Genomic DNA, 57,671 nt, shown 5'->3' on the forward strand with positions numbered 1-57,671 from the left:
TGCACCGCGTGCGCCGCCGCAGTTCCGGCCGTACCGAACGCGCAGCCGGCTGCAAGCGCGCCCATCATCACTTCGGCCCGAGCGTCCTCGTCGGCGGGGTCGCGGTATGTCTTCTCGAGACTGCGGCCAAGCAGCTTGATTGCGAGCAGCGCAAAATGATCGGTCAGCGCGCTCTTGCCGATGAAGACATGCTGTTGCGGCAGGTTGGGGTCAGTTCCGCGCCTGACGGCGGTAAAAGCCTCGATCGCATGTGTCAGCGCGTCTGCGCCCGCGATCGCCGTCAGTCCCGGGGGACATGTCATCGTCAGTTCCGGGTCGCAGATGGCGGCTGCCGCGATCAGATGCGGGCTGGAGATTCCTACCTTCATGGTGCGATCCGGATCGGAAATCACCGCGACAGGTGTCACTTCCGAGCCGGTGCCGGCTGTCGTTGGCACGGCGATCAACGGCAGCGTCGGACCGGGCACCTTGAACTCGCCGTAGTAGTCCTGGAGCAGGCCGCCGTGACTGATGAGCAACGCGGCGCATTTGGCCATATCGAGACAACTGCCACCTCCGATGCCGATCACCATGTCCGGCGCAAACTGTCGCGCCATCTCGACGCAGACGGCAACCGTGTCTCGTGGCACATCGGGCAGCACACGGTCGTGCACCAGCACATCGATCGATGCGCACTCGAGCGCCTCCATGATCTCTGCGAAGGCGACAGTTACGGCAAAGCGCTCGTCCGTACAGACAAGAGCGCGACGCCCCAGCCTGGCTGCAACGGTTGGAATGACATGGCGCTGGCCCTTCCCGAAGAGGATCTCACGCGGGAGCCTTACGGCAGCGAAGAGGCTCATGTTCGTCCCTCGATGATGTTGGGAGTGGAAAGCGAAAGCTCGCCGAGCTCGCGCTAAATATCCTGTATTAAATCGTATATGATATAGGATTGTATTGAGCGAAGCATCGTGTTAGCCAGTGATCCTGTCAAGAGGCAAAGATGCAGGTCATGAACTTAAGCAATGCCCGAGAAGCCGACCCCGCTAGCGGACGCATCCAGCGATCCAACAGCCTGGTGGAGGACGTGTATGAAGCGATCTTCGCGCAACTCATGTCACTGAAGATCGCGCCTGGCTCACGGATCACCGTCGACAGTCTGGTCAAGGAACTCGATGTATCCCACACGCCAATCCGTGAAGCGCTTGGCCGCCTCGAAGGCGAAGGCCTTGTGCTGAAGACACATTTGATCGGCTACCGCGCCGCGCCGCAGATAACCAAGCGCCGATTTGACGAACTTTATGAGCTTCGCCTGCTGCTCGAGCCGCATGGGGCGGCCAAAGCAGCCGCATTGATGGATGAGGCGAAACTTGCGGTGCTTCGGGAGTCCGCAGGGGGTATGGCGCGCCGCGAAGGCAAGGATGAACGCCTGCGTTACTCAAACTTCGCGCGGCAGGACGCCATTTTCCACGACAGGATCATGGAATTTGCAAACAATGATCTCGTGCGCGAGACTCTCGCATTCCAGCACACGCACTTCCACATCTTCCGCCTGATGTTCCATTCACGCGTTACCGAGGAAGCGCTCGACGAGCATGAGGCCATCCTGGCCGCCTTCGCTGCCTCCGATCCCGCTGCGGCGGAACAGGCAATGCGCCGTCATATCGAGCATTCTCGTGATCGTTTGCTGCTGGCGTTCGATTGAGACTGTCCACGATGTCCGTCACCGTCCGCGTCGGAAGCGGCGCCGTCAAGTTGGACGCACCGTCGATCACGCAAGCAAACGCCCGGGACATCCCGGATCCCCTTTTCTGAGACCCGCGCCGCCGGGCGAGTGCAATGCCCGCCCGACTTCCATTCACAAAACGAGGAACCGACCATGCCAGGCAAGAAAATACTGATGTTGACCGGTGAGTTTACCGAAGAATATGAGATCTTCGTCTATCAGCAGGCGATGGAGGCCGTCGGCCACATCGTCCACGTTGTCTGCCCTGACAAGAACGTCGGAGACCTGATCAAGACGTCGCTTCACGATTTCGAAGGTGACCAAACCTACACCGAAAAACCCGGCCACTATGCTTTGCTGAACAAGACCTTTTCGGAGGCGGAAAAACAGCTCGACCAGTATCATGCCGTGTATTGCGCGGGCGGTCGTGGCCCCGAGTACATCCGCACGGATAAGCGCGTGCAGGCGATAGTCCGCCATTTCCACGAAAACAAGAAGCCGATCTTTACGATCTGCCATGGCGTCCAGATCCTGATCGCGGTCGACGGCGTCGTGCGTGGCAAGAAAGTGGGTGCGCTGGCTGCCTGCGAGCCGGAAGTGACCCTCGCCGGCGGAACCTATATCGACCTGTCCCCGACTGAGGCCTATGTCGACGGAACGATGGTCTCGGCAAAGGGCTGGACCGCACTTGCCGCGTTCATCCGCGAGTGCCTGAAGGTGCTGGGAACGGAAATCCGCCACAACTGAGTCAATCGGCCCGATGCATCCCAGACGGGATGCGTCGTGATTGCCAGGTCTGTCGCTGCAGGCACGGCTCCACAGGCCTGAGATGCGTCACGGCTGCGTCGGCCGCGTCGCCGCCGCCAGCGTGTCGATGTCGTCGTAGAGCGCCTGGCTGTGATAGTAGAGCTTGTCGAAAACGGGTTGGGTGCGCCTGTAGGTCTTGGCCCATCTGGGATCCGGCAGGATTTCGGCGCCGTAGCTCACGAAGCTCTCGGCCGCCTGTTCGACGCGCGAGAAGCGGCCGGTCGCCGTCGCGGCCATCGCGGCACAGCCGACAATGCCGCATTCGGGCTCCCGCGGAACCAGGATCGGAATGTTGAAGGCACTTGCCTTGATCTTCAGCCAGAGTTCGGTGCGCGCCCCGCCACCCGCGGCGATAACGCGCTCCAGCGGCTTGTTTGACGCGCGTTCCATGATGCGGATGTGACGCGTCATGGCAAAGGCGGTGCCTTCCAGGATCGAGCGGTGCAGATGTTCCATGCCATGCCTGGCGCCCAATCCGAAGAACTGTGCGCGGGCGTTGCGATGGCGCCCCAGGCGCTCGCCGGTGAGAAAGGGCATGAAGAGCAATGCGTCGCAACCGGCGGGTGCCTCGGCGGCGCAGGCGACGATCTCGTCATAGGACAGCGCGTTGCCGTGGAAGGCGCGGCGTGCCCAGCGCATGCCGTCGCCACCGGTCTCCAGCAGCACGAATTGCGCCCAGTTGCCTTCGATCGTCGCAACGTTCGAGATTTCCGGGTCAAGCAGCGGCTTCTCTGCGATCGCCGTGATGATCGCGCCCGTGCCGGTGCTGTCGGAACCCATTCCCGGCCGACAAGCGCCTGAGCCGAGCAGTGCAACCGGATAGTCGGCGCCGCCGACCAGCACGGGGGTGCCTGACCGCAGGCCGGTGTCACGCGCCGCCTGTTCGGTGACGTGGCCGACGACATCCAGCGGGTTGCGAATTGGCGGCAACTTGGCGGCATCCAGACCCATGCGCTCGATCATCACCGGCGACCAGTCGAGCCGCTCTGGGTTCATCAGGAAGCTGCAGGACCCATCGCCAGTATCCATGGCAATCTCGCCGGTCAGCCGGTAGTTGATGTAATCCTTCGGCATGATGGCGACTGCGCTGCGGGCGTATGCGGCGGGATCGTTGTCTCGGACCCATTGCAGTTTGAAACCCGGCCATGCGGGGGTCGGCGTGTTGCCGCTTTCGGGCAGGTAGCTGTCCGGCTCATTCGCTTCCTCGAAGCGACGTACGAGATCGATGGTGCGCTTGTCGTTCCAGAGCGGCGCCGTCTCGCGCGTCAGCGCTCCGTGCGCATCGAGCAGGACCAGCCCGTGCATCTGCCCGCAGACGCAGATGGCGGAGATGCGTTCGCGGGCGCCATCGAGGCGGTCCAGCACCGTCTTGACGCTCGCTCGCGCACCCTCCCACCAATCGACAGGCCGCTGTTCGGCCCGGCCGAACTCCGGCACGATCTGGTCGTGCTCTCGCGACGCAAGTTCGAGGATATTGCCGGTGACATCGATCAGAGCGGCGCGGACGCTGCCGGTGCCGACGTCGATGGCGAGGAAAAGCTCGCCGCTCATTTCGGCAGATTCCTGAGATGGGCAAGCATGTGATCCTCTGTCTATCGGTCAGAGCAAGCGCGGCGTGACGAGAATGCGTTCCATGGCATTAGCCTTTCGCCGCTTCGATGGCGATGCGCGAAATCTCTTCGAAATCCGGCCCCGACACCGGGATCGCGATGTCGAAGACCTCTGCGATCACCTGCGTCCAACCATGCAGGAAATATGTCCAACCGTCCTCGATCTGCAACTGCTGTCGGGCCTGCCGCCTTGCCTGGTCAAGGAAGACCAGGTCACCGCGATAGTTGAGATCCCAGGCAATGCCGCGCTGGGGGAACACGCCGTCATCAGTGATCGGCGAGCCTGCGGCGTCCTTGCCAAGTCCTGTCGCGTTGATCACCAGCGAGCCTGGTTTCAGCGCCGCCAACGTCTCATCATTGATCTCGGGTCTGTCTGCCAGGACATACTCGACCTCGACCGTCGACATCATCTCTCCGTGGATACGCTCGATTTCGTCGAGGCGCGGCTGCGAACGGTTGGTGACAACGATGCGCGAAGGTACGTCGGCGCCACGTTCCTTGCGCGTCAGGTGCCAGGTGATCGCAATCGTCGATCCGCCGGCGCCCATCGACAGGACTTCCGCGCCGGTGTCTGCGAAGTATCCCGCCGGGACGAAACCATCTATCGCAAGGCCCGAAGAGATCGGATCCTTGGCATGGCAGATGAGTTTGCCGCCCCGCTTCGACAGGCAGCTGGTCTCGTGCATCAGGCGAGCGTGCGGATCGATCACGTCGAACAGGTCGCGCGCTGTGTTGAAGAGATCGATCTTGTGCGTGGTGACGAGCGCGCCAAGCGACAGCGGGTCGGAGTTTATGAAGGAGACGACCTCACGGTAGGCCTCCGGATCGGCATGAAGCGGAAAGTCGATGCCCTTGAGAACCGCATCCTTCAGCCCGAGGTGGCGCGCCCATGCAGGGAAAACCCGCATGATCGAACTGCTCGTCGTCGTGACACCGATAAAATAGAGTGTCGGCTGGGTAGCCGGCCGATAGCGGCTCATTTGCCGATCTCCCGGATTTCCCTCGCGCGCAGCACAGCCGCAGCAGTGCGAAGTGAAGCAGCGGTCTCGAAGGGAGCCTTCATGCCGGCACCGTGCGGGATTGTTGCCCATACAGGGCGGAGATCAGCTTCGCGTCACGCGGTCGCCAATCCGGGTTGTCGACTTCCTTCCAGCCTCCATCGTCGGCGACCACGCGCGAGCGCATGCCTCCCGATTTTGCGATGATCTCGTAGTCCTGCCCTGAATCGGCCGGATAGCAGAACAGCATCACCAGATCGTCTTCCCCGACATTGATCGAGCGGTGGATCCAGAAAGGGGGGACGTAACAGACCGTCTGCGCATCGACGGACAGGATCCGGACCTCGCCCTCCGGCGATTCCATCAGCATGAGGCCGTGCCCCTTCTGGCCATAGTAGATCTCGGGCCGGTCGGCCTGGTTGTGAATGTGACCGCGTGTCATGAAATACTCGTCGCCGACTTTTCCGGGCGCCATGCGCGTGACGCCGAAAATCAGATCGCCCGACTGCTCGGTCGGTCGGAACTCGGAGACCTCGTAGACGATGCGCTCGCCCCACGTCGCGCGCATGGCTCCGAAGGCAGCGGGGTCCGCGTAGAGCCCGTCCAGATCGCAGAAGCGTTTTTGGTAGCTGCCGGTTGCATTTCCCATCGCACCGGTCGACAGATCGACCTTGCATCCAATGGGCTCAAACAATCTTGTCAAAGGACTACCTCATATCGCGTTACTGTTGGCATCGGCGCTGATCTGGACTGCACCTCCTGCCTTTCGACAAGAACCACACTTGCTTTGCAGGGTACGATTTGCTCTCCCTATGCAGACCAGCTTGGAGGTTGCTGGATTATGGCAGATTTCGACTACGAAGCACACGACAGTGAATTGGGCGTTGTCGTCATGCCGCCCCCGCTGTCTTAAGCAATCCGAGAGAACCGCCTTGCTCCTTCAAGTCGCCTTCGACAAGCCAGAACACCTGGCCCTGCTCCCGCAGATGAAGGCGTTCGCCGACATTATCGAGATCGGCACGCCGTTGCTGAAACGCTTTGGCCTCTCTGCCATCACCACGGCGCGCGAGCTCTGCCCTGAAATCATGGTGTTGGCTGATACCAAGACCGTCGACGGCGGCCAGCTCGAGGCTGATATGGTATTCGGCGCCGGTGCCGCGTTCATGACGGTCCTGTCGTGTGCTTCGTCCGCCACGCACGAAGCAATAGGAAAACGTGCCGCCGCCTTCGGCGCGACGGTCATCGTCGATACCATAACCGAGTCGGGCGAGGCAGAATTGCTTCCCTTGAATGCTGTCTTCCCCGAAAGCTTCGGCTATGTCGCGGTCCACTCGCCAACGGATGCGCGGCTGGCGGGCAACACCTCCACGTCACATATCGACGCCGTGAGAAAGATGCACGATCGCGGCTTCCTGGTTTCGCTCGCCGGCGGGATCGGCCCCGACACGCTGGAGGCGGTGATCGCAGTCGAACCCGAAATCCTCGTGGTTGGCAGCGCCATTACAGAATCCGCAAGCCCGAAAGAGGTAGCACGATGGATTCGCGACAGATTGCCCAATCCAGGCCGTGGCTGGCCGTGGGACAGGAAATAACCGACCTTCTTGGCCGGATCGACGCCGTCGCCTTTGCAAGGCTGGTGCAGGCGTTCGATGACCCCGATCAGCGATGGTTCTTTTCCGGGCAGGGGCGTTCCGGCCTTATCGCCCAGATGGGCGCGATGCGCTTCATGCACCTTGGCCGAACGGTGCATTTCGTCGGTGAGGTATCGGCGCCGTCGATCCGCAAGGGCGATGCGCTGCTGATCATCTCCGGCTCTGGAGAGACGCCGGTCAGTACAGGCTTTGCCCGCATCGCCAAGGCGGAGGGCGCCAAGGTCGTTACGCTGACGCATAAGCCGGCGGGGACCCTGGCCGGCATTGCAGATGTCACGCTGCATGTACCTGTCGAGAAATCGGAACAGTTTGGCGGCAGCCTGTTCGAGCAATCCTGCCTCATCCTGCTCGACAGCATTGTGCTCGGCTTGGTGCAGCAGACTCCCGACGCGCACAAGCTGATGTTGTCCCGCCACACCAACTTGCAGTGACGCCCGTGCCGACGGTGCGAGCATCGGAGACGGGGACTGTCGATGCGGTGGGATTTTCTCAGGCAAGATCGAGCGGTCTCCCGGCGACGCGCTCAAAGCCGCGCACCCTCGGGTCACGCCCGAGGGCATCTCTTGGGCGATATGCAGTAGCCAGGAAGCTCGCTGGGCGCCTCACCTTCCGTAGCGGCAAGACACTGGACTCGCTGTGCGATGCCGATATTGTACTTGAGGAGCGTTGGTGCCGTGCTTTGGCGACGGCAACCGACGGGGAGATGCCGGCGGCTTGTTCGCAGGAACAGGTCCCCGGTCAATATGGGAGGAAGTCTGATGAGAATTGGGGCCTTTCTGGCCGGCTTTTCGGCCTTTTCTGCGCTTGTTGGCGCACCTGCCTTCGCGCAGGACAAGCCGTTTGCGGGAGTTACCGTGAACGTTATTACGCAGACCGGTGCGATTCAGGAGCCTCTACAGAGGCGCGCGCCCGAGTTCGAAGCGCTCACCGGCGCCAAGATCAATGTCATCGCGGTGCCCTTCTCGGATCTCTATCAAAAGATCCTCACCGACTGGGCGAGCGGCACCAACTCGGTCGACGCCGGCGTGTTCGCCCCGCAATGGATGGTCGACTACATCGCCGGCGGCTACCTCGAGGACCTGACGCCGCGGGTCGAGGCCGACAAGGACATCCAGCAGGAGGATGTGGGCGCGTTCTTCCGGGACTTCTCCGAGAAGTACAACGGCAAGACCTACATGATCACGCTCGATGGCGACTTTCACATGATGTACTACCGCAAGGACGTGCTGGAAGCGGCCGGCCTGGCGGTGCCGAAAACCTGGGACGAGTATCTCGAGGTCGCCAAGGCCACGCATGGCAAGGATATGAGCGGCGATGGCACGCCGGATTTCGGCTCGTGCATCGCCAAGAAGCGCAACGCGCAAAGCTATTGGTTCGTCACCGATGTGGTCGGCTCGATGACCCAGTCCAAGGGAACCAGCCAGGGCACCTTCTTCAACACCAAGGACATGACGCCGCTCGTCAACAACGACGCCTTCCGCAAGGCGCTCGACTTCCTGTCTGAATCGACCAAATACGGCCCGCCGGACGAGCTAAACCTCGATGTCAGCGACACAAGGCCGCTCTTCGCTTCCGGCCGCTGCGCGCTGAACCTCGACTGGGGTGATGTAGGCACGATCTCGATCGATCCGGCGCAGTCCAAGGTGATGGGCAAATGGGGCGCGGCGATCATGCCCGGATCCAAGGAGGTCCTGAACTGGGACACCGGCAAGCTCGAGGCCTGCACGGCAGAAAACTGCCCGCACGCGATCGACGGCGTGAACCATGCACCGTTCGCCGCCTTTGGCGGCTGGGGCGGCGGCATCAACGCGGCGGCCGATCCGAAGGTGAAGGACGCCGCCTACGCCTACTTCTCGTTCATGACGCAGCCGGCACAGTCGAATGCCGACGTCACCGTCGGCGGCACCGGCTTCAACCCGTACCGCATCTCGCAGCTCAGCTACAGCGACCTTTGGAAGAAGGCCGGCATGAGCGAGGACGAGGCTAAAGTCTACCTGGGCGCGATCAACGACAGCATGAGCAGCCCGAACATGATCCTCGACCTGCGCATCCCGCAAAATCAGAAGTACCAGCAGGTCGTGCTCGACGAGGCGGTCTCGCGCTTCCTCGCCGGCGAAATCGACAAGGAAGCGACCGTCGCGGCGGTCGAGGAAGGCTGGAATGAGCTGAACGAAGAGATTGGCAAAGACGAGCAGCTCAAACTTTACAAGGCGACTATCGGCGCCAAATAGGTGTCAAGCAATCGACCCGGCGTGGCATCGGTCCGCGCCGGGTCTCGTGCCTGCCACACTTTCCCGGGTTATGATGACCGCAACCGACACTATGCCAGAAGCTGCCGACCGCCGCAGCTGGGCCGAATGGCTGGACGGTCACTCGGGCCGGATCATGGTGCTGCCAGCCGTCGTCGTGCTTCTCTGTTTCGCGATTTTTCCGCTCATCATCTCGGCCTATCTCGCGCTTTCGCGCTTTGCACTCGCGTCGGGCGGATTCACGCTGAAATTCATCGGCCTTTTGAACTTCCGCAAGTTGCTGGTCGGCTCACAGCAGTATCACCTGCTCGGCAAGTTCGGCACGTTCGGCTTTGTCCAATGGGCTTTGCTGGCGTTGATAGCGGCAGCGCTGCTTTTTCTTCTCGCCCGCTATCTCTGGCGTGGCAGGCCGACGATCGCCGGCATGGTTGGTCGCCTTCTCGCGACGGCAACGGCTATGGCCCTGGCGGTACTTGCGCTGGCCACCATGGCGCCGGGCGGCGTGCCGGGGACCGTCGTCAACACGCTTCTCTACGTGTTCGTCGGCGTATCCGTGCAGTTCGCACTGGGGCTGGGCCTGGCGCTCCTCTGCGGCCAGCCAATCCGCGGCCGAAATTTCTTTCGCGTCCTCTTCTTCATCCCGTTGATGGTCACCCCGGTCGGCATCGCCTACACGTTCCGCATGCTCGCCGACATGCAGAAGGGCCCCTTCGCCCCGCTCGTGCGCGCTTTCGGCATCAGCGAGTGGTCATGGGCCACAGAGGCCTGGTCGGCGCGACTCATGGTGTTGGTTGGCGACACCTGGCAGTGGACGCCGTTCATGTTCATTGTGCTGCTGGCGGCCATTGAGAACCAACCGCGCGATCAGGTCGAGGCGGCGCGGCTCGACGGAGCCAACGGCTTCCAGATTTTTCGCGACATTACCTGGCCAGCGATCGCGCCGATTGCCGCTACCGTCGTGCTGATACGGCTGATCGAGGCTTTCAAGATCATCGACCTGCCGAACGTGCTCACCGGCGGCGGCCCTGGCCTTGCAACGGAATCGATGACGCTCCATTCCTTCATATCCTGGCGCACCCAGGATCTCGGCGGCTCGGCCGCTGTCGGCTACATGCTCCTGTTCATCTCGACCATCGTATGCGTCTCGTTCTTCAACTTCGTGGTCCGGCCGGCGCGCCGGTTCGAAGCATGAGCGCCGAGCCGCGCTCACTGGCGCGCCGGCTGTTCGAGCCGGCCTCGATCGACAGCCAGGCGCCGGTCACCAAGATCGTCACCCATGCGCTGCTGTTCCTGTGGGCGCTCGTTGTGGTGATTCCTCTCTACTGGGTGTTGATCACCTCCTTCAAGGGGCCTGGGGAGGTCGACAACGGGCCGTTCTATCTCCCGTTCGTCGACTTTGCCCCCTCGCTGCAGGCATGGGATTTCATGCTCGTGCAGAATTACACACTGCGCCCTTATATGAATTCCGTCGTCGTCGCGGTGGCCAGCACGCTGCTCGCAGTCCTGATCGGCTCGCTGGCGGCCTACGCGCTCGTGCGTATCCGCTTCCAGGTGAAACTCGCCGCCGTTGCAATCTTCCTGATCCTGCTCACCGCAATCATCGTCGCAGTGGCCACTTTCGGCGTGCGGTGGGAGATCGCCATTGTCGTGGCGGCCGCTCTCTTCATCATTGCGCTGTTCACGCTCGTTGGACGCACGAAGCTTGCGGTCGGCAATAACGACATTGAGTTCTGGATGATCTCGAACCGTATCATGCCGCCGATCGTCGCCGTATTGCCGATCTACGTGATGTTCCAGCAGATGCGCCTGCTCGACACGCAGGTGGCGCTGATCGCCACCTACACCGCCATCAACCTGCCGATCGTCGTGTGGCTGACGCGCGATTTCTTCGCCGGCATCCCGCTCGACCTTGAGGAGAGCGCACAGATAGACGGAGCCTCCAAGTTTCGCGTGTTCTTCACTATCGCGCTGCCGCTGGTGCGATCCGGCTTGGTCGCGACTTTCCTGCTGGTACTGATCCTTGCCTGGAACGAGTATCTGCTGGCCCTCTTCCTCTCCAATGCCGATGCGCAGACGATGCCGGTGCTTGTATCGGCCCAGAACACGACCCGCGGTCCGCAATGGTGGAATATGTCGGTGTTGATCACCGTGATGATCGCCCCCGTGATCGTCATCTCCAGCATCCTGCAGAAGCACATCGCGCGCGGGCTGCTGGTCGGCGCAGTGAAGGGCTAGTCGATATGCGGGTCACCCTGTCCGATATCTACAAATCCTTCGGCGCGGTCGAAGTCGTCAAAGGGCTCGACCTGGAGATCGAGGACGGTGAGTTCCTGGTGCTGCTCGGCCCTTCGGGCTGCGGCAAGACGACGGCGCTGCGCATGGTCGCCGGGCTTGAATCGGTGAGTTCCGGCCGCGTCCTCATCGGCGACCGCGACGTCACCCACGTTCTGCCCAAATATCGCGACGTGGCGATGGTGTTCCAGTCCTACGCACTCTATCCGCATATGACGGTTGCGGAGAACATCGCATATCCGCTGAAGCTGCGGGGCGTGCCGCGCACCGAACGCGACGCCTCCGTCCGCAGCGCCGCCGTCAAGGTCCACCTTGAGGAGTTCCTCGACCGCTATCCACGGCAGCTTTCCGGCGGTCAGCGGCAGCGCATCGCACTCGCCCGCGCCATGGTGCGGCGGCCGAGCGTCTTCCTGATGGACGAGCCGCTCTCCAATCTGGACGCCAAGCTGCGCGGCCACATGCGCTCGGAGCTGAAACGCCTGCAGGCGGATCTGGGCGTGACGACGATATACGTCACCCACGATCAGATCGAGGCCATGACCTTGGCTCACCGTGTTGCCATCATGAACCGGGGTGTCGTGCAGCAGATCGCGACGCCCCGACAGATCTACGACGATCCGGCGAACCTATTCGTCGCCGGCTTCATCGGCTCGCCGCCGATGAATTTTCTCCACGGCGAGCTGGTCCAGGGTGCGTTCGCCTGCGCAGAAGGGCGATTTGCGACCAGCGTTGCCGAAAGCCGGAAAAAGGTCACTGCCGGCCTCCGGCCCGAGGATTGCCGGGTCACGGGCGCATCGGAGGGCAAGATCGCGGCGCGGGTCTATGCCGTGGAACTGATGGGCGATCATACCTTGATCACCTGCCAATTCGGTGGGGCCACCGTAACGGTCAAGGCCGATAAATCGGCGCATTACGATATGGATGAGCCGATCGGGATCACTTTCCATGACACTGCGGTCTTCCTGTTCGATTCGGAAACCGGCACCCGCATCGGCGGCCGCGGCCGTGGAGAGGCGGCCGCGTGACTCTCGCTAATTCTCCTCCACGAACACCTCTTCGCGCTTCTTCTTGACCGCCGGCAGGAAGACGATGACGAGCACGGCGAGCGCGATGAAGAGCAGGCCGGCGCTGATCGGCCTCGTCACGAAGGTGCTCGGGTCGCCGCGCGCGAGAATCATGGCGCGGCGCAGGTTTTCCTCGAGCAGCGGCCCGAGCACGAAGCCGAGCAGCAGCGGCGCGGGTTCGCAGCGCAGCTTGGTCAGGAGGTAGCCGAGGAAGCCGAAGAAGGCGACGGCGTAGAGGTCGTAGACGTTGGTGTTGACGCTATAAACGCCGATCGAGCAGAACGCCATGATGATCGGGAAGAGCACGTAATAGGGGATCGTCAGGAGTTTAACCCAAAGCCCGATCAGCGGCAGGTTCAAGATGATCAGCATCAGATTGCCGATCCACATCGAGGCGATGATGCCCCAAAACAGCGCCGGCTGTTCGATCGCTACATTGGGGCCGGGCACGATGCCCTGGATGATCATCGCGCCGATCATCAGCGCCATCACCGGGTTGGCCGGAATGCCGAGCGTCAGCATCGGGATGAAGGAGGTCTGCGCGCCGGCATTGTTGGCCGATTCCGGTCCGGCGACGCCTTCGACGGCGCCTTTACCGAATTCCCCCGGGTTTTTCGATACGCGCTTTTCGACCGTGTAGGAGGCAAAGGCTGCAAGGATCGCACCGCCTCCCGGCAGGATGCCGAGCGCCGAACCGATGATCGTTCCGCGCACGATGGGCGCCGCCATGCGTCGAAAGTCCTCGCGGGTCGGCATCAGGCCGGAGACCCTTCGGATCAGCACGGAGCGCTCGTGCTCGTTTTCGAGGTTGCGCAGTATCTCGGCGACGCCGAAGACGCCGACCGCCACCGCGACGAAATTCAGCCCGTCGGCATATTCGCGGATGCCGAGCGTGAAGCGCGGTGTGCCGGTGTAGATGTCGGTGCCGACAATGCCGAGCAGCAGGCCGAGCACCACCATTGCCAGCGCCTTGACAATCGAGCCGTGGGCGAGCGCGACGGACGAGACAAGGCCGACGATCATCAGCGAAAAATACTCGGCTGCGCCGAATTGCAGCGCGATCGCCGTCAGCGGCGGGGCAAAGATGGCGACGAGGAAAGTAGACACCGTGCCGGCGAAGAACGAGCCAATTGCCGCGATGGCGAGTGCCGCACCGGCGCGGCCGTTCTTGGCCATCTGGTAGCCGTCGATTGCAGTGACGGCTGACGAGGATTCGCCGGGCATGTTGATGAGAATGGCGGTGGTCGAGCCGCCATATTGCGCGCCGTAATAGATGCCGGCGAGCATGATCAGGGAGGAGACCGGGTCGCCGATCTGGAAGGTGATCGGCAACAGCATGGCGATGGTCGCGGTGGCGCCGATGCCTGGCAGGACGCCGATCAGCGTGCCGAGAAGGACGCCGATCAGACAGAAACCGAGGTTTGCCAGCGACGTGGCCGTCGAAAAGCCAAGCGCGAGGTTGTCGAGGAGTTCCATGTTCAGCCCTTCACAGTACCAGCCATGAGGGCAGCCACGGGCCGAAGCGCCGGAACGGCAGGCCGAGCGCATAGCTGAAGACGAGGAACGCAAACAGCGTCAGGCCGGCGGACAGCACGACCGCGGTCAGCGGCCTCATGCGGCCGCTGGCAAAGGATGCGATCAGCGCCGTCAGGAAGATCGAGGGGATGAAGCCGAGGCCGCGAACGGTCAGGCCGAAGAAGATCGGAGCAGGGAGGATGAACAGCATGCCGCGCCAGGCTATATGCCCGATTGGCTCGCTCTCAAAGCGCACCGCCTGGATGAGGATGACGGCGCCGAGCAGGATCAGCACGATCGCCAGGACCAGCGGGAAATAGCCCGGTCCCATGCGGAAAGCAGTGCCGATTTCGAGGCCGAGCGACTGCAGCGCGAAAAATCCGCCGAGGAAGATGAACAGCGCGGCGCAGATGCCGTTGGTCGTGTCGATTGCGAAAGGTTTCATGTCGTCCTCCAGGCCCGCGCCGCGGGCGCGCCGGTGCAGTGCGAAAACGCGGCCGAAGCGAAAACGGGGCGCTGGTGGCGCCCCGTTTCGAACCTCAGTCGGCGTACTGGCCGGCGGCTTCGATGATCGGCTTCCAGCGCGCGATCTCGCCTTCCAGCTTGGCCTTCAGCGCGGCCGGCGTCGCGTCGGCGTCGGACGACGGCTTGGTGCCGAGCTCGGCGAAGCGGGCGGCGACGTTCGGGTCCTTCAGTGCGACCTGAAGCGATTTCGACAGGCGCACGGTAACCTCGGCAGGCGTGCCCTTGGGCGCGTAGAGGCCATGCCAGATGCCGACCTGCACCTGAGGGAGACCGGCTTCCGTGGTCGTCGGGACATCCGGCAGAACATCGAGGCGTTCCGGCGAGGTCACGGCGTAGGCCTTGATCGTGCCGCCCTGGATCTGCTTGGTGGTATTGGTCGTCTGATCGCACATGATATCGACCTGACCGCCGAGAAGGTCGGTCATGGCCGGCCCGGTGCCCTTGTAGGGCACGGTGACCAGCGGGGTGCCGATCGCACTCATGAACAGCATACCGCACAGATGCGAGGCCGCGCCTATACCGGCATTGGCAACGGTGACGGTATCCTTGTTGGCCTTGGCGTAGTCGACCAGCCCCTTCAGATCGGTCGGCTCGAGGTCCTTGCGGCCGACGATGGTCATCGGCACCTCGGTGACGAGGCCGACATATTCGAAGCTGTTCAGCGTGTCGTATGCGAGCTTTCGGTACAGCGTGGCGCTTGTCGCCATACCGATGTGGTGGAGGAGCAGCGTATAGCCGTCCGGCTCGGCGTTCGCGACGCGACCGGCGCCCAGTGTGCCGCCGGCGCCGCCGACATTCTCGACGATGATCTGCTGGCCGAGATCCTTCGACATGGCTTCCGCGACGAGGCGCGTGACCGTGTCGGTCGGGCCGCCGGCCGAAAACGGCACCACGACAGTGATGGTGCGTTCGGGATAGGTTTGCGCGCCCGCAGCGAACGGATAAAGCGTGACGGCTGCGGCGGCGGCCAGAGCGGCGGCGAATTTTCTCATCGTGATTTCCTCCCAGGATATAAATTCCCAACCGTTGCCTAGAGTTCCTCTCAACACCGGCTGCGGATGGAGCAATAACTAGCGCAAGCTAGCGGATTGCAATCGGACTCAAACCGCAAACTGCTATTATACACAAGTCCGCGCAATAAGGTGGAAAGGTGCCATCGAGCCGGAGGCGGGCCGCGGAACGCCCAGTGGTCGAGGCTGATGGCAAATTTAACGAGCACCGGTTGCGAACCGCCCTGCGCCCTTCTCCAGACTATGGGGTAGAGGTGGAGATCCGCTTGCATGATGCCGAGTTGCGAATGGCATGTTCGACGCCGCGGAGTTCGGCCAATCCCTTGAGCCGACCGATGGCCGGATAGCCGGGCTGGGCGCCACGCGTCAGGTCATCGAGGATGTCCTGGCCATGGTCGGGGCGCATCGGGATGACCGCGTCCGGGCGTCCTTCCTTCTTACGCCGCGCTTCCTCGTGAAGCAGCGCAGCCACCACCGCCACCATGTCGGTGTCGCCGGCAAGATGCTCGTCCTCGTGGAACGAGCAGGGGGTGCCGGCTGCTTCCTTGCGCACATTGCGCAGATGCGCAAAGTGGATTTTGGGCCCTATCCGCTCGATCATGCCGGGCAGATCATTGTCCGGTCTTGCGCCGAGCGATCCCGTGCACAGTGTCGCCCCATTGGCCGGGCTGTCGATTGCGTCCAGAATGTACCTGTAGTCGGCCTCGGTCGACATGACGCGCGGCAGGCCGAGCAGCGGAAACGGCGGATCATCCGGGTGGCAGCAGAGACGCAGGCCGAGGCGTTCGGCCGTAGGCACGACCTCCGCCAGGAAATCGACGAAATGCCGGCGCAGGGTTGTTGCGTCGATGTGGTCATAATTTGACAATTGAGCCGCGAGACCATCTAGCGACGTGTCTTCGGTCGAGCCGGGCAGACCGGAATTGACGCTTCTTGCCAGAATCTTCCGCGCGCGGTCATCCATCTGCGCGTATCGCCGCTCCGCCTCGGAGACGATCTCCGGTGTGTAATCGCCGAGCGCCGCTTGGCGTTTCAGGATATGGATGTCGAATACGGCGAAGTCGATCAGATCGAAGCGCATGGTGGTGCCGCCATGCGGCAGGCGCCAGGCAAGATCGGTGCGGGTCCAATCGAGCACGGGCATGAAATTGTAGCAGATGACCGAAATGCCGGCCCGCGCCAGGTTTTCCAGCGATGTCCTGTAGTTGGCAATATGGCTGCGCCACTCGCCGACCTGCGTCTTGATCGCTTCGGAAACCGGCAGGCTTTCGACAATCTCCCAGTTCAGATCGCTTGCGCTTCCATCCGGCAAAGACGCGACTTCGCGCTGACGTCGTTCGATTTCGGCGGGCAGCCAGACGGCGCCGTGAGGAACGTGGTGAAGCGCCGTGACGATGCCTTGCGCCCCGGCCTGACGCGCATCCGCGACCGTCACCTTGTCGACCGGGCCGAACCAACGCCACACATGTCTCATTCGAACACTCCGTTAAAAAGGATCGCCATGCGGTCCTACGCCCGCGCATCCCGCCGCGGTGACCGACCCGCTGCTCCTCTTCGTGGGCTGCTATCAAATTCCGATGTATCTGACACCCATCCTGCCCGGGAGGCCAACGGCGATGCTCCAACGACGCGAATGGCGATAGCGGCTGCCTCAACGAACGCCAGCGCGAAGTTCCTGGCTAGAGCAGCGCTTCGTATAGATCTCCGATCTTTTCAACTTCGAAATCCGCTGCTCTGCTCTTCAGGAGGGCGACAGAAGTGGGGTGGTCCAGCATCTCAGCCATCGCCTTTGCCAGGGCCGCGGCATCGCCGACCGGCACCAAGGCGCCGAAACGACCGTCACCGAGAATCTCGCGCGGGCCATGCGGCGCATCTGTGGAGACTACGGGAACGCCAGCAGCCATGGCCTCGACCAGCACATTGCCGAAGCCCTCGCTCGTCGAGGAAAGGACGAACAGATCGGCTGCGGCATAACAGGCCGCGGGATCGTTGACGTAGCCGGCAAAGAGCACATCGGCGGCGGTACCGGATTCCTGGGCATAGGTGCGCAACTCGGCAGCCAGCGGACCTTCGCCGAAGATTACAAGCCGAGCGCGGCGGCCGGCGCGCAGGATAGCGAAGGCCCGGAGCAAGGTCCGATGATCCTTGACCGGCACCAGGCGCCCGGCGGTGGCGATGACCGGGCCATCGCCCATCGTCGCCAGCTTTGTCTGCCATGTATAGGAATCTTGCTGGAGCGCCGCAGCCGGTGGCAGCGGATTGTTGATGACGACAACCTTGGATTTGGGAAAGCCGCGGGCCGCAATGTCGCGGCCGACACCCACTGAGACGGCGATGGCTTTGGTTGCGCGCGCTGCAACCAACGCGGAAAACCAGACCGCTATTCTCGCGCCGAGGCTGCTGGAAGGCAGTGAGGCCGCCGCGTGGAAGCTTGGAAAGAACCGCGCTCGGCTTCGCGCCAAGAGAAGCGCCAGCGCCACGACCAGATTGGCAAATTCGGGGGCGCTATAGACCGCATGCGGACCAAGGCGGCTGAACAAACGTGCGCTTCGCACGATGCCTTTCAGCGTCTCCCACTTGCCGTAACCCTCGCCCCGGATGGGAAGGTCGAAATCGACAAGATGCACCGCGGGGGAGCGCAGCGCGGCGTTGGGTCCTTCAGCGTTCCAGGTAAAAAGTGTGACATCGTGGCCACGTGATGCCAATTCATTTGCCATGAGGACGAAGACACGCTCGGCGCCGCCGCCCCTGAGACTGGCAATGTGAAAAACAATGCGCTTCGCCATGCCTGGATTCAGGCTCGGCTGACGTCGATGCCTGATCGGTTCGTCGGCTGGCGCATGTCGCGAACGATGCCCATGGCAATGGCCAGCAGCATGCCCAGCGCAAAGCCGGCGAAAGCTCCCAGGCCTGCCATCAGGGGGGTGCGGGGCGGCCACGAGCGTCCCGGTGGCGGCACGGCGGTGGAAATCACCTGTACATTCGTGGTGTCGATCTGCTCGCGCTCGGTGATTTGGCGCGAGCGAGACAGGAAGCTTTCATAGACCGCCCTCCTCGAGGCGGCGTCGCGTTCAAGTTCACGCAGGGCGACCTGGGACTCGCTGTCGGTGAAAACATTGTTCTTCAGATCGTTCATTTTGGCGCTGAGAGAAGCCAATGAGGCGTTGGCCTTATCCAGGTTGGCTTTTGCGGTGCCGACCGTGCGGGCGAACTCTGCCCTGAGTTGAGAACTGACGGTCTCGAATTCTGTCCTAAGCCGGACAATCGTCGGGTGGCGCGGACCAAAGGTCATGGATTGTGAATCGATTTGCTGCCGCAGGCTATTTGCCTTGTCGCGCAGTGCTGCGAGTGCTGCCGAAACCGCGGGGTCAGGATTGGCTCCATTGACACCGGCGGCAACCAAGGCGTCGTAACTTGCCTGCGCTGCGATGACGCGCGATTGCGCCTCTCCAATTTCACTATTGAGCTGCGTCATCGTCTGCGAACTGACAAGCTGGCCATTGCTGGAGGACAGGTTGTGACTGCGCCTGTAGCTCTCGACCTTCTCTTCGGCCGCCTGCACGTCGCGCTTGAGTTGGCCGAGCCGGCCCTCAAGAGCAGCTGCGGCACGGCTGGCACCAGCAGCTTCGGCCTTGGCCAGTTCGTCCTGGAAAGCCTTCACTATGGCTTGCGAGATCAGGATCGCCTTGCCGGTGGTTTCTGCCGATACCGAGAGGGTTGTGACGAACGACGTTTCATCTGCAGCGACGCTGACCCGCTCCGCCAGGCTTTTCTGGGCGATAAGCTTCGGATCGGACTTGGCGCCACTCGCTGCAGCACCAGACGTGAAGGAGCTCTGGTCCGGGTCGAAAAACTCCGGATCCCTGGCTAGACCGAGTTCGTCCACTACCCGTGCAAGCACGTTGCCCGAGGTCAAGATGCGCTGCTTGCTGCGCGCGTTAAGTATTTGGCTGTCGACCTGGCCCGGCTGCGAGTAGAGATCGTTTTCCACAACCTGCAAATTGGCAGGATTGATGAGGATTTCTGTCGTAACGGTATAACGCTGTTTGCTCAGCAACCCGTAGGCGGCGCCGATGACGCCGCCGGCCACTGCCAGCATCAATGCCAAGACGAGCCCGGCACGCAGCCAGACAAACAGGCGTCGAAAATCGAGCTCAAGGAAATCGCCGATCTTGTCGAGCGTCACCGTCGGGACAGGCTCGGGCGTGTGCGGAGTGACAGGGGCGGAGGTGCGTGCCATGACTGGGGCATCCTGTTGCAGCCTTGCCCTGCTGGCGCGCCGTGCATTGGCGATCCGCTCGAGTGCGCTGATATCGGAATCCGCTGCAGAGGGAGGGGTTGTGCCGGAAGCGGCGGACATGGTGCTAACTCTTGTTATTCGCTACGCGGGCCAGCACTACAGAAAGATCGTTAACATCTCATTTTCCAAGTTGGCATATTTTGCCGAGTCACACGCCGCGTCCGTTCGGCGGTCCCTTGAATGGATCTCGTTGGCCAGAATGCCGCTTGAATACCCGCATTTGGATGGGCCATGAGCTATCCCGCTGCCGCATCGGAACGATTGCTGTCCAGCCAGGCGCGCCGTCAGAACGCGCTGTCGATTCTGTTTTTCCTATGCGCTGCGTTGGCGTTCCTGCTCCGCTTCACGGTTTCACCGCAGATTATGAACATGGTCGTCGACTATACGGCCGACGGTGGTTCATTCTACGAAAAACTGCATTTCGGCACCTATGCTATCTTTCTGCTGCTTCCATTCGTTCTTTTCAGCCGGCCGTTTCTGCTGCAGGGCGACGAAATTGGAATCTTCAAGGCTTTGCTGCTCTATTCTGCGCTGATTTTCGCGCTGGTGCCGTATCTGTTCATCACCGGCCGTGCGGGCTCCTCAGGGTTCATCATCGATACCTATCTGGTGGCGGGCGCCGCAGGCCTGTTGATGCTGGCCTTGAACGCGGAAGTACGGCGGGCGTTGGGCGACGTCATGCTTGGAATGGTGATCCTCAGTGCCGTGATGGGCACCATCGAAGCGGTGACTCAACAACGATTTCTGCCTTACGGTCTCAACGAACTGCAGTTCAGGCCAATCGGGCTATCGGCGCACCCGTTGGCCCTAGGCGCGCTCTGCGCCACGGTCATCGGATTCGTACCACTGACGCGCTGGCGCATATGGGTGCGGGTGCTGGCGATCTTCGTATTGCTCGTCGGTTGTGCTGCGTCAGGCGCTCGCGCCGCCCTGTTGCTAGCGGCCGGAGAAACCCTCATTCTGCTGATGTTCGTGCCTTGGCCGCGCCTGACCCTCAAGCATCAGCGGCAGGCCAAGTCAGTCGTGCTGCTGTTCGCCCTGGCGGCCGGCGCAGTGCTGGTGGCCATACTGTTTTCGGGCGGACTGCTGAACCGATTCGGCAACACGATCTTTGACGAAAATTTCATGGCTCGGGTGACGATCTACCAGGTGTTCGGACTTGTTAGCTGGAAAGACATCCTGTTTGGCATGAACGTCGACGACCTGCTGGCGATCGTCAACGAGAAGCTGCATCTGCCCTACATCGAGAGCGCGCCGGTGGTCATCATCATGCTCTTCGGCTTGCCCATAGCCGTGCTCTTCATCATGCTGGTATTCTGGTTCATTTTTCGGCTGCTGCGCGCGGCGCCGCTGCCGGCATGGATCGGCACCATGACGTTCCTGCTTGCTGCGCTGTCGAACAACGCGCTCTCGTCAAAATCGCCGGAGATCGCAATTATCGTGGTGCTGCTGCTTGCCTATAGAAACGCGCCGTATAGGAACCGGCCGAAGAGCACATCGTCGGCTGCGGCTGCATCCGAGCCGAAACCGGATCGGCTCGGATAAGCACAGGCTCCAGACGCGTCAGCCGGCGCTATCCACAACCTCGACGTTGCCTGCGCGATTAAGCGTGTGAATGCCCGTGCGGGCCCATGCCGGCCCCGGGCCGATCGGGCGGGGCGGCGCAAAACGGACGTCGAAATCGTCAAGCCTATCCAGCCGCATCAACCCGAGACCGCCGCCATAGGCTTTCGACCCGTTTTGAACCGGCAGAACTACGGCGTCACCCTGGCGAATAAAGGCGCCGCCGGGCCGAGCGGCCGAGTGATCGACGGCGATGGGATTGAGCGCATGCGCTACCCACGGCCCGCGCAGCGAGGGTGCGGAATAGACCGTCATCGTATCCGACGCGCTGCCGTAACCGAACCGCTCCGTCCCCAACAGCCAGAAGCGCCCATCCAATTCGAGCAGCGTGGCGTCATTGAAATCCTTGTCCGTCATCAGCACGGTGTCGCGTACCCAGCGATCCGGAAACTGCGCGGCGCGGTAGAGCACAAGCTCGCGCGCCGCCCCACTTTCCGGAATCATGAAAATCTCGCCGGCCTGAGCGAACACCTGCGGATACGACAGGTGGTGCATTTCCTCCAGTACCACCCTCGGCACACCGAAGGTGCCATCTTCGCCCAGCTCGGCGACAGAAATCACGCCGCGACCCGTAGCGTAGGGAAATTCCTCTACAAACAGATAGTGGCGGCCATCCCGCTCGAGGACGAATGGATCGGCATAGAATCGCTGGCCATCGTCGGGGAGGACGGTGAACGGCTTACCGTCAAGTTGCCCGGTTTCGGCGACACCTGACCCGTCGATCAGCCGATAGGCGACCTGCCAATAAAAGGGGCGCCTTCCAAGTCTGAGTTTTTGCACAGCGCGATCGACCAACCCCCCGCAGAAAAAGGGCAGATAATGCCGGACAAAACCGCCGTTCCTTAGGATCGGTGCCGGGTTATCGACAACTGGCACAAGTTCGCCCGCGGAAAAACGGGCGACGCTTTGCACAACCAGCGAGATGGCCCCAGCGAGCAGGTCGTTGCAGCTGCGAGATAGCCAGAGCCGGTCGCTGATCATCGGTCGCCCCTTGGCGACTGTGACGCCGTCGAGGCGAACGGCAAGTTCGGGCAATCGCCCGCTCACCAGCATCTCGGCCACACCGGCGGGGAAGGTGCTGTGGCCGCAAAATTCGAGCGTCAGGACAGGCGTGCCTCGTCGAGCGGCAGTGCCGGTGAGATCGATTACGAGGTCCGCTGGACCAGAACCGCCAGACGGCAACGGCTCGGAGCGGCCTGCCAATGAGGGACCGAAGCGCCGGCTCTCCATCGCCAGCACAATATCCAGTCCGCGTGCGATCGGCGCAGGCGTCGGCGCGCGGCAGCTCGAAACCACGTGACTAGCTGCGTTCAACCGTACCAGGAGCTCATTTTCCCAGCGCCGAGATCCGATGGTGTGGCCGATAATTAAAATATTAGTCAATCGAATATGTTCTTTTTCAAGACTACTGTGCCAGGATACCTATCGGTTTAGGCTTTCATAAGAGTTACCGGGGAGAACGCGGGCTTGGCTGTTAATCATATATTAAGATTTAAGGTCACGAAGGCGGCTTCTGCAGCTAGTATAGCTCTTGTGGCGAATAATCAGCAGGTCGCGACGCCTTCTGGCGACCAGGATCAGCAATGAACGTCCTTTCACCTCCGAAACTGCCGGTCAGGCAAAAATTGCTGATCGTGTTCGGCACGAGGCCGGAGGCGCTCAAATGCTTTCCGGTGGTGCGTGCCGCGCTTGCCCATCCGGGTTTAGTTACCGAGACATGCATCACCGGCCAGCATCGCGAGATGGTCGACCAGGTCATCGAACTGACCGGCCTGCCGGTGCATCACGACCTCAACATCATGCAGCCCGGCCAGACATTGTTCGACGTCACCTCGCGCGTGCTGCTGGGCATGGCCGAAGTGCTGGAGAAGGCGAAGCCCGATATCGTCCTCGTGCAAGGCGACACGACCACGGCGATGACTGCGGCTCTGGCTGCTTTCTACAAACGCATCCCGGTAGCCCATATCGAGGCAGGATTGCGCAGCCACGATATCAACTCTCCCTTTCCAGAGGAACTGAACCGCAAGATTGCCGGCGACATAGCGACGTGGCATTTCGCGCCGACCATCCAGGCGCGCGACAATCTCATCGCCGAAGGAAAGGCTGCGAACACCATCTTCGTGACCGGCAACACGGTGATCGACACGCTGTTGCATTTTTCCGGCGCGATCGACGCCGACAAGTCGATGAGCGCCAAGCTCGCCGCCGATTTCCCGTTCCTCGATCCCGCCAAGAAAATGATACTGGTCACCGGCCATCGCCGTGAGAATTTCGACGGCGGCATCCATCGCATCTGCACGGCGCTGAAAGGGTTGGCGGTGCGCGAGGACGTGCAGATCGTCTATCCGGTCCATCCCAATCCCAACGTGCGCTCGGTGGTCAACGCAGAACTGGGTGGCGTGCCGAATATCCACCTGGTCGACCCGCAGGACTATCTGCCGTTCCTGTTCCTGCAGAAGCAGAGCTACCTGGTGCTGACCGATAGCGGCGGCGTGCAGGAAGAAGCGCCATCGCTCGGCAAGCCGGTGCTGGTGATGCGCGAGAATACCGAGCGGCCCGAGGGGATTGCGGCGGGTACCGCCCGTCTCGTCGGCACCGATATCCAAAAAATCCTGTCCAATGCCAACAGCCTGCTCGACGATCAGAATGCCTATCGCGGCATGGCGGAACGACACAACCCGTATGGCGATGGCCGGGCCAGTAACCGGATCGTTGAGGAATTGCTGCATCATGGCTGAGATCAAAACCGTTTCCGTTATCGGCATGGGCTATATCGGCCTGCCGACCTGTGCCATCTTCGCCAGTCGAGGGCTCGACGTCATTGGTATCGACGTCAACGAAGCGGTGGTCGAGAAGGTCAATCGCGGCGAAATCCACATCGTCGAGCCGGACCTCGATGGTTTGATCCAGAAGGTTGTAGCCAACGGCAAGCTTAGGGCATTCAGTACGCCGCAGCCGGCGGACGCGTTTGTCATCGCAGTGCCGACCCCGATGACCGAGGACCACAAGCCTGACGTGAGCTATGTGCTCGCGGCGGCACGAAGCATCGCCTCCGTGCTGAAGCGGGGAGACCTTGTGGTGCTGGAATCGACATCGCCAGTCGGCACGACGCGCATCATGACGGGACTGCTTGCCGAATTGCGGCCCGATCTCAAATTTCCTCTGGTGCATGGCGAAGACGCCGATGTCCTGGTCGCCTATTCGCCCGAGCGCGTGTTGCCGGGAAAGGTCCTTACCGAGTTGATCAACAACGATCGGTCGATCGGCGGACTGTCGCGCAAGTCGTCGGAACGCACCGCAGCACTCTATTCGACCTTTGTTGCCGGCGACCTGTTCACGACCCAGGCCGAAAGCGCGGAACTGGTGAAGCTGACCGAGAACGCGTTCCGCGACGTCAATATCGCCTTTGCCAACGAGCTTGCGGCAGTGTGCCAGGATGTGTCGCTCAACGTTTGGGAGGTGATCGATCTCGCTAACCGGCATCCCCGCGTGAACATCCTGCAGCCGAGCCCGGGCGTCGGCGGCCACTGCATTGCGGTCGATCCGTATTTTATCATCGATGCCGCGCCTAACAGCACGCGGCTGATGGCTTCGGCACGCCGGATCAATTCCGAGCGTCCATTGTCGGTGGTCAGAGATATAGAAGCCTTGCTCGATCCTTCCCGCAAGCAGACGATCGCTTGTCTTGGCCTCAGCTTCAAAGCCAATATCGACGATATGCGCGAGAGTCCGGCTGTCGAGGTGGTGAAGCTTTTGTCAGATATTCCCAACCTGAAGATCATCGCGGCCGAACCCAACACAAATAGGCTGCCGCATGAACTCGAGGGTAAAGGCATCGTCTTTACCGATGCGCTTTCCGCCATCGACCAGTGCGATATCGTCGTCCTGCTGGTCGACCATCGGCAGTTTAATCTGGTTGATCCCGAAGCGCTCAAGGACAAGAAGCTCATCGACACAAGGGGTTTGTGGACCTGGCGCAAAGCACGCAAGCCCGACGCCCGCATCGAAGGCAAGAAATCAGCGCTCGAACACCTAGCACTTCCTGCAAGTGCCGAGGAGGCCGCATGAACGCGCACGACCCAGCATGGGCGCAGCATCGCCTATTGGCGTCACGGCGCCGGGAATTCCTTGGCGCGCCGATCCATGCGCTGACCATGGCCGAAACGCTGGCCATCGCCGATGAGGCGATGACCCTGCGGCGGCCGCTGCATCATGTGGTCGTGAATGTCGCCAAGCTTGTGAACATGCGCAACAACGCCGAACTGCACGAGGACGTGGCAACGGCGGATGTAGTCAACGTCGACGGCATCGGCGTGCTTTGGGGGGCGCGTCTTTGCGGCGTCGCGCTTCCGGAGCGAGTAGCGGGTGTCGACATCATGATCAATCTGCTGAGCCTCTGCGACACGCGGGGCTACAGGCTCTTCCTCCTGGGCGCAGAACAATCCGTTCTCGATGCGGTTAGAATGCGACTTGCCAGGGATCATCCGGGTCTCGTCGTCGCCGGCATGCGCAATGGTTATTTCAAGCCGGAAGACGAGGCCGGCATCGTCGAGGCGATCAACGCCTCGGGCGCCGACTGCCTGTTGGTGGCGATGCCGACGCCGCGCAAGGAGCGCTTTCTCAAGCGCTATCGTGACGAACTCACTCCGAGTTTCGTCATGGGCGTGGGCGGCAGTTTCGACGTCTATGGCGGCAAGGTTGCCCGGGCGCCAAAACTGGTTCAAGCGGCCGGTCTGGAGTGGTTGTTTCGCGTGGCACAGGAGCCGCGACGCTTGTGGCGCCGCTACTATGACACCAACACTGCCTACGCAGCGCTGCTGTGCCGGGAGTTATGGGGCCGTCGGGGACGCCGAAAGGTCGATCTATAAGTAAGTAACGATTGCCCCAACAAGCGGGCGGCCGCCTGGGGCTACAGCCTTGGCCCGAAGTCGGAACCGCTTTTTCTAGGACTACGGCACGGGTCTATGCGAGCCGTAGCCGCGCCCGCAGCTTAGCTATGAATTGCATCGCGGCGGCAGGATAGAACAGCCAGGTCAGCCCGAAGAAAACCACTGCGCCAGCGGTGCCGCCCGCGACGAGCGAGAAGATGGCCGGCATATCGCCGAGAAGAGCGCTGGCAAGACTGGCGGCCAGCCCCGTGCAGACCGAAATGACGATCGAAACGCCGATGTCGCGCCATGGCACCGGCACCGGCGTGAGCCGTTCGCTGATGATGATGCAGGCTAAAAGGCCTGCCAGCGATCCGCCCGCCAGCGCCAAAGCAGCGCCGACCTCCGCCATCGGAGGGATCAACAGCACGGACAGTGCGATTGTCGCCACCGAGCCGAAGGAATTGGCGATGATCAGCAGCCACGGCCGCTTGTGCGCGTGCACCACGGTGCCATAGACGAAGCTGGCGAGATTGGCACACAGCACGCTGAAGGCGATGATCGGAAAGAGCAGGCCGAAACGGCCGTGATATTCGGAGGGCAGCAGGAGCTGCGTGATATCGCTGCTGAGTGCGACCAGCATCGCTGCGACCGGCAGGCAAAGGCGCATCATCAAGGCCATCAATTGCGACAGCAGCTGGCCCGATGCCGCAGGACCGTCGTCGTCGAACCGGCTGACCACCTCGGGAAAGGCGCCCATGTTGATGGAATTGGCGACCATATCAATGGGCTGGCGGGCCAGTGCATAGGCTGCGGCGAAGATCGCCACTGCGCCGGCATCGTAATAGATCTTGAGGAACACACGCTCGGCGCTGTGCAGGCCGAAGCCTACCAGCGCCATGATGACCAGGGGCACGCCGAGGACGAAGAACTCCTTTTGGGTGAAGCGTGGCGGACCGGCAACGACGCGTCGGGATGCCATGATGCCTGCCACGATACCGGCAATCAGCACGCCGAGGCTCGAGCCGAGCGATACCGTTAGAAACGAATCTTGAAACATGACGATGGCACCGATCGGCAGCGCAAGTTGCAGCACGGCGCGCAGGAACTCGAGGGTCGAATAGACCGAATGACGCTGCTGCATCTGCAGCACCGTCAACGCGAAGCGGCCGATGGAACCGGCGATCAGGTAGCTGCAGACGGCGATCGCGAACTCGACCCAGCGCTCCGGCACGATCACTGCGGAGGCGGCCACGGATATGATCAGCGCCAGGGCCGTGCTGGCAAGCAACACCTGCCCGGCCAGCATCAGGCTGCCACGGCTGACGTCGCCTTTGCCCCCAAGCCTGAGCAAAGCGATGCGCAGCCAGTTGGTGACGGCAACGTCTGTCATTTCGCCGACGGTCACCACCAGGGTCAGCAGGCCATACTCGGTCTGATCGATCAGCCGCGTCACGATGACCAGCAGGAGCAGCGCGGAAATCCGCGTCAGCAGGATCGCCGGGGCATAGATGAGCGTGGAGCGCAGCAGCAAAGAGTTGTCCCCGGAAAATTCACCTTCGATTAACCGTCGACCGGCGGAAAATCCAGTGCGATGACGGCATAGGGTGAACAGATTCAGTTTGAACTAACGGATTCGTCGTAAACCTTGTTTGAAACCTTTGCCTTGTCGTTCCGAATGGAGTCATGTTGCAGCGTCCGGTCCACAATCAAAAAGTCCATGTCCTTGTCGCGACGCCTTCGGGCGTTTCGGGGCAGGGTGGTATCGACCGCATCATGGGGGCGCTGAAGCAGGAGTTCGAGCGGCAGGAGATCGCCGACATCGATGTACGCTTCTTTGCCAGCCGCGGCTCGGGGCATGTCGCGTTTTCGATCTTCTATATGTTTGACTTTTGCTTGCGGATGCTCGCGGCGCGTTTGGCGAAGCGCGCCGATGTCGTTCACATCAACATATCGGTTTCCGGCAGCACCTATCGCAAGATGGTGATCGCCGCCTGCGCACGGCTGCTGTCGATACCCTATGTCCTGCATTTGCATGGGGCGCAGTATGAGACATTCTGGAAAGACGATCGCAGTTTCATGAGCCGCCGCATCGAAGCTCTGTTCGAGCGTGCCGGTCGGGTGATCGTCTTGGGCAGGCTTTGGCGCGACTTCGTCGCCAGCCGGGCACCGGGGGCGGCCGACAAGATTGTCATCGTTCCCAACGCCACGGCGGTTCCATCCTTGGCGCATGTCGGTGGCGGCGACCATGTGCATCTCCTGTTCCTTGGCCGCATCGGCGACCGCAAGGGCGTCCCGCAATTGCTGGATGCGCTGCACTGCATGGAGCCGATCAAGAGTTGGCGCGCCACGATCGCCGGCGATGGCGACGTCGAGGCGGCACGGATGAGAACGGCCGAACTGGGCCTTGCCGAGCGCGTTACCCTTCCTGGCTGGGTCGGGCCTGACGAGGTCGCTTCGCTGATCGCTTCGGCGGACATTCTGGTGCTGCCCTCCTTTGCCGAAAATCTGCCCGTCTCGGTCATCGAAGGCATGGCTGCAGGTCTCGCGGTAGTGACGACGCCTGTCGGCGCCGTGGAGGACATCATCGCCAACGAGCAATCCGGGTTGCTGGTGCCGCCCGGCGATGTTGCGGCGTTGACCGAGGCGCTGACACGGCTGGTCGAAAATCCGGCATTGAGAGCCAGGCTTGGTGCTGCCGCGATGGCCGTGCATCGGGAACGGCTTGAGCTCGTACCTTTCGTCGGCGCGATCTGCGACGTCTGGAGGTCGGTCGCGCTAAAAGCTCAATCGGTCAAGCGCTGACGCCATCCTATGTAAACGTGGACGCTGAGCTTGCGCGCCGCGAGGTGAGCCTAAGACGAGCAGCTACGGGTCGAGCGCAATATCGATCCCGTTGGCGTCACTGCGGCGCTCCAAGCTCAAATTCGCGATGGAATATCTCCAAATTCAACAGCGCCCAAATTAGCTTTTCGTGGTCTGCGGCACCGCTGGTATGCTCCGAGACGATTTGATCAAGGTGTTTGGCGCTCAAATAGCTGCGAATGACGGACTGAGAGGAGCAAAGATGGTCGTCCACGTAGTTCCTCATTGACCCGCGAAACCATTCGGCGACGGGCACCTTGAACCCGACCTTGCGGCGGTTGAGAATTTCCTCAGGAAGCATGTTGGCCATGCTGTTGCGCAAGATCAGCTTACCCTTCCGCCAACCCACCTTGTAGCGATCGGGCAATTTGCTGACGAACGCAACCAGATCGCGATCGAGGAACGGCATTCTTCCTTCGATTGAACCGGCCATCATCATCCGGTCGCCTCGTTCCAAGAGATTGTCAGGCAACCACGATGTCTGATCGAAAAACAGCGCGCGGCGAAGATGGGATGCCTTCGCGCTTGAGGAGAACGGGAAGTCGTTGCGTTCATTGCGGCAATTGGCCGGCGCACCGATGAGGCGACCGTGTTCCCGCGCTGTCATGGCCCCAAACCAGGAGATCATCCGAGTGGCAAAGTCCGTTTCGCCCGCGCTTCGGGCAAATGTATCGAACTTGGCCGATGCGCCAGGCATGGCGCGTATCAGAGGGGCGAGGACGTTGTTGTGGAGCAAGGCTGGAACGAGCGACCGGTAGATTCCAGCCAGTGACTCCGCGCGATGTTTGGGATACCCGCCGAGAATCTCGTCTGCCCCTTCCCCTGTGAGCACCATCTTGACGTCCTGCGAGGCTCGCTCCGACATCAGGTAAATTGGAATGTCCGAACTTTGTGAAACAGGCGCCCCCAGATGGCGAATCAACATGGGCAGGTGGTCAATCAGGTCGTCCGCCTCAATGACCAGTTCGCAATGATCGGTCTTGAAATGATCGGCGACGCGTCGGGCGAATGGAAGTTCACTGTAAGCCGGTTCGCTGAAGCCGACCGAAAATGTACGAATTGGCTTGTCGCTGTGCTTGGTCATCAGGGCAACGATCGCTGACGAGTCGAGGCCTCCGGAGAGAAAGGCGCCAAAGGGTGCATCGCTGCGCATTCTGATCTCGACGGAATGGTCGAGCAGTTCCAGAAATCGCCGCTTGGCGGTTTCGTCGTCGATGTCCTCGGTCAGATCGGTTTGATCTGGAGGCGTATAATAGCGCGTTTCCGTCACGGTCCCTTGCGACCAAACGGCATAGCTTCCGGGGTTGAGTTTGCGGATTTGTTTAAAAAGCGTGCGCGGTCCAGGCACGTAACGCCAGCGCAGATACTCGTGCACAGCGTCCAGATCGAGCTGCTGCGCGTTTGGCTGCGATGACAACAACGCGTTGATCTCCGAGGCAAACGACAGCAATTTTTCGCTTTCCATGAGGTAAAGGGGCTTTTTGCCGAAGGGATCGCGGCCGAGGATCAATTCGTGCCTCTGAGCATCCCAGAGCGCAAAAGCGAACATGCCGCTCAATCGGTCAAATACGGACAAGTGCCACTGATCATAAGCTCTGAGCAGCACCTCGGTATCGGAGCGCGTTCGAAAATGATGACCGAGGCCGATCAGTTCCTGGCGCAACTCGATATAGTTGTATATTTCGCCGTTGAAAATAATTCTGAGACGGCCGTCGTCGATATGCATCGGCTGATTTGAATCGGCGTTTAAGTCAATAATCGCCAGGCGGCGATGCACCAACGCCAATTGGTTCCCGCCGGTGTTCAAGTCCAAGAACTCGGTGCCTTCGGCATCGGGGCCACGATGCCGCAATGCGTTGGACATTCCGGCGGCCCGATATTGTGGGTTCTTGACTCTCGGCCCGATCCAGCCGGCAATTCCGCACATCATCTCTTCCCTGGGCGCCGCGTGTTCGCGACGCTGTTTACGACGAATGTATTAAACACTTGGTTGCCGACGAACCGGACCGCGGAGAAAGCCGCCAAGGTGTTTCAAAGGCGGGCTTGACCGGTTCGATCAGGCTCTGCCGTTCCTGAATGACGTGCCACCGACGGTTGCCGCGGAGACGGCAGCTCTTGCCGTCGCGTGATTGATCACTAGTTTGTGGCGGGGACAGGATTGGCGTTGCCGCCCGGCTGCTCATCCGTCAAGAGGCGCAATGGCTACGGCAGGCCCAGTGCCCGCATCATCTCCTGGTCCGGGACCGCGGGCCCTTCGGGCCGGATAACGGTCATCCCATAGGGATTGGAGAATTCCCAGACAGACCATGGTATCGCGAAGCGTTCCGCCTGCTGGCGCACCGCCTTGAGATAGCGCAGACGGTCGGCGTCGAATGCGCCCATGCGGCCGTCCGCAGACATGAGGATCGCACCGAATTCACCCATGAAGAGCCGTCGGCTTGGAATGCCATGCGCCTCGGCCCAGTCGACCGCCTGACGGAAGCTCGCCTCGAGTTGGCTCGAGCCCCAATTGTGCTCGAAATATCGGGCGATTGCTTCACGCGCCGCGACCATGTTCATCATTTGCTCGACCGGGCTCAGGCCGGCGGCGTCCATCTGCGCCTTAAGGGTTTCGGTCACCTTTTCGGGCGTACTGCTGTCGGCCGGCCAGGGCAGGCCCGAGGCGAAGGCGCCTGTCCCGTCGGGCCGCTGGTGCGTGAAACTGTGCGGCTCGTACATATGGAAGCTGTAGTAGAGGTTCGGATCGTCAAAGCCCGGGGTGAGATTGACCAGCCCGGCAATGCTGCCGCCACAGGCGCCTGTTGCGACGATGGTGAGTTCGCTGCTGACTGCGCGAATATCGCGGACCGTGTCTGCCATGATCCGCTGCCAGTCATCGCTGCCGCTCGAATCACAGGGGTAGTATGCCGGCTCGTTGTAAGGCTCGAAGGCTACCTTGTCGGTGCCAACCCTGGCCAGCATGGTGGCGACCGCCACAACCATTTCGCGATAGCTGGCAACGCCTTCGCTGTCGGCACCGTCATAGATCATCTCCATGCTGTAGGCCGGAACCTGGGTGACGCCGTGCAGGTCGAAAACCACCTTAAGGCCGGCCGACGTGACCCGCTCGACCGCTGCGGCAAGTATGTCCAGCGCCTGCTGCCGTTTGGCGCCCTCGCTGGCAAGCAGAGGGCCGGGGTCGACGCTCAGCCGGACGAAGTCGAAGCCCATCGATCGAATGCGCGCAAACACTTCGCCATCCGGCCAATCGGTGAGCGGCCTGTGTCCAGCGCGCCACTCCTCCTCGCTGCGATAGGGCGGCCAACTGTAGGATCCATCGTCCTCGACCGGCGACCAGTTGAGCCATTCATGCACGCCGACGCCGCGCTGGAGCTGGATCGGCGCAGCGTTGGCGGCTATCGCCATGCCGAGCACGCACGCTGCAACCCACGCCATCCTTCTCATCGCCACTCTCCGCATCATGGTCGGAGATATTAACCGCAGGATCGGAAAAGGAGGATTGCCGTCGTGCGGCTTTTCGACAGCATGGTATATAAGAATCGAAACCTTGGCGGAGCGCGTATGAGAGTCGGCTGGTACATCAACCGGTTGCGCAGCATGGAGCCGGCCGAGGTGTTGCACCGGCTGGGCGAGCAGCGTCGAAGGATCGCTTCGCGCCGCCGCGACGACGGTTGGGAGCGTTACGCTTCGCCCCAGTTGCACCCGGTGCTGCGTGCATTGCGCGATGCTGCGCTGGCTGCGACACCGGAGCAACGGCAAGCCATAGCGGCGGCGGCGCAAAACACGCTTGGGGGCCAGTTTTCCGCACTTGGGCGGACATGGCCACGGCGCGATCGAGATCGGCTGTTTCCTCCCGAGCTTTGGCGCCTTGATCCGGTGACCGGCAGGCTTTGGCCGGGTCCCGAGGCCCATACTTTCGATATCGATTTTCGCCATGGCGGCGGCCGCGGCGATGTAAAATACGTTTGGGAGATCAACCGGCTGCAGCAGTTGCCGCCACTGGGCGCCCACCTGCTTCTCGCCGGCGACGACCAGTCCCGGATGGCCATAGAGGCGGCGATCGACAGCTGGCATTCAGCCAATCCGCCGTTTCGAGGGGTTTGCTGGGCCTCCGGCATCGAAGTAGCGCTGCGAGCCATCAGCCTGATTGTCACCATGGACCTCGTCGGCGACCGATTAGGCGCGGCGACACGGCAGCAAGTGGGTGAAATACTGGCGGCAAGCGCCTATTGGCTGCCGCGGTTCCCTTCTCGATTTTCCTCCGCCAACAACCATCTCGTCGCAGAACTGGCTGGCGAGTATCTGATCGGCCTGGCGTTGGGGACCGAATCCAACGATGTCCGCGGCGCCCTCCTGGCTGAGGCGCGCAAGCAGATTCTCGCCGATGGCGCCGGTGCCGAGCAGACCCCGACATATGCGGCCTTCACCGCCGAACTAATTTTGCTGTGCGCCGCTGCGGCACGCCAGGCCGGAACGCCGTTTCCCTCGCCCGTCGAAGCGCGTCTGGCCGCATTTGCCAATTTCGTCGCTTGGCTCTCCCCAGCTGCCGGCTTTGGCGACAACGATGAAGGTCGCGTGCTGACGCTCGGGGACGAGCCGGACTATGTCCGATCCGTCGCCGCCGCCATCCGTGGCTTTTTACAGATGCCGGGCAACGCGGCGGCGCCACACGATTTTCGGGCGCTTTTCTTTGGCAGGCCGTCGGAACCGGCACCGGCGTCGCATGGGTTGCAAACGTTCACGCAAGGCGGGCTCTCCGTCTGGCGCGGTGAGATGAATGGCCGCAGCATCGATCTGACCTTCGACCACGGCCCGCTCGGCTATCTCTCGATAGCGGCTCACGGCCATGCCGACGCGCTGTCGCTCACCTTGTGCATCGATGGCGAGCCGGTGCTGGTTGACCCCGGCACCTGGCTCTACGGTTCGGGGGGCGTCTGGCGCGACTGGTTCCGCTCGACACCGGCGCATAACACGCTGAATATCGAGGGCAAAAGCCAAAGCATCATCGCCGGGATGTTCAACTGGTCGCACAAGGCGGTTGCGGCATTGGTGGAGAGCGAGCCGGGAACGCACTGGAAGCTGCGCGCCCGGCATGACGGGTATAGAAGCCGCTTCGGTGTCGTGCATCAGCGCACCGTGACGCACCAGGCCGACGGGATCGTCGTGACCGACCAACTGCTCGGCGGCAGGCGCGTGGCCGAGGTCGTCTTTCAACTCGCAGCCGGCCTCGGCACCAACCGAGACGGAAGCACGATCATAGTGCTGCGCGGCGACGAGCCGCTGATGACCATTCGGTTTCCGGACGCTGCGGTCGACATCCGCGCCGGCGGCGACGCACCGGGGCAGGGCGGCTGGGTTTCACCGCGTTTTGGCGCCAGGCAGCCAGCCGAACGCATCGCCTGGCACGGCGAAGTGGGCGAAGACGGAATTAAGATCCACCTCGCGGCAATCCCACCGTCGCAACGATAGCGACCGGCGCAGCAGCAGAGCGGGCCATCCGCTGTTCCGGCCGTATTCGAGATTAATTACGTTCCGACATTTAGCGTTTTGTTACGGTTGAACTGCTAATCTGGCGCAAATCCGGCATGCTTTTGCTCGTTGCAGCCGCAATAGCCACCTGGTTGCGGGCAACATGCAGTGGGTTTGGCAAGTTTTTTGCTTCGTAATTCGCCGGTAGCCATTTTACGGCCCAGGAGCCACTGCACCGATGTTTTCTGAATTCGCCAGAGTGATTGTGGAAAAGCTTTCGAACGTCAATCTGGTGACGCTCGGCCTCCTATTTCTCACGGCACTGGGGAGCGCGGTGGTCGCTTACTGGCGAACTGTCGAGCACAAGTCCCTCAGGGACTTTTTCGATTTCGCTTTCCCGGCGGAAGTCATCCTGCATCCGTCGGCGCGAGCGGATGTCCTATTTTGGGTCACTAAACGGGCGATAATGCCTTTCCTGCTCATCCCTGCCGGCGTCACCTTCGTTGCCGCCGTGGGCTATGGGACGCACCAGGCAATCGGCTGGCTCCTTGATATCCAGGCGCCGCTCATCGACGGCCCGGCCGGACCGGTGACGATCGTCATCTTCACCGCAACCATGCTGATCGCCTACGACATTTCGTACTATCTCTACCATGTCGCCCAACACCACTTCCCGTTCCTATGGGAATTGCACAAAGTGCATCATTCGGCCGAGGTGATGGTGGGAATCACCAAGGATCGGGTTCATCCGCTGGACGATCTGATGAACCGTATCTGGGATGGTGTCATCCCGGGGATATGCTTCGGCATCTGGAGCCTGATCGCGCTCGATCCTGTAGAGATCGCTATCTTCGGCATCAACGTCTATGTCATTCGCAACATCCTGATGATGGACTTTGTTCGCCATACCCATTTCAAGATTTCCTTCGGCCGGTTGAACAACATCATCTTGTGTCCGCACTGGCACCAGGTGCACCACAGCATCGACCCTCGCCACTACGACAAGAATTTTGGCCTGCTGTTTTCGTTCTGGGATCGCCTGTTCGGGACGCAGTTTGTCCCGGATCCGGATGAAGACCTCAAATTTGGCCTGATAGATCGCGATGTGCGCGACTATCAATCGCTCTTTGGGCTTTACATCCTGCCGCTCAAGAAGATGGGAGGGCATGTCGCCAAACTGTTCCAGAGGCGTCTCGATGTCATCGCACAGCCACAGGATCGTTCCCCTTCATGAACACCATTGTTTCGATTGACGCTTCGAGCGCAGAGCGCCTGGAAGTTGTCCGCTCGGCGGATCGCCTGGCTGCGATCGAAGCCGATTGGATGCATCTTTGGCATCGCACCGAAGGGCTGATCTTTCAGAGCCATGCCTGGATTTCGGCATGGTGGCGTACCGTAGCGGACCGTGACCAGCGCGCGCTGCGGATCGGGTTGGTCTGGAATGGTGACAGGCTCGTTGCCGTCTTTCCCATGGCGATCGGCAAGCGCAAAGGCCTGCGGTTTCTCGAATGGGCGGCCGGCAGCTATACCGATTACGGGGATATTCTCGTTGCTCCGGAATGCTCCTCATCGGCGCTGCAGGACGTATGGGCCCGGATCTGTGAAGCCGGTGGCTTCGATATTGCCTTTCTCAATCATCTCTTGCCGGGTGCGGCGGTCCGCAGAATTTTCACTCCGGATACCTCCGGCGGGATCAGGCTTCGCCCCAATCACAGAGAGGAAGTCAGCTATCGCGTCGCAGGACAATGGGAGAGCGGAGCCGCGTGGTTCGCGGAGCAATCGAAAAAGACGCGGCAGAACTATCGGCGCGGCGTCAAGACGCTGGAAGAAGCCGGGGAAATGAAATTTCGCCTGCTTGCGCCAGACGAGCCGCTACAGCCGGTACTGGACCGCCTCTCTGCCCTGAAGCGCAGATGGCTGGTGGAGCGCAAGCGTGAATCCCAACTTTTCGAAGAGGGAGCGCCAGTACTCGCCGCACTCGTCGAGGCGCTGGCGCGCGCCGGCGTGCTGCACATTTTCGTACTTGAATGCAATGGCGCGATGGTCGCAGTCTCCATCAACTTCGTCCAGCACCACACCATGATGGCCTTCGTGACCACTTTCGATCCGGATTTCAGCCAGGCGTCGCCCGGCATGATCCTGATGATGGACTACATACGGTGGTCGATCGATCACGGCTTGGGCACGGTCGATTTCCTGTGCGGCGCAGAGTCGTTCAAGCACAAATTCGCAACGCAGGGCGTTGTCCTGCAATCCGTTCTTGGGACGCGCACGGCGCAAGGCTCGCTCGCTTCTCTTGCCGATCGTATGCGCCAGAGGGTCCGGCATGTACGCGGGCGCGGACTGGTGCCGACAGCTTGATTTTCGGCTTGATCGGCGCCCGGAACACCGTGTCCGACAGGCAATGGCAAGTGCTGTCCTATCGCTTCCCTCGTCGGATCGCCGGCAGCACGAACCGCTCAAAGTGCCGATTGCGTCTGAGATGGCACGACCCGCCAGACCTTGTTGCCGACATCATCCGCCACCAGCAGGGCGCCGCGCCGGTCTATCGCCACTCCCACAGGACGGCCAAAGGCCTTGTCGTCCTCGCTCAGGAAGCCGGTGAGGATGTCCTGAGGCGGGCCTGACGGCTTGCCGCCGGTAAACGGCACGAAAATCACCTTGTAGCCGCTGCGCGGCTTGCGATTCCACGAGCCATGCTGGCCGACGAACGCGCCATTCCTGTATTGAGGACCGAACAGGTCGCCCGTGTTGAAGGTCAGTCCCAATGAAGCCGTGTGCGCCCCGAGCGCATAGTCCGGCTTGATCGCCTGGGCGACGAGGTCGGGCCGCTGCGGCTTGACGCGATTATCGACATGCTGGCCGTAGTAGCTGTAAGGCCAGCCGTAGAAGCCGCCATCCTTCACCGAAGTCATGTAGTCCGGCACGAGGTCGCTGCCGATCTCGTCGCGCTCGTTGACGGCGACCCAGAGTTCGCCGCTTTCCGGATTCCAGGACAGGCCGTTCGGATTGCGCAGCCCGGAGGCGAAGAGACGCGACTGCTTCGAAGCGAGATCGATCTCCAGCACTGCGGCGCGGTTCTCCTCTTCCTCCAAGCCGTTCTCGCCGACATTGGAATTGGATCCGACCGTCGCATAGAGCTTCGTGCCGTCCTGCGAGGCGGTCATGTCCTTGGTCCAGTGGTGGTTCCTCCCCGCAGGCAGGTCGACGATCTTCTCCGCCGGTGCGGTGATCTCGGTCGCGCCCTCCTGGTAGGGAAAGGCCACAATTGCATTGGCGTTGGCGACGTAGAGCTTGCCGTTAAGTAGCGTCATGCCGAATGGCGAGAACAGCCCGGTGAGGAAGGCCGTTTTGGTTTCCGCCACCCCGTCGCCATCCTGATCGCGCAGCAACGAGATGCGATTGGCGCTAGACGTTTGCGCGCCGGCCTGGCTCTGGAAGAGGTTTGTGAAGAAGCGGCGTATGCTGCGTAAGCTCTCTATGAAGAAGCTGCGTATGCTGCGTATTCTGAAGCCCTCGTCCGGCTTGGGCGGGGCATTGCTCTCGGCCACCAGCACGTCGCCGTTTGGCAGCACGTATAGCCAGCGCGGATGGTCGAGCCCGCCGGCAAACTCGTTTACTGCAAATCCCTGGGCCGCCGTCGGCTTCGTGCCCTGCGGCCATGGCGCGGCCTTGGCGACATGGACGGTCGGCAGCCAAGTCGGATTGGGCTCCGGCAGGGTCGGGTTGGGGCCATAGGTCTCCGCGATCGGAACCGTCGCCTCTTCGCGCGACAGGAAGAAGACCGCTCCGCCGGCGACGACGAAAAGAACGATCAGCATGAGAAGGGCGGCAAGCAACTTTTTCACCAGAACCTCGAAAATGTGAAAGAACGCAAACGCGCTTATCGCGTTCCGGTTGCGGATGGAGCGGCGGATAGGGCGAAGTAGGCCGCAAGCGCGCGGACGTCGTCGTCCGTGAGACCCTTCGCGGCACTGGCCATGAGATGGCCGAAGCGCGTTCCACCCCGCTTTCCCGCCCTGAACAGCCCAAGCTGCGCCTCGATATAGCGCTCGGGCTGGCCGGCGATGGAGGGATAGAGCGGGCTGCGGTCCTGTCGTCCGTGACAGCCGAGACAGGCTGGCACGCCGGCCTCCTTGATACCCCTCTCGGCGATTTCCCTGCCGCGCCGGACAAGTGCTGGATCGCCCTCGCCCCCGGGGTGCCTCGTCGGCAGGGCGGCGAAATGCTTGGCCAGATCCGGCCAGGATTGAGGCCCTGCCGCAATGGCGGGCAGGCTCATCAAGCCGCTTGCCCGACCTTCCTCGGCATAGGCACGCAGGCTTTCTAGGAGATAGGCTTCGCTCTGCCCGGCGAGAACGGGGATCGCAGGACCGCGCCCGAGACCGTCCCCACCGTGGCAGCGGCCGCAATCCGCGAGCGCCTGCCGTAGGGTTGCGGCAGCGCCTTCAGGAGGCGCAAGCCTTGCTCCATAGGCGAGGTCACGGTAGGTGGCTTCGTCCATCGACGGCAGTTCGCGCAGGAAGGCTACCATCGCCCAGACCTCGTCGTCGCGTTCCTGCGTCGGCCAGGCCGGCATGCCGGTGAAGCGCACGCCGTGCTTGACGATGCGGAAAAGTTCCGCGTCGGACCATTCGCCGACGGCCCCGGCAAGGTCAGGCGGCTGCGGCAGCATTCTCATGACGACAGGAGATCGCGGCTCGCCCGGCGCACCGTGACAGATGGCGCAGCCGCCCGCGAAATGTCCGGCGGCCGGCTGGATCGCATGACGCGGCAGAGCTTCTGGAACGTCGACCGCCAGCGCATAGGTGCGCACAGCCGATCGCATGGCGAATTGGAGAAACCATTCCGTGATCTTCCAGTGGCCGCTTGACGCACCGACATTGAAAAAGCCGATCCAGGCGGCCAGCACCACGACGAAGGGCAGAATGGCAAGTGCGATGGCGAGCTTCTTCCAACTGATATGCATCAGACCGCCTTCCGCGGCGGGGCGGCGAGCAAGCGCGCGAAAAGCGTCACGCCGCCGGCCAGATAGACCGCCGCGCCGACCAAAAGCATGATTACGCCGCCAAGTTCCTGATCCTGCTGCGCGGAAAGCGCGACGCCGAAGCAGCTTATCTCGCCCGTCCCGTAAAGCGGCCTCGGGGTCAGCGCCAGCAGCGCCCCGAGCAAGGTCATATGGATGGACGTGAGAAGCAAGGCGAAGGCGCCGGCGGCATTGCCTGTGATGTCCGAACCGCGGCGCGGCAGGCAGGCCAGCCACAGGAACAGCCCGGCGGCGAGGAACGTGGCCTGCTCGATGGCGGTCGCAAACAGCGAGCTTTGCGCCAGCGTCCGCAAGGCCGGCGCGTGCCAGGACCAGACAATGATAAGCTCGACGAGGGAGGCGGGAAGGGCGAGGCTGAACGCCCGGTTTGCATCTGGTTTCGGGCGGAGCGGGATTCCAATCGCCATCAGCGGCGCAGCGATCGCTACCACTCCCATATGCGCCAGCATGTGCGCCGAAAACGAATCCCGCCAGGCATCGAGCAGCGGTCCGACCCAGACCAGGGCGAGGACGAGGAGACCGAGGATGAGGCAGGCGCGTCTCACCGGATACACTCCGTCAGGAACAATGCCGGCATCGCGGTGAAGATCACGGCGATGAAGCTGAGACCCGAGAGCAGCAGCGTCGCAAAGCCCTGGAACAGGGTCCGGTCGCGTCTCGTCGGATCGTCGTGCGGCGGATCGTCTGTGCCGAAGCCCCATTGCCGCCAGGCGAGCCATGCGGATAGCGCGATGAGCGAGAGGGCGATCAGAGTGGCGGCGGCGATGCCCGCGCGCACAGCGCTGAAGCTCAGCCCGATAAGCTCGGGCTTAGCGCAATAGACCGCCGCGCCGATGTAGCAAACGAGGAAATGCGCAGCCCACACCACGGGCGCGGTAAACAGCGTCCAGAGCGTTTCAATCTGTTTCGGGATGAGCCGCATCGCCGCCTCACATCGCTGCCGGAAAGAGGCCAATGATGGCGAAGGTGATGACGGCGGTGACCAGCAGAAAATGCCAGTAGAGCACCACGTTGCTTAGATCCATGTCATGCTTCGGCGTCAGTCGGCCGGCCAAAGAGCGGGCCAGGCAATAGGCCTGCATTACCGTGCCGAGCGCGGCATGAGCGAGCACCCAGATCACGAGGATCCACACGATTGCGGGATAGACGTGGCGCGTCGGGTCCATGCCGGGAGACCACGGCGCGGCCAAGCCTGCGGCGGACGCGGCAACGGTGGTCAGCAGGGACGCTACCAGCAAGCCGCGCACAGTGGCCGTGGCGCCGCGCCTGTTAAACATGCGGGCCGCCACCATCAGGCCCCACGCTGCAGCGAACAGGATGGCAGCCAGCAGCGACCAGATCGCATCAGGCCCGGCAATCCCCGCGGTGAAGTCGGCATGGATCGTCCAGTAAAAGAAATAGCCGAAGACGAGGCTGGCGAAGGCCGTGCCGTCGCCCACCATGGTGATGAACATCGCCCACCAGCCGACCGAATCGGGGCCGGAGGCATAAAGCGGCAGGCTGAGGCCCAGGCCGACATCCTTTTCCGGCTTCTCGGGGATTTCGCCAGTGCCCGTCCAGAGCCAGTAGATGACGGCGCAAAAGCAGGTGATTGCGGCCATCGCCGTCGCGATCCACCAGTGGAAGGTAAGCGCGATGAAGGCGGCTCCGAGCGAAAGGGCCGAGACGATGGTGACATGGGAACTGCCGCCGACGCGCAGCACCTGGATGGGGTCGGCGTCGAGCACGGAGGTGACCAGTCCCTCGCGCCGTCCCTCTTCCGCGTCGGGCAGGTAATAGCGGCCGCCATTGACCTTGCGCGCAAGGTCCTTCTGGTCCCAGAGGGGGTAGCGGCTGTGCACGATGGGTATCGAGCGGACGCCCCAGTTCTCCTCCGGCTCGGAGATCCATTCCAGCGTGCCAGCATTCCACGGGTTGAGTTCGTCGCGTGGCTCCCGGTGCTTCGGCCTGAGCACGTCGAAGACAACCACCAGCACGCCCGCGGCGAAAATGAAGGCTCCGGCCGTCGAGATCAGGTTCAGCCAGTCCCAGCCGATTTCGGCCGGATAGGTGAAGACGCGCCGGGGCATGCCGCGCAGCCCGCTCAGATGCATGGGGAAGAAGGCGATGTTGAAGCCGCAGAACATCAGCCAGAAGGCGAGCCGCCCGAGACGGTCGGAGAGCTTCTTCGCGTCGATCAGCGGATAGTAATAATAGAGCCCGGCCACGACCGGAAAAAGCATGCCGCCGATCAGCACATAATGGAGGTGCGCGACGACAAAGTACGTGTCGTGCGCCTGCCAGTCGAAGGGTGCGAGCGCCACCATGACGCCCGTCAGCCCGCCGATGACGAAGATGGCCAGCCCTCCGGTGCCGAACAGCATCGGGGTCGAGAAAATCACCCGGCCGGCGAGCATGGTGGCGATGAAGACGAAGATCTGCACGCCCGTCGGGATCGCCACCGCCTCGGAGGCCGCCGAGAAGAAGGCCAGCGAGATCTGCGGCAGACCTGTCGCAAACATGTGGTGTACCCACAGGCCGAAAGAAAGGAATCCCGTTCCCACTGCCGCGAGCACGATCCAGGAATAACCGACGATTGGACGCTGGGAAAAAGTCGGCACGATCATCGCCATCAGCGCGATCGCCGGCAGGAAGATGATGTAGACTTCCGGATGGCCGAAGATCCAGAACAGATGCTGCCACAGCAGCGGGTCGCCGCCGCGCGCTGCGTCGAAGAACGGCCAATCGAACATCCGTTCAATCTCGAACAGGAGGTCGCCGGCGATCAGCGGCGGGAAGGCGAACAGGATCATTCCAGCAACGATCAACAGGTACCAGGCGAAGAGCGGCATCAGGTTGATGCGCATGCCCGGCGCGCGGCATTTCATGATGCCGACGATGAGCTCGACGGCGGCCGCGATCGAGGCGACTTCGATGAAGGAAAGGCCGAGCAGCCAGATGTCGGCGCCGATGCCGGAGAACTCCTTGTCGGTGGCGAGCGGCGGATACATGAACCAGCCTGCCGACGGCGCCGCGCTGAAGAAGATGGAGCCGCAGACGAAGATACCGCCGAGGAAAAAGCTCCAAAAACTGAACGCCCCCAGGCGCGGAAACGGCATCTCGCGCGCGCCCAGCATCGGCGGCAGGAGGAAGATCGCGACTGCCTCGAAGATCGGCACCGCGAACAGGAACATCATCACCGTACCGTGCAGGGTGAAAGCCTGGTTGAAGAAGTCGGCCGACAGGAAGTCGTTGTCGGGCACGGCGAGATGCAGGCGCATCAGCAGCGCGAGCGCGCCGGCGAACAGCATGAAGGCGAAAGCCGCCGAGCCGTACCAGAGGCCGATCTGGACATTGTTCACCGAGGTCCAGTAGCGCCAGCCGGCCGGATTGGCCCAGACGGCGCGCAGCCGCTCCTCCTGCGCCTTGTATTCCTCCGGCGAGCGCTTCTTGATCGCAGCGCTCATTGCAGGCCTCTCAGCCAGGCGGCGATGGCGCGAATGTCGTCCGGCGGCAACATGTCGAAGGCCGGCATCCTGGAGCCGGGCTTGATTAGTTCGGACCGGGCGATGAAGCGGGCGACGGCGTCTTCGGTGTTGGGCAGGATGCCGGCTCCGACGGTGGCGCGGGAACCGAGATGCGAAAGATCCGGGCCGATCAGGCCGCGCGCATCGGTGCCCGCGACGAAATGGCAGGACCCGCAGCCATGGCGCAGAAACAGCGCGCCGCCGCTCGCGCCGGCGCCTTCCGCGGGAAATGCCTGGGCGGCGAGCCAGGACCGGAATGCTTCGGGCTCCATCGCCACGGCCGAGAACGCCATCAGCGCGTGAGACGTGCCGCAATATTCCGCACAGGGCCCGCGGAAGATGCCGGGTTTCGTAGCCATAAGCGAAAGCCTGTTGGTGCGACCGGGGATCATGTCCATCTTGCCGCCGAGCGGTGGGATCCAGAAGGAATGGATCACATCGGCGCTTTTCAGGGTGAATTCGACGCGCTCGCCGACCGGCAGCCTGACCTCGTTGGCGGACGCGACCGGCGGTCCCTGAGCTGGGCGGTAGACAACTTCCCACCAGAACTGCCTGCCGGTGATTTCAATCCGCAGGCCGGCGGCGCCCGCCTGGGCGAAGGGCCGAAGGCCAGGCATCAGCCACAGTGCATAGGCGAGCAGGACACAAAGCGTGACCGACGGGAAGACCACGCCGCCCCAAAGGATGATCCTGCTGGCAGACTTTTCGGCCAGCCTGCGGCGGTTGAATAGGGCTGAATGAAGAAGCACGCCGACCACGCCCAGCCAGATGACGGCGCCGCCACTTAGCATTATCCAAAACAGTATGGCTATCTGCTGCGCTTCCGCTCCCGCGGGCTCAAGTACCGACCGGGCGCCGGCAAAGCCGCTCGCCAGCGATAATGACGCAGCGGACAGGCTGAAATATTGACCCATTTCCAACCCCTCCGCCGTAAACCGGCGAGAGGGGCGGAAGGTTCCGGGCAACTGAGCTTTCGAACTAGCTGCATTCGCCGTTGCTATTTGGGCAATTTTTCAACGAGTGACAAAACAATCGCGCTCGATCCCCGTATGCCCGTCATAGTTAGCGTTAGGGCGAATGTTGGGGGCGAGCCTTGGGATTGTCCATGCCAAAGCAGGCGACGATGAGCGCAACCGGCTTGGAAGTTTTTGACAAAAACCCTGCAGACGACAAACATCTGGCTGGACGAGATCATGGCCGATTACGCGCCCGATAGGCGCGTTGCCTGGCATATGCTGGGAGCTGTTTGACGCACCTTGCGGGATTTGCTGCAGATCGAACTGGCTGCCAATTTTGGGGGCGGGGCTGCCGCTTCTCGTGCGTGGAGCCTACTATGATCGGTATCGGCCGCGTGATCTGCCGACCAGCAGCCGTTCATTGGAGGACTTCCTGCAGCGGGTGGCCGAGGAGATGAAATCCACTCGACCCGTGAATCCCGAGGATGCGACGAGATCCGTGTTCAAAGTTCTCGCCAGGCATGTCGACTTCGGCCAGTTGGTCAAGGTGCGAGACGCGTTGCCGAAGCAGATCCAGGCGCTTTGGCCCGAAAGTGTTGGAGTTTAGCAGCAGCAAGACAAAAGTCTGAGCTCTCGATACGGTTCTCAGCTGCCTCGGCCCGGCCGGTCCTTTTCCTCGCGATAAAGTCGCTCAGTGGCCCGATCGCTTTCTCTGCGCTCTGCAGGCCCCCGACGGCGCCACGTGAGGAGTGCGTAAGCGATCACGATTGCTAGCAGTAGCGGGCCGCCAGCAACGACGATCAACCACATACTGTTCTCGAACATGGAACATCTCCTTTCCCTCGTTGCCAGAAGGAGCGAAACCGTTGCTCCCTTCCGGTCCAGGGGTGGACAGTGCAGTGTAGATCTCTTCACCGAATGACCTGTGCGCCGCCAACTCAACTGCTGCGCGCAGGCGGCCTGGTTCATTCCTCCAGAAAAGCAGGCGGCCTGGTTCATTCCTCCAGAAAAACAGCTTGTTCGCGGCGGGCTGTTGCACTCGGCACGCGCTGATGGAAGAATGGATATCCCTCGGAAACGTTCCATTGTGCGAGCCATTCGCTGGCTGGCTTTCAGGCGTTCACTATATCTGTCTCGACCCCTAACATCCGGTCGCAGACGCACTACGTGATGATAGGGAACCACAAAGGCTTTCCGATAGTTGAATGAAGGGCGAGAGCAACCAGACCGGCCGGGGCGAGGATACCATGCGCGAGAACCAGTCCGACGTCTTCGATCTGTTTTCGGAGATTTACACGAATGCGGCGCAGGAGGAGATAAGCATCCAGCAATATCTCCTTGCCTGCCGCGAGGATAAATCGATGTATGCCTCGGCGCCCGAACGGATGGTCGAGGCGATCGGCGAGCCTACCCTGATCGACACCAGCATGGATGAGCGGCTCGGCCGCATTTTCGCCAACAGGACAATCAAGGTCTATCCCACCTTCTCCGAGTTTTATGGCATGGAGGACACGATCGAGCGCATAGCCGGCTATTTCCGCTATGCCTCTCAAGGGCTCGAGGAACGCAAGCAGATCCTCTATCTGCTTGGCCCTGTCGGCGGCGGTAAATCCTCGCTCGCCGAACGGCTGAAGAAGCTGATGGAGCAGCGTCCGATCTATACGCTGAAGGTGGGCGGCCAGATCAGCCCGGTTTTCGAATCGCCGCTCGGGCTTTTCAATCCTGACCGCATGGGCGACCTTTTGGAGGACAAATACGGCATCGCGCGGCGCCGGCTGAACGGCCTGATCTCGCCGTGGGCGGCCAAGCGCCTCGATGAACTGTCCGGCGACATCTCCAAGTTCAGCGTCGTGAAGCTGATGCCTTCGCGGCTGCGCCAGATCGGCATCGCCAAGACCGAGCCGGGCGATGAGAACAACCAGGACGTTTCGGCCCTGGTCGGCAAGGTCGATATACGACAGCTCGAGAATTTCAGCCAATCCGATCCGGACGCCTATTCCTACAGCGGCGGCCTGAACCGGACCACGCAAGGGTTGCTTGAGTTCGTCGAGATGTTCAAGGCGCCGATCAAAGTCCTCCATCCGTTGCTGACCGCTACCCAGGAAGGCAGCTACAACGGTACGGAGAACTTCGGATCTTTCCCTTATCAGGGCATCGTCGTAGCCCATTCCAACGAGTCGGAATGGCTGCAGTTCAAGAACAACAAGAACAACGAGGCGTTCCTCGACCGCATCCTGGTGGTCAAGGTGCCGTACTGCCTGCAGGTCACCGAAGAAAGGCAGATCTACGAAAAGCTGCTGCGCGAAAGCGAATTGGCTTCCAGTCCCTGTGCACCGGAGGTGCTGGACATTCTCAGCCGGTTCACCGTCTCGACCCGTCTGGCCGAGCACGACAATTCGCCACTTTACACGAAGATGCGCGTTTATGACGGCGAGAACCTCAAGGACATAGATCCCAAGGCGAAGTCGGTTCAGGAATACCGCGATGCCGCCGGTGTCGACGAGGGCATGACCGGCGTCAGCACGCGCTTTGCTTTCAAGATCCTGTCGCAGACATTCAACTACGACACCAAGGAAGTGGCCGCCGATCCTGTGCATCTGATGTACATTCTGGAGGAGGCCATCAAGCGCGAGCAGTTCCCGAAGGAAACGGAGGCCGCCTATCTCGACTTCATAAAGTCGGAACTGGCGACGCGTTATGCCGAGTTCATCGGCCATGAGATTCAGAAGGCCTATCTGGAGTCCTACAGCGAATACGGCCAGAACCTGTTCGACCGCTACATCGCCTATGCCGATGCCTGGATCGAGGATCAGGACTACAAAGACCCCGATACAGGCCAGATCCTCAATCGCGAGGTACTGGACAACGAACTGTCGCAAGTCGAAAAGCCGGCCGGCATTGCCAATCCCAAGGACTTCCGCAATGAGGTCGTGAAGTTCGCGTTGCGCGCCCGGGCGAGGAACAATGGCCGCAACCCGTCATGGACAAGCTATGAAAAGCTGCGCGAAGTCATCGAGAAGCGGATGTTCGGCCAAGTCGAGGATCTGCTCCCGGTGATCAGCTTCGGCTCCAAGCAGGACAGCGTAACGGAGAAACGGCATACCGAGTTCGTGCATCGGATGGTCGGACGCGGTTACACCGAACGTCAGGTCCGCCGGCTGGTGGACTGGTACATGCGGGTGAACAAGGCGGGCTGAGTCCGGCCGGGGTGGTTCCATGCCGATCTTTGTCGATCGCCGACTGAACCCGAAGGACAAGAGCCTCGGCAACCGCCAGCGCTTCCTGAAGCGTGCGCGCGAAGAGCTGAAGCGAAGCATCCGGGATCGGATTCGTACCGGCAAGATCGCTGATGTCGACAGCGAGCACGCCGTCTCGATGCCGGCGAGGGGCACAGCCGAGCCGAGCTTCAGCGATGCGAAAGACAGCGGCAGGCGGCAGCACATCCTGCCGGGCAATAAGCATTTCGCCCCGGGCGACCGGGTTCCCAAGCCCGGTCAGGGCGGCGGCGGTTCGTCTCCCGGGAAAACGGTCTCGGAGGACGATTTTCGTTTCGTGCTCTCGCGCGAGGAGGTGCTCGATCTCTTCTTCGAGGATCTCGAACTTCCCGACATGGTCAAGCTCAACCTCAAGGAGATACTTGCCTTCAAGCCGCGCCGCGCAGGGTTCGCCGCGACCGGTTCGCCGACCAACATCAATGTCGGGCGCACGATGCGAAACAGCCATGGTCGCCGGATTGCGCTCAGGCGCCCGAAGCAGGAGGAGCTTGATGCGATTGCGGAGCAACTCGCAATCCTGGAGGCAGAGCCCCAGAGCGCGGGGCCGGTACGCCAACGCATCGCAGCGTTGCGGGAAGAGCTTGAGCGACTTGAGCGCCGCCGTAAGCGGATCGCCTATGTCGATCCCGTCGACATCCGCTTCAACCGTTTTGACGCCCAGCCCGTGCCGAATGCCAATGCGGTCATGTTCTGTCTCATGGACGTATCCGGCTCGATGGGCGAACGCGAGAAGGATCTGGCCAAGCGCTTCTTCGTGCTGCTGCACCTGTTCCTGAAACGGCGCTACGACCGCACCGAAATCGTCTTCATCCGCCATACGCACGAGGCGCAGGAGGTGGACGAGGAAACCTTCTTCTACAATACGCAAAGCGGCGGTACGGTCGTTTCCACGGCACTTGAGGAGATGCGCCGCATTATCGAGCAACGCTATCCCAGCAACGAGTGGAACATCTATGCCGCCCAGGCATCGGACGGCGACAATTTCGTAACCGATTCCGAGCGCTGCATCGGCCTGATGGACGGCCAGATCATGCGCCTGTGCCAGTATTTCGCCTATGTCGAGATCATCGACGAACGTGAGAGCCATATTTTCGGCAGCACCGACAATGGAACCTCGCTGTGGCGCGCCTACAGCGCTGTCAACCAGAGATGGCCGAATTTCCAGATGAGCCGTATCGCCAACGCATCCGACATCTATCCGGTCTTTCGCCAGCTCTTTGCCAGGCAGCCGGTCTTCCAGAAAAGCGCTTGAGGGGAGCCGATGGCGAACCAGACCGGCAAATCCGGCCAAACCAGCAAATCAGGCCAAACCAGCAAATCAGGATTGCTCTTTTTAGGGTCTGACTGGGATTTCAAGACACTGTCGCGCGCCTACCAGGCGATCGAGGCGCTCGCGATCGAAGAGCTTCACCTCGACGTCTATCCGGTGCAGATGGAGATCATCTCGTCCCAGCAGATGCTCGACGCCTATTCCTCGGTCGGCATGCCGCTGATGTATCGCCACTGGTCCTTCGGCAAGCATTTTCTCTACCAGGAATTGCTCTATCGCAAAGGCGGGCGGGGGCTCGCCTATGAACTGGTGATCAATTCCAATCCTTGCATCGTCTACCTGATGGAGGAAAACACCATGGCCCTGCAGGCCCTGGTGACAGCTCATGCAGCGCTTGGCCACAATCATTTTTTCAAGAACAATCATCTGTTCCGGCAATGGACGGATGCCAGCGCTATCCTGGGCTATCTGGACTTCGCCAAGGGTTACATTGCCCGTTGCGAGGAGCGGCACGGCGTCGCCGCGGTGGAGGCCATCCTCGACGCTGCCCACGCGCTGATGGAACAGGGCGTGTTCAGATACCGCCGACCGCCGAAGCTCTCGTCGGAGCGGCAGCGAGAAGGCGTTCGTGAGCGCCTGGAGTACGAAGAGCGTTCCTACAACGATCTGTGGCGCACGCTCCCGCCGTCGAAGGACGGGACCAAGGTCAACGAAACGGACACCGGCATCGCAGAGCGGAAGAAAACGCTCAACCTGCCCGAGGAGAACCTGCTCTACTTCCTGGAAAAAAACAGCCTGGTCCTGGAGCCTTGGCAGCGTGAAATCATCAGGATAGTCCGCGTCGTCGCGCAATACTTCTATCCGCAGCGGCAAACGCAGGTAATGAACGAAGGCTGCGCCACTTTCGTGCACTACACACTCATGAACATGCTGTTCGATCGCGGCCTGATCAATGAAGGCGCGATGCTGGAAATCCTGCGCAACCATTCGAACGTGATCTTTCAGCCAGGCTTCGACGATCCGCGTTTTTCCGGCATCAATCCTTATGCCTTGGGCCTCGACATGATGCAGGACATTCAGCGCATATCGACTGAGCCGACCGCCGAGGATCGTGACTGGTTCCCCGATATCGCCGGCAACGGCAATTGGCGCGAAACCCTGCTCGACGCGTGGGCGAACCATCGCGACGAATCATTCATCCGCCAGTATCTGAGCCCCGCCCTGATGCGGAAATGGCGGTTCTTTATCCTCGCCGATGCCGCTAGCGAACCGCATTACGAAGTCGCGTCGATCCACAATGAGCGTGGCTACGAAAAGATACGCGCCGGGCTCGCCCAGAGCTACGACATCGGTGCGAGCCGGCCGGATATCCAAGTGGTGGATGTTGATCTGCTCGGTGACCGACAATTGCGGCTGGAGCACAAGGTGAAGAACGGCATCATGCTGGAGGAGGCCAGTCGCGACGCCACCCTCCGCCATATCCGCACCCTGTGGGGCTATGAGGTCAGCCTGGCGGCGATCGATGCGCAAACGGGCGGGACGCTCAACGAACGTTCGACCAGCCAAATCGGGGAATGACCAGAACCCGGATGGCCGGCGACGGCGTCGTTCTACAGCCGGGTTTCCACTCTTGGGTCCGATGCTCTGGCCGTCGGACCCGGGAAGGTCGGTTTCGTCGGAATCTCGGAGGGTGTCTCGGGAGGAATTTCGACGGGCTGCCTTTGCGGGCTGGGAATGGGATCGGGCGAAGGCGGAGGAACGCCCGGAGGCTCATCCGGCGGAGTTTCCGGCGGAGCAGGCGGCCGGGCAGGTTCAGGATTCGGATTATCCGGTATCGGCACGGGATTGTTCGGATCAGGATCAGGATCGGTCATGGGATACTCTCCGAAGCTTGCTTCTCATCTCCTGCGTGCCGCGACAATAAATGCGCGCATGTGCTCCTCCCTGACCCTTGCCTCGTAACACGAAGCGACGCTACTTGTTCGTCCGCATCTTTTGCCTTGGATTGATCCCGCCAAGGGCGTTGGTGTCGTTCTCGACATCGCCTTCGATCGTGTTTTCGCCTTCGAGTAAGAGTTCGTCGCCTTCCTTGATCGTCCCCTTGGAGGTCCCGATACCGGGATTGTTCCTCAAATCGGCATCGCTCGGCTTTTTCCACTTTGGATGTTTGGTTCCGCTCATGGCACAACTCCTTCGAAAAGGGTCCTGTTGTAGAAAACAGCAGGGCGCGATGAATGTTCCGCCGAAACTCACCTTAATGCGGCGTTGTCCGAGAGGCGGCTAAAGCCCGAACGGATAGGTGTCGGGAACGCCCGCTCCCATATGCTCCGGCCCAAGCGGCGTCACCGCGACGGTTTCGTCAAACCAGACGAAGGCGTCAAACTGCTGCGAAAGAGAGGCAGCCGCGTAATGGCTGCGCAGTTCGGTTTCCGGCCGATAAATCACGCCGATGAAGCGCTCCAGCCGACGCTCCAGAAGCCGATCGCGAAGATCGTCGTCGCGCTTGATGTCGAGCAGGAAACGCGAGACGCCGCAATCATGGCAAAGCCGCTCGTAGCTATCGCTAAGCGAGGGCCGCACCCGCTTGATTTCCATCTCGCTGTCCCAGTCGGAGGCCGCGGCCACTGTCCCGGAATGCGTACTGAGCCCGATCAAGGCAGCCTCGTCGCCGAAACGCTGGCGAGAGAGCTGGCCGATGTTTACTTCGTCCCTGACAATCCCCATTTCGGTATAGCGTGCATCTCCGATGTGGGAATTATGCGCCCACACGACCGCCTTGGCGTTCGGCCCGCGGGCTTCCAGCAGATGCTCGAGTGTCTCGAACATATGGGTGTCGCGCAGGTTCCAGGACTGCGCGCCGCCATAGTACATGATCCGATAGTAGCGTTCCGCGGAAGCGATCAGCCGGGCATTCTGGGTGGCATCTAGAAAATCAACGCCGTCCTGCTGCGCATAGTCGAGCTGCTTGGCAAGCAGTTCGCGGCATTGTTCAAGCACGGCCTGCTCGCATTTCTCGTAACCCGATGTGAGCGCGACGCGGCCGTAGGTGGATGGTTCGTGTTGCCAAGGCGTCAGGCAGCCATAGCGTTCACGCGCGATCTTTGCTGCCTGCGGATCGACCCGATCGAGATATTGCAGAACCGCGCCGATCGATCCGCTCATATTGTAGATGTCGAGGCCATAGAAGCCCGCCAGCCGGGACGATATCCTGATCCGCTCATTGTGTTGTCGCATCCAGTCGACAAACGCGGCAACGTCGGTGTTGCGCCACATCCAGGTGGGAAACCGCTGGAACGGCGGATCGGCGTCAGCCCGCGACGGCCGATGGCGGACGTGGCGGTCAATCGCCGCTGCGTCAGGCCAGTCGGCTTCGACCGCGACGATGGTGAAGCCGTGCTTCTCGATAAGCCTGCGGGTGATCGCCGCACGAGCCCGGTAGAACTCCGACGTACCGTGGCTCGCTTCACCAAGCAGGACGACGCGCCGGTCGCCAAACCGGTCGAACAATTCGCCGAACGCCGGATCGTCGAAATCCGGCAGCGGTTCGGCCGCTGCCGCGATCATCTCCGGCAGGCTGCGCGTGCGTGCGGGTCCGGACCGACGATCCGCGGTACGGCTGCCGCTCTCGGGCCAGCCCTGCTCGCCGATGAGCGGGACAAACCGCACGCCGCCGAAATCCTCCTCGCTGTAAGTTGCAGCGCCGGTTCGGGTGACCTTGAGAAGGCGCTGATCATGCGGTTCGTCGCCGACCGGGATGACGAGCCTGCCGCCGACGTCGAGCTGTTCCTGAAGGGCAAGCGGCGCACCGGGTCCGCCGGCGGCGACCAGAATGGCGTCGAAGGGCGCTGCGTCGGGCCAGCCTTTGGTGCCATCGCCGGTGCGGACTTCGATATTGTCATAGCCAAGCTCTTCGAAGCGCTGTCTCGCCGTTTCGGCCAACCCGGCGTGGCGTTCGATCGTGTAGACGCGTTCGACGATCCGGCTCATCACGGCAGCCGCGTACCCTGAGCCGGTGCCAACCTCCAGGACATGGTCGCCCGGTCCGATCTCTGCCATCTCGATCATCAAGGCGACGATGTAGGGCTGCGAAATCGTCTGACCTTCGGCGATCGGCAGCGGCCCATCCTCGTAGGCGAACTCTTCAAAGCCGGGTGCGACGAAAGCCTCGCGCGGAACCTCACGCATCGCTTGCAGTACCTCGCGGTCATGGATGCCACGGCGGCTGAGCTGGACTTCGACCATTCGGTCGCGTGCATCGGGAAGATCGAGCATCTTTTGCTCCTCTTTCGGGCTGGCGGTCCTCCGCACTGATTGTCCCTCAATCGTGCTTAACGGCTCCCCGGCGACAATCCTCGGTCGGCGTGCGCTCGGATCGGCAGCGCTTGATCTCATTTCGGCGGCTTGCCACCTTAACCGTTGGCGAGCTTCCAGGTTCCTGCAAAGAGCGATTGGCAGGCGCAAATGGCGGCTCCAGCCGAACTTATTTCCGTGAAAATCCTTTCTCCGAGGCGATCTCACTCCAGATATCGACGGGCGAACGCATTCTGGAGACTTTCCATGAACGACGAGGCTCGGACCACTGCGCAGACAACAGGCCTTGATCAGGTCAATCTCATGGATCGCTATTGGCGCGCCGCGAACTACATTTCGGTCGGCCAGATCTACCTGCTCGACAATCCGCTGCTGCGCGAGCCTCTGAAAGCCGAGCACGTCAAGCCGCGGCTGCTCGGCCATTGGGGCACGACACCTGGCCTCAACTTCATCTACGTCCACCTGAACCGCGTTATCCGGGAACGCGGTCTCGACGTTCTGTTTATCTGCGGCCCAGGTCATGGCGGCCCGGCGATGGTGGCGAACACGTGGCTTGAGGGAACCTACAGCGAGATCTATCCTGAGATCGGCCAGGGCGAAGACGGCCTGAGGAAACTCTTCCGGCAATTCTCCTTCCCCGGTGGAGTGCCGAGCCACGCTGCTCCGGAAACGCCCGGCTCGATCCATGAAGGCGGAGAACTGGGATATGCGCTGGTCCATGCCTTCGGCGCGGCCTTCGACAATCCTGATCTGGTGGTCGCCTGCGTCGTCGGCGACGGTGAAGCGGAGACCGGTCCGCTCGCGGCGGCATGGCACTCCAACAAGTTCCTCAATCCGGCATCCGACGGCGCCGTGCTGCCGATCCTGCATCTCAACGGCTACAAGATCGCCAACCCGACGATCCTTGCCCGCATGGATGACGTGGAATTGCGGGGCCTGTTCGCCGGCTATGGCTACGAACCACTTTTCGTCGAAGGACACGAGCCGATTCCCATGCATCGGTTGATGGCCACGAAGCTGGACACCGCGCTGGACAGAATCCGCTCCATCCAGAAGCGCGCCCGAGCGTCGGGCTGGCAGGGAGAGCGTCCGCTGTGGCCGATGATCGTGCTGCGCAGCCCGAAGGGGTGGACCGGACCGAAGGAGGTCGACGGTAAGAAGGTCGAGGATTTCTGGCGCTCGCATCAAGTTCCGGTGTCGAACGCGCGCGGCAACGAGGCGCACCGCAAGATCCTCGAAGACTGGATGCGGAGCTACGAGCCGGAAAAGCTGTTCGACAACAGAGGGCATCTGCATCCAGAGTTGGCGGCGCTTGCGCCAACCGGGTCAAAGCGCATGGGCGCAACCCCCTATGCCAATGGCGGATTGCTGAAGCGCGACCTCGTGCTTCCCGATTGGAAAAGCCTGGCGCTCGACGTGCCGCGTCCGGGAGGTGCCACAGCCGAGGCGACGCGGGTTGTCGGAAGCTATCTCCGCGACGTCATGCGCCTGAATGCGGAGGCCAGGAATTTCCGGCTGATGGGGCCGGATGAGACGTCCTCCAACCGCCTTGACGAAGTCTTCGAGGTTACGGACCGGGTCTGGATGCAGCGGATCGAGCCCTACGACGTCCAGCTCTCCCGTGACGGCCGTGTCATGGAAGTGCTCAGCGAGCATCTCTGCCAGGGTTGGCTGGAGGGCTATCTGCTGACCGGCCGGCATGGCCTGTTTTCCTGTTACGAGGCGTTCATCCACATCGTCGATTCCATGGTCAACCAGCATGCGAAATGGCTGAAGACATCCCGCGAGCTTGCCTGGCGCAAGCCGATCGCTTCACTCAATTACCTGCTGACCTCTCATGTCTGGCGGCAGGATCACAACGGCTTCAGTCACCAGGATCCGGGCTTTGCCGATTTTGTCGCCAACAAGAAGGCCGATACCGTCAGGCTCTATTTCCCGCCGGATGCCAATACGCTGCTCTGGATCACCGACCATTGCCTGAGAACCTACAACCGCATCAACGTCATCACCGCCGGCAAGCAGCCGGCGCCGCAATGGCTGTCTGTCGAAGACGCAGAAACCCACTGCAGGGCGGGGGCGGGAATCTGGGAATGGGCCGGAACGGTTGCCAAGGGCGAGGATCCGGATGTGGTGATGGCCTGCGCCGGCGACGTGCCGACACTGGAGACGCTCGCTGCCACCGACATTTTGCGTTCGGCGCTTCCAGACCTGAAGGTTCGCGTCGTCAATGTGGTCGACCTGATGACGGTGCAGTCGAATTCAAAGCATCCGCATGGCCTCACCGATGAGGATTTCGACGCGCTGTTCACGAAAACCAGGCCGGTCATCTTCGCCTATCACGGCTATCCCTACCTCATCCACCGGCTGACCTACCGACGCGCCAATCATGACAACATGCACGTGCACGGTTTTCGCGAGGAAGGCACCACCACCACGCCGTTCGACATGGTCGTACTCAATGAACTTGACCGTTTTCACCTGGCGCTCGCCGCGATCGAACGCGTGCCAGGTCTCGCCGAACGGGCGAAAAATCTTGCCGCCGAACTTCACGGGAAGCTTGCGGAACACAAGGCTTATGTCCGCGAGTACGGCGAAGACATGCCCGAGATTCAGAAGTGGAACTGGCCTGATAACAGTGCGACGAAGGTTGCCGATTGATGCGACACGCAATTCTTGCACTGAACGCCGGCTCCTCCAGTATCAAGTTCGGACTATATGACCTTGAACCGTCGGCAGAACTGCAACTCGTCTCGCGTGGTACGCTGGACCTGGGCAATGCGCCGAGGCTCAGCGTGAAAGCGGCCGATGGAACAGTGCAGTGTGATCGGCCGCTTGCTGGAGACGCGCGCAATGCGGGCATCGACGCGTTGCTCGACTGGATCGAGAGCGAACTTGGCGGCAGAAAACTGGTCTCCGCCGGACACCGCATCGTGCATGGCGGGCGCGACTTCGTCGAACCCGTCCGCCTGACGCCTCACGTGATCGAGGCGTTGGACAGGCTGACGCCGCTTGCTCCGCTGCATCAGCCTCGCAGTCTCGCGCCGATCCGCACACTTGCGGCGCTGCGGCCGGATCTGCCGCAGGTCGGATGTTTCGACACAGCCTTCCATCAGACGATCGATCCGATCGTGAGCCGCTTCGCGCTGCCGCGTAGATTTGATGAGGACGGAATCCGCCGCTACGGGTTTCATGGTCTTTCCTACGAATACATCGCCGGGCGGCTCAAGGAGATAGCGCCCAGTCTTGCAGCGAAGCGGACGATCGTCGCCCATCTCGGCAACGGAGCGAGCCTGTGCGCCATGCGCGACGGAAGAAGCGTCGATACGACGATGAGCTTTTCCGCGCTCGACGGCCTGGTCATGGGCACGCGTTGCGGCGCTATCGATCCGGGGGTGCTTTTGTACTTCATCCTGGAGAGAGGTATCGCGGGGGAGGCTCTGCAGCACATGCTCTATGAGGAATCCGGGCTGCTCGGAATATCCGGCATCTCGGGCGACATGCGCACGCTGCAAGCGAGCGACGATCCCCACGCCCGCGAAGCGGTAGATCTTTTTGCTTTCCGGGCCGCAAGGGAAGTTGCCGCACTCGCCAACACGTTGGGCGGCCTCGAATGCCTCGTGTTCACCGCCGGCATTGGCGAGCGCTCAGCGCCGGTCCGCAAGGCGATATGCGAAAGGCTTCATTGGCTTGGCGTGGCGATCGACGAGCCATCCAATGGCTCTCATGCCGAGATCATAAGCCGATCGGACAGCAAGGTCGAAATACGCGTCGTCGCGACCGACGAGGAGAGGATCATCGCTCGCCACACGCGCGTGCAGGGGAATGCTTGATAACGCAATCAACGGTGCTGTTTTCCAAGACAAGGAACCCTGCGCGCCTGCGACCGTTCCCCTGTCTGATACCAAAGGGAGAGATCCAATGGCCGAAACCCCTAACAACGCAGGCGCCTCAAAGGCGGCAAACGAAGCCCAGGAGGCGATGAAGAAGCAGATCGCTGAGCTTCGCCGCGAGATCACGAAAATAAATCGGACCCTTTCCGACCGCGCCGAGGAGGCAGAGGGCTGGTACGACAGCGCCGCCGAACGGGCCTCGCGCGCAGCCCGGCAATTGCGTAGCCAGGCGCACACCGTGACTGAAACTGTCCAGCAGAATCCAGGCACAATATCTTCGGCGATGATGCTTGGCGGCGTGCTCGGTGTTGTCTTGGGAATTGTGATTGCAAAGAGTTCCGAACCTGAGCGGCGGTGGTTCTAAGGGGCAGATCACCACCCTTGCAGTGCCGAGCCTATCGGCATCAAGCATGGCTTTTGCGCTGTTGGCATCGGTTGCCATGAGCGTCGCCAACCTGACCCGCGCCACGCAAAAGAATGCGGCGATCCACTGAACCGTGGCCGTCTACCGCGGCGTTGGGCTCTGCTGTGCAAACTGCCAAATTGAAACCCGTCACCACTAATTTCGTACAGCTCTTGTTTCATCGATCATCTTGCTGACAGTCTTCATGCACCAACTGACGGAGAAGAATATGCGGCAAGCGCTGATCGTATGGGGCGGCTGGGATGGACACGAGCCGGAAGAAGGTGCGCGCCTCGTCAAGGCGATGCTCGAAGAGGAAGGGTTTGGCGTGCGCATCGAAACCACGACCGAGATATTCGCCGACCCGGCGATCGCCGATCTGAGCCTGATCGTCCCGATCTACACGATGGCCAAGCTTGCGAAGAACGAGGAGCTCAACCTGACAAAGGCAGTCGAGGGCG

General features: G+C 61.6%; 46 protein-coding genes and 1 pseudogene (2 of these 47 only partly in view). 25 read left to right on the forward strand and 22 right to left on the reverse strand.

The annotated features are described in order from the left end of the window. A protein-coding gene (locus tag ACWUKX_RS19610; RefSeq protein ID WP_456008504.1) for an iron-containing alcohol dehydrogenase crosses the window boundary here: on the reverse strand, positions 1-842 show its 5' portion. It extends 385 nt beyond the left edge of the window; only the first 842 of its 1,227 coding nucleotides appear in the window; it begins with the start codon at positions 840-842; its stop codon lies off the left edge, out of view. A 140-nt stretch (positions 843-982) separates the two neighbouring features. Between ACWUKX_RS19610 and ACWUKX_RS19615 the strand changes: the two genes are divergently transcribed. Together ACWUKX_RS19615 and ACWUKX_RS19620 are read left to right on the forward strand one after the other, a co-directional pair. Beyond that, positions 983-1,684 carry a GntR family transcriptional regulator gene (locus tag ACWUKX_RS19615; protein ID WP_456008505.1) on the forward strand — a complete coding sequence of 234 codons (702 nt, stop codon included), beginning with the start codon at positions 983-985 and terminating at the stop codon, positions 1,682-1,684. A 174-nt stretch (positions 1,685-1,858) separates the two neighbouring features. Beyond that, positions 1,859-2,452: a DJ-1/PfpI family protein gene (locus ACWUKX_RS19620; RefSeq protein WP_456008506.1), complete on the forward strand. Its 594-nt coding sequence runs from the start codon at positions 1,859-1,861 to the stop codon at positions 2,450-2,452. Positions 2,453-2,539: 87 nt separating this feature from the next. Here ACWUKX_RS19620 and ACWUKX_RS19625 read toward each other — a convergent pair whose 3' ends face one another. The 3 genes from ACWUKX_RS19625 to ACWUKX_RS19635 form a co-directional block, all read right to left on the reverse strand. After that, on the reverse strand, positions 2,540-4,063 hold the full coding sequence (locus tag ACWUKX_RS19625; protein WP_456008507.1) for a xylulokinase: 1,524 nt from the start codon (positions 4,061-4,063) through the stop codon (positions 2,540-2,542). 88 nt (positions 4,064-4,151) lie between these two features. After that, positions 4,152-5,102 (reverse strand): shikimate dehydrogenase family protein, encoded by a 951-nt coding sequence (locus tag ACWUKX_RS19630; protein ID WP_456008508.1) that lies wholly within the window; start codon positions 5,100-5,102, stop codon positions 4,152-4,154. A gap of 79 nt (positions 5,103-5,181) precedes the next feature. Next, positions 5,182-5,823 carry a glucose-6-phosphate isomerase gene (locus ACWUKX_RS19635; RefSeq protein WP_456008509.1) on the reverse strand — a complete coding sequence of 214 codons (642 nt, stop codon included), beginning with the start codon at positions 5,821-5,823 and terminating at the stop codon, positions 5,182-5,184. A 229-nt stretch (positions 5,824-6,052) separates the two neighbouring features. On the opposite strand from ACWUKX_RS19635, the gene ACWUKX_RS19640 reads away from it, so the two are divergent. The 6 genes from ACWUKX_RS19640 to ACWUKX_RS19665 all read left to right on the forward strand — a co-directional run bounded on the left by ACWUKX_RS19640 (position 6,053) and on the right by ACWUKX_RS19665 (position 12,338). Beyond that, a complete protein-coding gene (locus tag ACWUKX_RS19640; protein ID WP_456008510.1) occupies positions 6,053-6,712 on the forward strand; it encodes an orotidine 5'-phosphate decarboxylase / HUMPS family protein in 660 nt (219 codons plus the stop codon). Next, the gene (locus ACWUKX_RS19645; RefSeq protein WP_456008511.1) at positions 6,697-7,203 is read left to right on the forward strand and encodes an SIS domain-containing protein; all 507 of its coding nucleotides are present in this window, start codon (positions 6,697-6,699) and stop codon (positions 7,201-7,203) included. The genes ACWUKX_RS19640 and ACWUKX_RS19645 overlap by 16 nt, the downstream gene beginning before the upstream one ends. A gap of 327 nt (positions 7,204-7,530) precedes the next feature. Then, on the forward strand, positions 7,531-9,003 hold the full coding sequence (locus ACWUKX_RS19650; RefSeq protein WP_456008512.1) for an ABC transporter substrate-binding protein: 1,473 nt from the start codon (positions 7,531-7,533) through the stop codon (positions 9,001-9,003). A 91-nt stretch (positions 9,004-9,094) separates the two neighbouring features. Beyond that, entirely contained in the window at positions 9,095-10,213 is a 1,119-nt protein-coding gene (locus tag ACWUKX_RS19655) for a carbohydrate ABC transporter permease (protein ID WP_455837708.1), read from the forward strand. Continuing rightward, entirely contained in the window at positions 10,210-11,256 is a 1,047-nt protein-coding gene (locus tag ACWUKX_RS19660) for a carbohydrate ABC transporter permease (protein WP_456008513.1), read from the forward strand. The genes ACWUKX_RS19655 and ACWUKX_RS19660 overlap by 4 nt, the downstream gene beginning before the upstream one ends. A 5-nt stretch (positions 11,257-11,261) precedes the next feature. Then, complete coding sequence (locus ACWUKX_RS19665; RefSeq protein ID WP_456008514.1) at positions 11,262-12,338, forward strand: ABC transporter ATP-binding protein; 1,077 nt, start codon at positions 11,262-11,264, stop codon at positions 12,336-12,338. Positions 12,339-12,344: 6 nt separating this feature from the next. Here ACWUKX_RS19665 and ACWUKX_RS19670 read toward each other — a convergent pair whose 3' ends face one another. The 6 genes from ACWUKX_RS19670 to ACWUKX_RS19695 all read right to left on the reverse strand — a co-directional run bounded on the left by ACWUKX_RS19670 (position 12,345) and on the right by ACWUKX_RS19695 (position 19,667). Further along, entirely contained in the window at positions 12,345-13,853 is a 1,509-nt protein-coding gene (locus ACWUKX_RS19670; protein WP_029350468.1) for a tripartite tricarboxylate transporter permease, read from the reverse strand. Between the two features lie 10 nt (positions 13,854-13,863). Continuing rightward, positions 13,864-14,337 carry a tripartite tricarboxylate transporter TctB family protein gene (locus tag ACWUKX_RS19675; RefSeq protein ID WP_456008515.1) on the reverse strand — a complete coding sequence of 158 codons (474 nt, stop codon included), beginning with the start codon at positions 14,335-14,337 and terminating at the stop codon, positions 13,864-13,866. A 94-nt stretch (positions 14,338-14,431) separates the two neighbouring features. Then, entirely contained in the window at positions 14,432-15,409 is a 978-nt protein-coding gene (locus ACWUKX_RS19680; protein ID WP_456008517.1) for a tripartite tricarboxylate transporter substrate-binding protein, read from the reverse strand. A 259-nt stretch (positions 15,410-15,668) separates the two neighbouring features. Then, the gene (uxuA, locus tag ACWUKX_RS19685) at positions 15,669-16,901 is read right to left on the reverse strand and encodes a mannonate dehydratase (protein ID WP_456008519.1); all 1,233 of its coding nucleotides are present in this window, start codon (positions 16,899-16,901) and stop codon (positions 15,669-15,671) included. 205 nt (positions 16,902-17,106) lie between these two features. Continuing rightward, on the reverse strand, positions 17,107-18,213 hold the full coding sequence (locus ACWUKX_RS19690) for a glycosyltransferase (RefSeq protein ID WP_456008520.1): 1,107 nt from the start codon (positions 18,211-18,213) through the stop codon (positions 17,107-17,109). 8 nt (positions 18,214-18,221) lie between these two features. After that, positions 18,222-19,667 carry a GumC family protein gene (locus tag ACWUKX_RS19695; protein WP_456008522.1) on the reverse strand — a complete coding sequence of 482 codons (1,446 nt, stop codon included), beginning with the start codon at positions 19,665-19,667 and terminating at the stop codon, positions 18,222-18,224. Here ACWUKX_RS19695 and ACWUKX_RS19700 point away from each other — a divergent pair. Both ACWUKX_RS19700 and ACWUKX_RS19705 read left to right on the forward strand, forming a co-directional pair. Continuing rightward, a complete protein-coding gene (locus tag ACWUKX_RS19700; protein ID WP_456008524.1) occupies positions 19,666-19,962 on the forward strand; it encodes a hypothetical protein in 297 nt (98 codons plus the stop codon). The genes ACWUKX_RS19695 and ACWUKX_RS19700 overlap by 2 nt on opposite strands. Then, complete coding sequence (locus tag ACWUKX_RS19705; protein WP_456008525.1) at positions 19,959-21,272, forward strand: VpsF family polysaccharide biosynthesis protein; 1,314 nt, start codon at positions 19,959-19,961, stop codon at positions 21,270-21,272. The genes ACWUKX_RS19700 and ACWUKX_RS19705 overlap by 4 nt, the downstream gene beginning before the upstream one ends. A gap of 18 nt (positions 21,273-21,290) precedes the next feature. On the opposite strand, the gene ACWUKX_RS19710 is transcribed toward ACWUKX_RS19705, so the two are convergent. Then, complete coding sequence (locus ACWUKX_RS19710; protein ID WP_456008526.1) at positions 21,291-22,733, reverse strand: glucosamine inositolphosphorylceramide transferase family protein; 1,443 nt, start codon at positions 22,731-22,733, stop codon at positions 21,291-21,293. A gap of 200 nt (positions 22,734-22,933) precedes the next feature. On the opposite strand from ACWUKX_RS19710, the gene wecB reads away from it, so the two are divergent. Genes wecB through ACWUKX_RS19725 form a run of 3 tightly spaced genes read left to right on the forward strand, consistent with a single transcriptional unit; the run spans position 22,934 to position 26,218 of the window. Then, positions 22,934-24,088, forward strand: a complete 1,155-nt coding sequence (gene wecB / locus ACWUKX_RS19715; protein WP_456008527.1) for a non-hydrolyzing UDP-N-acetylglucosamine 2-epimerase — start codon at positions 22,934-22,936, stop codon at positions 24,086-24,088. Then, entirely contained in the window at positions 24,081-25,418 is a 1,338-nt protein-coding gene (wecC, locus tag ACWUKX_RS19720; RefSeq protein ID WP_456008528.1) for a UDP-N-acetyl-D-mannosamine dehydrogenase, read from the forward strand. Before wecB ends, wecC begins: the two co-directional genes overlap by 8 nt. After that, a complete protein-coding gene (locus ACWUKX_RS19725) occupies positions 25,415-26,218 on the forward strand; it encodes a WecB/TagA/CpsF family glycosyltransferase (RefSeq protein WP_095518845.1) in 804 nt (267 codons plus the stop codon). Before wecC ends, ACWUKX_RS19725 begins: the two co-directional genes overlap by 4 nt. 94 nt (positions 26,219-26,312) lie before the next feature. Here ACWUKX_RS19725 and ACWUKX_RS19730 read toward each other — a convergent pair whose 3' ends face one another. Then, positions 26,313-27,752 (reverse strand): lipopolysaccharide biosynthesis protein, encoded by a 1,440-nt coding sequence (locus ACWUKX_RS19730; protein ID WP_455837696.1) that lies wholly within the window; start codon positions 27,750-27,752, stop codon positions 26,313-26,315. A gap of 152 nt (positions 27,753-27,904) precedes the next feature. Between ACWUKX_RS19730 and ACWUKX_RS19735 the strand changes: the two genes are divergently transcribed. Then, on the forward strand, positions 27,905-29,023 hold the full coding sequence (locus ACWUKX_RS19735; RefSeq protein WP_456008529.1) for a glycosyltransferase family 4 protein: 1,119 nt from the start codon (positions 27,905-27,907) through the stop codon (positions 29,021-29,023). Between the two features lie 97 nt (positions 29,024-29,120). Here the strand turns inward: ACWUKX_RS19735 and asnB are convergent, their stop codons facing one another. Beyond that, the gene (gene asnB, locus ACWUKX_RS19740) at positions 29,121-31,010 is read right to left on the reverse strand and encodes an asparagine synthase (glutamine-hydrolyzing) (RefSeq protein ID WP_456008530.1); all 1,890 of its coding nucleotides are present in this window, start codon (positions 31,008-31,010) and stop codon (positions 29,121-29,123) included. 275 nt (positions 31,011-31,285) lie between these two features. Beyond that, a complete protein-coding gene (locus tag ACWUKX_RS19745; RefSeq protein WP_456008531.1) occupies positions 31,286-32,527 on the reverse strand; it encodes a glycoside hydrolase family 5 protein in 1,242 nt (413 codons plus the stop codon). Positions 32,528-32,644: 117 nt separating this feature from the next. On the opposite strand from ACWUKX_RS19745, the gene ACWUKX_RS19750 reads away from it, so the two are divergent. The 3 genes from ACWUKX_RS19750 (at position 32,645) to ACWUKX_RS19760 (ending at position 36,913) form a co-directional block, all read left to right on the forward strand. Further along, positions 32,645-34,552 (forward strand): heparinase II/III family protein, encoded by a 1,908-nt coding sequence (locus tag ACWUKX_RS19750; RefSeq protein WP_456008533.1) that lies wholly within the window; start codon positions 32,645-32,647, stop codon positions 34,550-34,552. A 238-nt stretch (positions 34,553-34,790) separates the two neighbouring features. After that, the gene (locus ACWUKX_RS19755) at positions 34,791-35,786 is read left to right on the forward strand and encodes a sterol desaturase family protein (RefSeq protein ID WP_456008534.1); all 996 of its coding nucleotides are present in this window, start codon (positions 34,791-34,793) and stop codon (positions 35,784-35,786) included. Continuing rightward, the gene (locus tag ACWUKX_RS19760) at positions 35,783-36,913 is read left to right on the forward strand and encodes a GNAT family N-acetyltransferase (RefSeq protein WP_456008536.1); all 1,131 of its coding nucleotides are present in this window, start codon (positions 35,783-35,785) and stop codon (positions 36,911-36,913) included. Before ACWUKX_RS19755 ends, ACWUKX_RS19760 begins: the two co-directional genes overlap by 4 nt. A 98-nt stretch (positions 36,914-37,011) precedes the next feature. On the opposite strand, the gene ACWUKX_RS19765 is transcribed toward ACWUKX_RS19760, so the two are convergent. The 6 genes from ACWUKX_RS19765 to coxB all read right to left on the reverse strand — a co-directional run bounded on the left by ACWUKX_RS19765 (position 37,012) and on the right by coxB (position 44,019). Next, a complete protein-coding gene (locus ACWUKX_RS19765) occupies positions 37,012-38,373 on the reverse strand; it encodes a PQQ-dependent sugar dehydrogenase (protein WP_456008569.1) in 1,362 nt (453 codons plus the stop codon). 62 nt (positions 38,374-38,435) lie between these two features. Further along, on the reverse strand, positions 38,436-39,521 hold the full coding sequence (locus tag ACWUKX_RS19770) for a c-type cytochrome (RefSeq protein WP_456008538.1): 1,086 nt from the start codon (positions 39,519-39,521) through the stop codon (positions 38,436-38,438). Next, a complete protein-coding gene (locus ACWUKX_RS19775) occupies positions 39,521-40,144 on the reverse strand; it encodes a cytochrome c oxidase assembly protein (RefSeq protein WP_456008539.1) in 624 nt (207 codons plus the stop codon). The genes ACWUKX_RS19770 and ACWUKX_RS19775 overlap by 1 nt, the downstream gene beginning before the upstream one ends. Then, positions 40,141-40,521, reverse strand: coding sequence for a hypothetical protein (locus tag ACWUKX_RS19780; RefSeq protein WP_029350504.1), 381 nt, complete (start codon positions 40,519-40,521; stop codon positions 40,141-40,143). Before ACWUKX_RS19780 ends, ACWUKX_RS19775 begins: the two co-directional genes overlap by 4 nt. A 7-nt stretch (positions 40,522-40,528) precedes the next feature. Next, positions 40,529-43,045 (reverse strand): cytochrome c oxidase subunit I, encoded by a 2,517-nt coding sequence (gene ctaD / locus ACWUKX_RS19785; RefSeq protein ID WP_456008541.1) that lies wholly within the window; start codon positions 43,043-43,045, stop codon positions 40,529-40,531. After that, complete coding sequence (coxB, locus tag ACWUKX_RS19790; RefSeq protein ID WP_456008542.1) at positions 43,042-44,019, reverse strand: cytochrome c oxidase subunit II; 978 nt, start codon at positions 44,017-44,019, stop codon at positions 43,042-43,044. The genes ctaD and coxB overlap by 4 nt, the downstream gene beginning before the upstream one ends. Positions 44,020-44,228: 209 nt before the next feature. On the opposite strand from coxB, the pseudogene ACWUKX_RS19795 reads away from it, so the two are divergent. The 4 genes and pseudogenes from ACWUKX_RS19795 to ACWUKX_RS19810 all read left to right on the forward strand — a co-directional run bounded on the left by ACWUKX_RS19795 (position 44,229) and on the right by ACWUKX_RS19810 (position 50,184). Beyond that, positions 44,229-44,668, forward strand: a pseudogene (locus ACWUKX_RS19795) (DUF2267 domain-containing protein). Between the two features lie 640 nt (positions 44,669-45,308). Next, on the forward strand, positions 45,309-47,258 hold the full coding sequence (locus tag ACWUKX_RS19800; RefSeq protein ID WP_029350511.1) for a PrkA family serine protein kinase: 1,950 nt from the start codon (positions 45,309-45,311) through the stop codon (positions 47,256-47,258). Positions 47,259-47,277: 19 nt separating this feature from the next. Next, positions 47,278-48,588 carry a YeaH/YhbH family protein gene (locus ACWUKX_RS19805; RefSeq protein ID WP_456008543.1) on the forward strand — a complete coding sequence of 437 codons (1,311 nt, stop codon included), beginning with the start codon at positions 47,278-47,280 and terminating at the stop codon, positions 48,586-48,588. A gap of 9 nt (positions 48,589-48,597) precedes the next feature. Further along, positions 48,598-50,184, forward strand: a complete 1,587-nt coding sequence (locus tag ACWUKX_RS19810) for a SpoVR family protein (protein ID WP_456008544.1) — start codon at positions 48,598-48,600, stop codon at positions 50,182-50,184. A 396-nt stretch (positions 50,185-50,580) separates the two neighbouring features. Here ACWUKX_RS19810 and ACWUKX_RS19815 read toward each other — a convergent pair whose 3' ends face one another. Together ACWUKX_RS19815 and ACWUKX_RS19820 are read right to left on the reverse strand one after the other, a co-directional pair. Continuing rightward, complete coding sequence (locus tag ACWUKX_RS19815; RefSeq protein WP_029350518.1) at positions 50,581-50,787, reverse strand: hypothetical protein; 207 nt, start codon at positions 50,785-50,787, stop codon at positions 50,581-50,583. A 99-nt stretch (positions 50,788-50,886) separates the two neighbouring features. Further along, positions 50,887-52,878 carry a protein-L-isoaspartate(D-aspartate) O-methyltransferase gene (locus tag ACWUKX_RS19820; RefSeq protein ID WP_456008545.1) on the reverse strand — a complete coding sequence of 664 codons (1,992 nt, stop codon included), beginning with the start codon at positions 52,876-52,878 and terminating at the stop codon, positions 50,887-50,889. A 285-nt stretch (positions 52,879-53,163) separates the two neighbouring features. On the opposite strand from ACWUKX_RS19820, the gene ACWUKX_RS19825 reads away from it, so the two are divergent. From ACWUKX_RS19825 to ACWUKX_RS19840, 4 genes are all read left to right on the forward strand, one after another. Further along, positions 53,164-55,575 (forward strand): phosphoketolase family protein, encoded by a 2,412-nt coding sequence (locus tag ACWUKX_RS19825; protein ID WP_456008546.1) that lies wholly within the window; start codon positions 53,164-53,166, stop codon positions 55,573-55,575. Next, positions 55,575-56,747 carry an acetate/propionate family kinase gene (locus ACWUKX_RS19830; RefSeq protein WP_456008547.1) on the forward strand — a complete coding sequence of 391 codons (1,173 nt, stop codon included), beginning with the start codon at positions 55,575-55,577 and terminating at the stop codon, positions 56,745-56,747. Before ACWUKX_RS19825 ends, ACWUKX_RS19830 begins: the two co-directional genes overlap by 1 nt. Beyond that, on the forward strand, positions 56,740-57,171 hold the full coding sequence (locus ACWUKX_RS19835) for a hypothetical protein (RefSeq protein WP_455846953.1): 432 nt from the start codon (positions 56,740-56,742) through the stop codon (positions 57,169-57,171). Before ACWUKX_RS19830 ends, ACWUKX_RS19835 begins: the two co-directional genes overlap by 8 nt. Before the next feature lie 268 nt (positions 57,172-57,439). After that, a protein-coding gene (locus ACWUKX_RS19840) for a ThuA domain-containing protein (protein WP_456008570.1) crosses the window boundary here: on the forward strand, positions 57,440-57,671 show its start. 410 nt of this gene lie beyond the right edge of the window; 232 of the gene's 642 nt are visible here — the first part of the coding sequence; its start codon is at positions 57,440-57,442; its stop codon lies off the right edge, out of view.

The organism is Mesorhizobium sp. f-mel (assembly GCF_053850215.1).

Excerpts from the sequence above, each read along its gene's own strand:
- ACWUKX_RS19655 (WP_455837708.1), top strand. The coding sequence starts at position 9,095 with ATGCCAGAAGCTGCCGACCGCCGCAGCTGGGCCGAATGGCTGGACGGT.
- ACWUKX_RS19690 (WP_456008520.1), bottom strand. The coding sequence starts at position 18,213 with ATGGCGAAGCGCATTGTTTTTCACATTGCCAGTCTCAGGGGCGGCGGC.
- ACWUKX_RS19680 (WP_456008517.1), bottom strand. The coding sequence starts at position 15,409 with ATGAGAAAATTCGCCGCCGCTCTGGCCGCCGCCGCAGCCGTCACGCTT.
- ACWUKX_RS19620 (WP_456008506.1), top strand. The coding sequence starts at position 1,859 with ATGCCAGGCAAGAAAATACTGATGTTGACCGGTGAGTTTACCGAAGAA.
- ACWUKX_RS19725 (WP_095518845.1), top strand. The coding sequence starts at position 25,415 with ATGAACGCGCACGACCCAGCATGGGCGCAGCATCGCCTATTGGCGTCA.
- ACWUKX_RS19675 (WP_456008515.1), bottom strand. The coding sequence starts at position 14,337 with ATGAAACCTTTCGCAATCGACACGACCAACGGCATCTGCGCCGCGCTG.
- ACWUKX_RS19705 (WP_456008525.1), top strand. The coding sequence starts at position 19,959 with ATGAGCTATCCCGCTGCCGCATCGGAACGATTGCTGTCCAGCCAGGCG.
- ACWUKX_RS19615 (WP_456008505.1), top strand. The coding sequence starts at position 983 with ATGCAGGTCATGAACTTAAGCAATGCCCGAGAAGCCGACCCCGCTAGC.
- ACWUKX_RS19815 (WP_029350518.1), bottom strand. The coding sequence starts at position 50,787 with ATGAGCGGAACCAAACATCCAAAGTGGAAAAAGCCGAGCGATGCCGAT.
- ACWUKX_RS19670 (WP_029350468.1), bottom strand. The coding sequence starts at position 13,853 with ATGGAACTCCTCGACAACCTCGCGCTTGGCTTTTCGACGGCCACGTCG.
- ctaD (WP_456008541.1), bottom strand. The coding sequence starts at position 43,045 with ATGAGCGCTGCGATCAAGAAGCGCTCGCCGGAGGAATACAAGGCGCAG.
- coxB (WP_456008542.1), bottom strand. The coding sequence starts at position 44,019 with ATGGGTCAATATTTCAGCCTGTCCGCTGCGTCATTATCGCTGGCGAGC.
- ACWUKX_RS19695 (WP_456008522.1), bottom strand. The coding sequence starts at position 19,667 with ATGGCACGCACCTCCGCCCCTGTCACTCCGCACACGCCCGAGCCTGTC.
- wecC (WP_456008528.1), top strand. The coding sequence starts at position 24,081 with ATGGCTGAGATCAAAACCGTTTCCGTTATCGGCATGGGCTATATCGGC.
- ACWUKX_RS19805 (WP_456008543.1), top strand. The coding sequence starts at position 47,278 with ATGCCGATCTTTGTCGATCGCCGACTGAACCCGAAGGACAAGAGCCTC.
- ACWUKX_RS19665 (WP_456008514.1), top strand. The coding sequence starts at position 11,262 with ATGCGGGTCACCCTGTCCGATATCTACAAATCCTTCGGCGCGGTCGAA.
- ACWUKX_RS19660 (WP_456008513.1), top strand. The coding sequence starts at position 10,210 with ATGAGCGCCGAGCCGCGCTCACTGGCGCGCCGGCTGTTCGAGCCGGCC.
- ACWUKX_RS19750 (WP_456008533.1), top strand. The coding sequence starts at position 32,645 with ATGAGAGTCGGCTGGTACATCAACCGGTTGCGCAGCATGGAGCCGGCC.
- ACWUKX_RS19770 (WP_456008538.1), bottom strand. The coding sequence starts at position 39,521 with ATGCATATCAGTTGGAAGAAGCTCGCCATCGCACTTGCCATTCTGCCC.
- ACWUKX_RS19810 (WP_456008544.1), top strand. The coding sequence starts at position 48,598 with ATGGCGAACCAGACCGGCAAATCCGGCCAAACCAGCAAATCAGGCCAA.
- ACWUKX_RS19650 (WP_456008512.1), top strand. The coding sequence starts at position 7,531 with ATGAGAATTGGGGCCTTTCTGGCCGGCTTTTCGGCCTTTTCTGCGCTT.
- ACWUKX_RS19625 (WP_456008507.1), bottom strand. The coding sequence starts at position 4,063 with ATGAGCGGCGAGCTTTTCCTCGCCATCGACGTCGGCACCGGCAGCGTC.
- ACWUKX_RS19800 (WP_029350511.1), top strand. The coding sequence starts at position 45,309 with ATGCGCGAGAACCAGTCCGACGTCTTCGATCTGTTTTCGGAGATTTAC.
- ACWUKX_RS19760 (WP_456008536.1), top strand. The coding sequence starts at position 35,783 with ATGAACACCATTGTTTCGATTGACGCTTCGAGCGCAGAGCGCCTGGAA.
- ACWUKX_RS19780 (WP_029350504.1), bottom strand. The coding sequence starts at position 40,521 with ATGCGGCTCATCCCGAAACAGATTGAAACGCTCTGGACGCTGTTTACC.
- ACWUKX_RS19745 (WP_456008531.1), bottom strand. The coding sequence starts at position 32,527 with ATGAGAAGGATGGCGTGGGTTGCAGCGTGCGTGCTCGGCATGGCGATA.
- ACWUKX_RS19755 (WP_456008534.1), top strand. The coding sequence starts at position 34,791 with ATGTTTTCTGAATTCGCCAGAGTGATTGTGGAAAAGCTTTCGAACGTC.
- uxuA (WP_456008519.1), bottom strand. The coding sequence starts at position 16,901 with ATGAGACATGTGTGGCGTTGGTTCGGCCCGGTCGACAAGGTGACGGTC.
- ACWUKX_RS19825 (WP_456008546.1), top strand. The coding sequence starts at position 53,164 with ATGAACGACGAGGCTCGGACCACTGCGCAGACAACAGGCCTTGATCAG.
- asnB (WP_456008530.1), bottom strand. The coding sequence starts at position 31,010 with ATGTGCGGAATTGCCGGCTGGATCGGGCCGAGAGTCAAGAACCCACAA.
- ACWUKX_RS19830 (WP_456008547.1), top strand. The coding sequence starts at position 55,575 with ATGCGACACGCAATTCTTGCACTGAACGCCGGCTCCTCCAGTATCAAG.
- ACWUKX_RS19765 (WP_456008569.1), bottom strand. The coding sequence starts at position 38,373 with ATGCTGATCGTTCTTTTCGTCGTCGCCGGCGGAGCGGTCTTCTTCCTG.
- ACWUKX_RS19735 (WP_456008529.1), top strand. The coding sequence starts at position 27,905 with ATGTTGCAGCGTCCGGTCCACAATCAAAAAGTCCATGTCCTTGTCGCG.
- wecB (WP_456008527.1), top strand. The coding sequence starts at position 22,934 with ATGAACGTCCTTTCACCTCCGAAACTGCCGGTCAGGCAAAAATTGCTG.
- ACWUKX_RS19700 (WP_456008524.1), top strand. The coding sequence starts at position 19,666 with ATGACTGGGGCATCCTGTTGCAGCCTTGCCCTGCTGGCGCGCCGTGCA.
- ACWUKX_RS19820 (WP_456008545.1), bottom strand. The coding sequence starts at position 52,878 with ATGCTCGATCTTCCCGATGCACGCGACCGAATGGTCGAAGTCCAGCTC.
- ACWUKX_RS19835 (WP_455846953.1), top strand. The coding sequence starts at position 56,740 with ATGCTTGATAACGCAATCAACGGTGCTGTTTTCCAAGACAAGGAACCC.
- ACWUKX_RS19630 (WP_456008508.1), bottom strand. The coding sequence starts at position 5,102 with ATGAGCCGCTATCGGCCGGCTACCCAGCCGACACTCTATTTTATCGGT.